Consider the following 57,671-nt stretch of genomic DNA (forward strand, 5'->3'; position numbering starts at 1 on the left):
AAGGCCATGCCCGTGCCCATCAATTGAACAGGCCAGCCGAGTCTGCTTAGCCCGAGCGGACGGACCCAGTTCTTGATCGTCCAGGCAAATTGGGCAAGACCGCTGCCCCCCGCAGGTCCGGGAGCAGCGGTCATACGATAATTGCACTGCAACGGTTTCTGGATGCGAGAGCATGCGACCGACATCTTCCGAACAGCGCCGGCAGACAAGCGGCAGTCCGCGTCGACGAACATGATGATCTCTGGAGGATCGGACCGCAGGAAGTCGACCGCGTACGCCAACGCAAAGCCCTTGCCAATCCGTGACGGATCGTGGCGCTCGATGACCTCTGCACCTTCGCCATAGGCCACCGTGGCCGTGTCGTCGGAGCAATTGTCGGCCACGACGATGAGGCGGTCCCGATCGGTCATTTGCGTACGCAAGTCCCGAAGCGTGGGAACGATGCCACCACTCTCGTTGTGAGCGGGCACGACGACGGCCGCCCGTGGCGATGCGCCACGCTGCCCCTCCGCTTCTGCAGCCTTGAGCAGCGATGCGCAAACCTCGATCATCAAGAGGGCGATCGGAATACCGATTATTCCGGCGATCAACGTCAGCGATATCGTCAGAAAGATCGTCATCCTGCTGTCAATTGCCTCTCACTGCCCAGGCGCCATTTGCTGCGGGTCGGCGCGCCGGCGTGCCAAATCTCGTTCGTCGATGGCCCCTGCAACTTGACGAGCCGTCCGATTATGGTCTTGTGCTCGCAGTATTATCCACTTGTGGCGTACGGATTATTGAATGCGTCTTGCCTATTTAATCAATCGATATCCCGCTGTCAGTCATAGCTTCATTCGGCGCGAGATTCACGCGCTCGAGCGATTAAATCACCAGGTCTTGCGGATCGCCCTGCGCGGCTGGGCGGATGAGCTGAGCGACGTCACGGACGAGACCGAACGCAAACTGACCCGCTACGTTCTCGATCAGGGTCCTTTGCCACTCGCTTTCGCCTTCGTCAGGGTCGCCCTGACGCGCCCGGGACGGTTGTCGACCACATTGCGGCTCGTGTGGAAGATCGGCCGCCGCGCCGAACGTCCGCTGATCGTCCACCTGATCTATCTTTTTGAAGCTTGTCGCGTTCTCAACTGGCTGAAGGACGAAGGGATCGAACATCTGCACGCCCATTTCGGGACCAATTCGGCCGTCGTCGCGATGCTGGTCCATTCCCTGGGAGGACCATCCTGGAGCTTTACCGCCCACGGTCCGGAGGAATTCGACAAGGCGCAGATGATCGCACTGGCTGAAAAAATTCAGCGTGCAAGCTTCGTCGTGGCCGTCAGTTCGTTCGGCCGCAGCCAGCTGTTCCGGCAAGTCACTCACGATCAGTGGAACAAGATCGAGGTGGTTCATTGCGGAATCGAGTCGACATTCTATCGGCAAGCTGTCGCAGACGGCGCCCCGCCTGCACGCCTGGTCTGCGTCGGTCGCCTCTGCGAGCAAAAAGGACAGGCACTTCTGCTCGATGCGGCGCGACGGCTCGCCGCCCGGGGCGTGATGTTCGAACTGGTCCTGGCAGGCGATGGCGAACTGAGAGGCGCCATTGAGGCTCTGATCACCCGCTATGACCTGCAGAGGAAGGTGCGGATTACCGGCTGGATCGGCGGGGATCGCGTTCGCGACGAGCTCGTTGCGGCGCGGGCGTTGGTGCTGCCCAGCTTCGCCGAGGGACTGCCAGTCGTCATCATGGAAGCAATGGCATTGCGGCGCCCCGTCATCAGCACGTTCGTTGCCGGGATTCCTGAACTCGTCGTCCCGGGCGAGCATGGTTGGCTCGTACCGGCCGGCGACAGTGAGGCCCTGGCGGATGCGATGCAGGCCTGCCTCGATGCGCCGGCCGAAATCCTCGAAAGCTTCGGGAGCGCCGGCTACCACCGCGTTCGTGACCGGCACGACATCGACAAGGAAGCGGCCAAACTCGCCGATCACTTTCAGACGGCGATAGCGCAAAGCGCGATGGCTGGATAGCACGCTCGGTTGCGGCGCTGCGATCCGTTCATTCAGGGCACCTCGCGCCGATCGGACGAGCCGGTGATTTCCAGATACTCCAACGCGTTGCCGGGCCGATCATCATCGAAAACGCCGACGATCAGCCGTCCCGTCTTCCACGCCATTCCATCGAGATTGGTCCGGTATCTTCCGGCCAGCGGAGCACGAACATCGGCGTGATGGCCATGCACGACGTGCCGGCGGCCGTGGCCGATATCGGCCCGCTCCGAATAGCGTTTCCAGAGCAGCGTGCGCTCGCTCTGCGCCCGCAGCGGAACAGCGGGATCCACGCCGGCGTGAACAAACACCCGATGTCGGTCGGCATGCACGAGCGGAAGTTTGCTGATCCATTGCAGATGTGACACCGCCACATCCCGCATCTCGAACCTGCCGAGGCCCTCGCCGAACGAGGCCAACGTATCGCTGCCGCCGTTCTCGATCCACCAGTCCCATTCGCAGAGCCCGCTGCAGGCCTCCCACATCATCGCTTCATGATTGCCCTTGAGGCTGACGAGACGCATCGTGGCGGATTGCCAGGACATCAGAAGCTCGACCACCTCCCTGCTTTGCGGGCCCCGGTCGACATAGTCTCCGAGCGTAACAACCGTCGCGGGCGTCGCCCCCGCATGTCCTGCAATCGTCTCCATGGCCAGCCGCAGGAGGTCCGCACGGCCGTGGATATCCGGAATGGCGTAGGTCAGACCCATCTGGACAACAAAACCGCCACGACCGGCGCGCTTCCCTCAGGGCTTTCGAGCCCGGCGGACCGGATCAAGTCGAGGACGCCGCATTGAGAACCGGAGTTGGCGCAGAGCGAAGCAACGGGCGCCTGGCCAAGTTTGACACCAAAGTGAGAAGAGCGTCGAGCAGCAGCAGGAGAATGAGTGCAACTATGAAGAGACCGATGCCGGTGAGATCATGGACGATGCCTTCGAGCAGGTCGGGACCACCATAATAGGCGATGAGCACCAGCGTCAGAACGCGGATGAAATTGGCCGCAATGGTGATCGGGATGATCGAGGCCAAGAGGATGAAGCTACGCAGCTTCTCATCCCCTCGGAATACGTAGGCATAGAACACACCGATCGCCGACAAGGCAAAGATCGAGTTCAGACCCGAACATGCATCCTTCACCAGGAGCTGATAGGTCGAGATCATGATCATGACGCCGTTCTGCGCGATCGGATAGCCCAGGTGATACAGCACCTCCGTGACCGTGTTGGAGATGAAGACCTTCAAGGGGATTGTCGCAGCGTCGATCAGCCAATCGGGCATCGGCACCGCAAAGAATAGAAACCCGAGCGGAAATGCGAGCACGCGAAGCGTCGACCACCCGGCCGTGATCAGGACACAACCGATGATGACGAGGATCATCGACAGCGCCTCGAACGTCAGCAGTCCCTGCTGAATGCGGGCGAGAAACAACAGCACGAGCCCCCCCAGGAGAGCTCCCCACCCCAGAATGGGAGCGGGATTATCGACCACGGTCATGAGCCGGTTGCGGCTCTGCCAGATGAACCAGAGCGATGCACAGATCACCAGCGGTCCGTGCCCCTCCTGCTCGGTCTGCCAAGGACCGTCGATCAAGCCCCGGAAAGTCGGAACATATGCAACCAGAAACGCTGCCGAGAGCAGGACGGGTCCCCAGAGATTTCTGATGGAGAGGCCACCAGCCGATTGATCAGCGAACGACAGGGGCTTCATACCCGTCACCAATGAAGACGCACGATAAAGACCTTCCGACGATCACCAAGGCTAACATCCGACGCCATACCTAACAACAACTGCGTTATGTCTATCTCTGCGCTGCCAGAGTGACCCAGACAATCCCGGCCAATATCAAGACTGAAGCAAGGATCGCAGATCCAGCGTTTCCGAGTTGGTTTGCAACCGCGAACAACAGGCACGCCAACAGCACATTCAGCAGTGTTTGGATACCGCGATCGGTGAAGCGAAAGAAGATGAGCACGACCACGCCGAAGCAACCGACCGTAACGAAATCAAAGATCGTGCTCATGCTGCCCTGATGCTGGCGTTGCCGCGACCGGTGCGACCGTTTTACTTGCGGATGGCGCTCTGAGGACCGTCGTCGCGCTGCATCGCCTTGGCATAATCGCCTTCATATTTGACCTCGATATTGGCAGCGTAGGCTGCGAGGCCGGCCTCGGCCTTCACCACATCGGCCCGCATCAATTGTCGCGCCATGTTGGCTGCCGCTTCGCCTTCGAGGGGACGAGCCTGTTCCCCGGTCACCTGGAAAAAAACCCCGGTGGCCCCCGCGCGAACGAAGAAAACTTCGTCCGGCTTGCGCTGCTCGATCGCTGTCAAATAGTCCGGGTTCAGATCGCTGCTGTTCAGAAGCCCCAGCTGCCGGACATGCATCAAGCCGGCTTCGGACAGCGCTTGATCGACCTCGTCGAGCGACTTGGCCTGTTTATTCGCCTCGACGAACGACTGTGCCTCCGGCGTAATCGGAAGGCTGATCTGCTCGATGTTGAAAAGCTTTCGGCCAGCGAATCTCGATGGATTGTTGGCGATGAATTGATCGATATCGGCTCGGCCGGGAGATCGGCCAGAGGCCCGGCGATTGAGATAGGCATTCTCCAGGACCTGCTCGCGGGAGCGGAGCACGTCCAGGAGCACGCTGGGCTCGCGATCCAGCCCCGCTGCCAGCGCCTGTTGTACGACATATTTGCGTACGACGAGCCCGCCTAGCACCTGCCGAACGGCATTGGGATCGTTCTGCCTGTCGAGCGAAACGTTGTTGGCGCGAAACTCGTTCTCCAACTCTTGCGTCGTCACGACGTCCTTGCCGATCCGCGCGACGACCTGGCTCGACGAGCTCGTTTGTTCCTTTTTTTCGCAGCCGACGAGCATCGCCGCAACCATCGCGACGAAAGCGCCTCGAACGAGACCCCGCCCAAGAGGTGCCAACCCGCGCCCGCACCGCAACAAGGGCATCCTAACGCTCATTTAATACTCCACAAACGCGCCGAGGGACGACCTTACCCACGACCCACAAATTATCCGCACTCCGTCATGATCGCTCGACCAGACGCTCGAGACGGCACGGAGGGCCACCGAAGCCATCGCGATTGGCATTAAATACGTTTATCGTATATTAAATCATCCGCTACCCCGCCGTTTCCCGGAGATCAACAGACAAATGAGCCTGCGCCACGCTCAGATCGTTCTGGCGTCGACCGCAATCGTCCTGGCCGCCATCCTTTCCCAGGTCATGGTTCCGAAGCGATTGATGGCCCGGACAGCCGCCTCGCCCAGCCTTGAGGAGATCATCCCGCGGCAGTTCGGCACTTGGCGGTTCGTTCCCGAGATCAGCCCCATCAAGCCGATCGATACCGATGCCTATTTCCAGCCCGACGAACGCGCCGCCAAGGTCTACAGCCAGGAGGCGGCTCGTGGTTACAGCGATGGACAGGGCAACATCGTAATGCTGCTGGTCGCATACGGGCCGGTCCAGAATTATCGGCTGAAAGCCCATCGGCCAGAAATCTGTTATACTGCCAATGGTTTCCGGGTCTCAGGCAAGACCGCGACAACACTGCAAATCGGCCCCGGCGAATCGCCGATCAACGTAGCAAGGCTGATTGCGGAACGAGAATCCCGCCTCGAGCCGATCACCTATTGGATGCGGGTCGGCAACGACATCTCGAATGGCGTGATCGACAATCAGCTGAGTCGTCTCAAATATGGCTTGAAGGGAATCATTCCGGACGGCGCCCTCATCCGAATCTCGACCATCGGCCTATCGGAGGATGCCGCATTCAGATTGCAGGATCAGTTCATCCGCGATCTGCTCCGCGCAATCCCGGCGCAAGAGCTGAAGTTCTTCGTCGGAGCGTCATGACATCGACCGCACATAGGTCAGTTCGGAGGGCGGCGAAGATCTTCGCAAATCGTCCGCCTCAGAACCGCGAGCCGATCGGCGGTCGTCCGCTCCAAGGCGGGTGACCTTGCTCGGACTTTGGACGCAGCCGCTCAATAGTAGCCGTAATAGGTGGAGTGGGACTCGGGCGCCTTGTTGACGACGACGCGCACGATCGGCGTCCGCTGCAGATGTTTCTGACACTCCTTGATCTCGGTCGTCGTGGTCGTCCCGACTGCCGTCACCAGAAGCACCGCATCCATCAACGGCAGGATCGAGATGACGTCGTCCCCAAGCAGAAGCGGCGGCAGATCGAAGATCACGAGACTCGATCGGAAGTCGCGCCTGATCGTCTGCAGCAGGGAAACCATGCGATGCGACGCCATCCACTCCGAGGGTCCCGACGAGACGATCGAACCGGGCAGCACGGTAATCTGATTGGGGCCAAATCTCGCGCGCAGCATGGCCGCACTCGGCTTCAGGCGCCCTTCGAGCAGATCGATGACACCGGCACCGTTGTCGAGGCTGAGGTAGTTCGCGACCGACGGCTTGTGCAGGTCCAGATCGATCAGAAGCACCGATCGCTCCGGCAACCGGCCAACACTCAGCGCGAGGTTGCACGCCGTCACGGTCTTTCCACAGGCCGGCGAAGGCGAGGTGATCGCGAGAAACTGCCATCCCCGCTTGTCCATCTCCTGCAGCACCTGAGTGCGCAGCATGTCATACGCACGCCCGTTCGGATTGGTGCCTCCCAGAGCCACGACGCGTTTGGCTTGCAGATCCGGTGGCACCAGCCGTACTTCCCTGGCAATCGGGGTAACGCTGGAGTGCACGAGATCCGAAGATGCGCTTCCGCTGCCGTCGCCGCCACGCGCCAGATTGATCGCCTGCTTGATCGGGTCCAACCGAAGCCTCCGTCCCTAAGCCTATTTGAACAGACCTACCCTCGCCTTCGCAACCATGAGGTCGATCGGCAGGAAGAGATAGGCCGCGATCAAAGTCGCAGAAACCAGCGCAACCAGACCCAACAACAAGATCCGGATCCGCCATTGCTTCCGGCGCTGCTCGGCCGCCGTCTCGATATACGGAATCGATAAAACGAGCTGGCTATCCACCAGGCTGAAGATATCACTGGTGCGGCGGATCGACTTGTCCAGCATCTCGAAGACCATCGTCAGCCCGGCCCCCGCGGCCAAAGCGAGCAGAAGCGAGAGAGCTGCGAGCTTCGGGCGATTCGGCTTGATCGGCCGTTGCGGGACGGTTGGCTGCTCGATGACTTCGAGCTTCTCAGCCTGTTGATCCTTCTCGAGATTTTCGCCGAGCCGCGCTGCCGCCAACTTTGCCGTCGCGGCTTCCAGATTCTTCTGCAATGCATCCTGCTGCGCCAACAACGCCCCCAGCGTCGCGCCCTGGATGGTCTCCGCCTTTGCAACCGAAGCCGCCGCAGCCTCCAATGCCTGAATTTGCTTTTTCAAGGACTGAATCACGGGATGACGCTCGGAATAGAGCGCACTCTTCTGCACGAGTTCAGCCCTGAGTTGACTCAGCATGGTGGGCTGATCGGCCGCGGCTGAGGTCGGCCTCGACTGCCCGACCTTCAACTGGGCAATCTTCGTGTCGAGGGCAGCGTTGTCGGCCTGAAGCTTTTGGACCTCGCGCGCGAGGAACTTCGTGGTGTCGATCGCCCGGCTCGTGCGATCGCGCAGGTCCTCATTCAATATCCGCGTCATAAGTTCGTTGGCGACCTGGGCCGCAACGGCCGCATCGGAATATTCGAAGCCAACGGAAAACACGATGGTCGGAGGTTCCGAGGAGCGCCGCTGTTTGAAATCGAGATCCAGATCGACGGGAGCGATCTTCGTCTGCTTCTTCATCAGCTCGACGAGCTCGGTCACCGACATCAACGTTCGCTTACCCGGAAAGAGTTGGAACTTGTCTGCGATCGCGACCAGATTGTCGCGCGTCATCGTCCGCTGCTCGATCACCTGGATCCGCTCCTGGGCGGCACTGGTGATCGTGGGGCGTACCAGTTCGGTCGGAATCTGCTGCGATTGCACCAGGATCTTGCCTTCGGACAAATAGGTCGCGGGCCAAACGATGGCCACGGCGATCCCGAGGCTGCCGAAGACGAGGAACGGCACAAGGATCAAAGCCCAGCGGCGCTTCAGAACTTCCAGGTAAAAGCTTGCAGTCAGCAGGTAGCTGCGATCCTGCTCGTCCTCTTCGAAATCGTCCTCGTAATCAAGCTTCTTAAGCATGCTTCATGCCATGAATTGGCCAAAACGACCTGAATGGGAGCCTTTCCGAAATATAGCATCGCTTCAGATTTAATTGAGAGATTAATGCGCCTTGCCATCAAAAACCGTGCAAACCAGTGACGGCGTGGCCGGTGCGGCGTGCATCTTGCATTAATTTGCCGGAATTCGATACTTTTCCCAAGTTGCCTCTTTTAATTGCGCTATAATTGCGGCGGTCAGCTGCGAATTCCGCTATAGTCAATCGGAGTCCCAGCAAGGAATTTCGATGTACGAGGCATTCTATCAGCTCCGGGAGAAGCCCTTCACGATCCTGCCTGATCCCGATCTGATCTACTGGGGCAAAATCCATTCGATGGCGTTCACGATGCTGGAATTCGGCATCATGAACAATGCCGGGTTCACCGTAATTACCGGCGAAATCGGATCCGGAAAGACGACGCTGGTCCGTTATCTCCTGCGGCAGGTGACCCCGGGAATCACCATCGGCTTGATCTCCAGCGCTCCCCAGGGCCGCGAGGAACTGCTGCAGTGGATCCTGATGTCGCTCGGCCAGCCCTTCGAGGGCAGTTATCCAGCCCTGTTCAAGCGCCTGCAGGATTTTCTCCACGGACAGTTTGCAAGCCGCCGCCGGACCATTCTCATCATCGACGAAGCCCAGAACCTGGAGCCCGGGGCACTGGAACACCTGCGGATGTTGTCGAACATCAACTCCGACAAGTTCCAGATCCTGCAGTTGGTCCTCGTCGGGCAGCCTCAGTTGCGCGAGCTCCTGCAGAGCTCACAGCTGCACCAATTCGCACAGCGCATCTCGTCGGATTTCCACATACCGGCGCTCGATGACAACGAAGTCGCCTGCTACATCGACTTTCGCCTGAGAGCCGCAGGCTCGCCTCGACCACTCTTCACCTTGGATGCCTGCAGTCTGATCGCAAAGGCCAGCGGAGGTATTCCCCGGATGATCAACGTGCTGTGCGATATCGCGCTGGTCTACGGATTCGCAAACGAGAGGACCGTCATTACGGACCAATTGATCCAGGACGTCATTGCAGACAAGCAACAGTACAGTATTTTTCCGGTCAAGACGATCGCACGAGTTCCCTAAAACATTGGCTTCGCATTAATTCTTCATTTAAGAGTCCAACCGGTGGCGACACTGCGCTTTTAATTCGACCGCGCCGGGGACGCCACCAAAAATGCAGTAATATTCAATACTTAGGGCCTGCGAGCATGCGAACTCTGGTATTTATTTTTTGTCTGCTCGGTTTAATTTCCAGTGCCAAGGCGCAGGCACTGAAATCGGGCGACACCCTCGCCATTACGGTTTTGCAGGAGCCCAAGCTCGACCGAACGGTCGTGGTTGACCCGCTCGGCGAGATTGCCTTCCCGTTGGCAGGCCATGTCCGGGTGAGCGGCCTCACGCCTTTGGCAGTCGAGAATATCCTCAGGGCCAAGCTCCGGGCGAATTACAAGGATGGCGATCTCGATATCACGGTCGCGGTCGCCAATGCGGCGACCCCGGAGGAAGATCTGAAGCCGCGGGTTTACATCACCGGCGAGGTGCTCAAGCCCGGCTACTACGTCGTACGCCAACCGACGAACTTGATGCAGGCCATCGCACTGGCCGGGGGGCTTGGACCATACGCCGCCAAGCGGCACATTCAGATCAGGCGGCGCGAGGCCAGCGGTAACGAGGCGATCTTCGTATTCGATTATAAGGCCTACGAAGCCGGCGCCGCCGTCGAGGGCAACATCATGCTCCGCGCCGGCGACGTCATCATGGTTCCGGAACGAGGGCTGTTCGACTAGTTGAATTCGATCTCGCGTCGAGGCACAGCGCTGTGAAAAGGGCGGCCATAGCGGTCCCGGTCTGGCTCGGCTTGGCGGCATCACCGGCCCTTGCTGTGGACTGGTCGCTGATGACGTCCCAAAGCCAGACCGTCGAGCTCAACAGCAATCTCTTCTTGAACACGCCGCCCGCAGGTGTCGTCGGATCCTATTCACTGCTGTCGGCCCAAGCGGAAGCGCGGACCCCCATCACCAAATTCAATCTTGATGTGGACGGGTCCTATCGCAAGAACTGGGGACCGGCGGCGAACCTGCAGGCATCCGAGTTCATCAACTACGGCGTGAACGCCCGCTATGAGTTCAAGGAAAAGACGGCGTTCGATCGAGAATATGTCGAAACGAGCTGGCGGCAGCAGAGCACCGCGCTTGCGCTCCTGAGGGATCTCGGCGTCGCCACCAACGTCAACGGCTTTCTCGATCGCCTGACACTCGGCGGGGGGATCGACCGAACCTTGACTGCACTCGATTCGATCAGTCTCAGGGCATTCTCGACACGGACGAGCTACGAGCCCGCGACCGGCGGCACCCCCTTTACGGATACCCTTGCGACCGGCTTCTGGCGACACAATCTATCGCCGATCGCGGCCATGACGGCCTCGTCAGAGGCCGAATTTCTCAACTTCGACAACGCGTTCAACACGCGGATTCAGATCTATCGGAACCAGATCGGGACCGATCTCGCGCTATCGCCGCAGCTTTCTTTCCGCGGCAGCGTCGGGCCTGCCGTCACGTCCATCCAAGGCGGTGTGCCCGCGACCGGTCCGATCGTTCCCTTCGGAAGCACCAGCACCGACTGGATCGGTAATGCGGTCTTGACCTACAAGATGTTCCGAGACACGACCTTGATCGTCGCGGCCGACCAGTCGATATCGCCGAGCATCGTCGGCAGTCTCTTCAAGCGCGACTCGCTCACGACGACGCTGAACTACACGATCAACTCGCATTCATCGTTGTCCCTCTCGGCCAGCGGCAATCGCCAGGTGTCAACCACGACGACCGACTTCGCCTCGGCGTCAGCCGGCTACACCCACGAGTTCACACGGGAATGGAACGCCCAACTATCCTACCGCTACCTGCACCGCTTCTCGAGTTCCGGGACCACGATCTTTGATCCGATCACCGGCCTCCCCACCGTCACCGGCTTGGGCGCCGCCGACTCGCACTCCATCCTGATGGTGGTAACCCATAGCTATATGGTGCTTCCGCCGTAGCGCCGGATGACGTGCCCCCCCGCGCGAGGGCCACGGCGAAACGCAACCCACGAGGCTTGGCCGTCGTCCCTGGACGGCCGACGCGACAATCCTCAAGTTCGACGCGACGGAGTGGGGTCGGCCTTCGTTGCGATCGCCGGCAGGGCGGAAAACCCGGGCCATCGCTCGACCGTGTAAGAGGCCGCCCCGCTGACTACGGCACGAGCAGGCCTTGCGAAGTACCGGCCGCCATGGGCGAACAGCCGGCGGCAGGCCTATTGGATCGCGGTGCGGATGCGGTCCTTCAGCTCGGTCCCGTCCGGCTCGAGGTTCAGAGCGGTCTTCAGCTGATCGGCGGCCTTGTCGGCCTGCCCTGCTGCCTTGTAGCTCATGCCGAGATGATAGCGCGCCACAGCCAGATTGGGGACTGCCGCGACGACATCCTCAAGCGTTGCAATCGCGCTCTTGTAATCTCCGCTGCGGTATTGAGCCCATCCCAGCGTATCCTTCAGAGACGGCAGCGCGGTCCCCTTCAGCGACTGCGACAGCGTGACGGCCCGATCAAGGCTCTGCTGGTCCGTGCGGTAATCCAGCAACAGGCTGACCAGATTATTGGTCGCAACGACGGACGTCGGCTGATCGCGCAAGATCGCTTCGTATTGGGCGATGGCGGCTTCATAGTCCGGCCTCAGCAGCTTCACGCCAGCCAGAGCGAGACGGAAGTTGAGATTATCAGGCATCTGTTTGAGCGCTGCCTGAATGACCTCTTCGGCCGCGTCGTATTTCTTCTGGGAGTCGTAGAGGTCGGACAGAGCCGTGTAGCCGGCGGCGTCCTTCGGCTGCCTGGCGATCGCCTCCTTGAAATGGTTGATCGCATCTCGTTCCTTGTTCTGAGCGAGCTCGACCTTCCCCAGCATCACGAGCAGCTGCGCATTATCGGGGTTTTTCTGCCGGGCTTCGCTCAACACGGCAAGTGCCTTGTCGAAGTTCTTAGCCCTGGCGTAGGCCGAAACCAACGCCACCAGCGGAGCCACCGCATCCGGTGACGCTCGCCGGGCTTGTTCCAGCGCGGCAACGCTTTCCTCGATCTTGTTCTGGCCGGCGAGCGCAGAAGCGCGAACTTCGTCGGCCAACACGCTGCCGCCGTTGACGTGGCCGATGGTCTCGGCCAGCGCCATGGCACCAGCCCAGTTTTGGCGCGCCAGCCTGATCTGGGCCAATGACGACAGCACCTGCAGATTGCCGGGTGTCCGCCCGGCGGCCTCGGCCAGGATGTCCTCCGCACGCGAAAGATCCTTCCTTCGCTGCAGGAACGCGACATAACGAAGCACCACTTCCGGATTGAATTCGGAAGACCGCAGCGCATCGGCATATTGCCGATCCGCAAGTTCGTTCTTGTCCCCCCGCTCATAGGCGAGCGCCAGCGCCATCAGGAGGTCGACCGATTTCGGCTCATCGTTGAGCGCTTCGCGCAGATCAGCGACCGCACTGTCGAACTGTCCCCTGCTGACGGCGATACCGGCCCGTAGGCGCAGGGCGCCCGAATTGCGCCGGTCCTTGGCCAGGATACCGGCGATCAGCGGCTCCGCGGCAGCCAGATTGGACTTGGCGACGTACATCTCCGCGAGCTTGACCTGCGCTGAGAGCTTCCGCTCCGGGGGCGAGGCATTGGCGGCCAGCGCTTGCAGCGCCTGGACCGCATCCGCAGCGTTACCTTGGGCAAAATTGAGCTCCGCCAGGGCAAGCTGGTAGTCGAAAACCTCACCGCCTGCCTTGATGCGGCTTTCCAGCTCGCTGCGAGCCGCATCGGGACCGCGTGCGCTCGCCAGGAACCGCACCAATTCGAGCTCAAACTTGCTATCACCCGGATGGGCCGTGGCCCGCGTCCGCAACACCTTCTCGGCATCGTCGAACCGACGCTGGCTGAGCAGGAAGCGGAGCCAAGACTCCTGATAGGTCTCCGGATCGAGTGTCACGAGCGTCTTCAGGAGACCTTCGACTTGTTTCAGGTCTCCCTTTTTCTCGAAGGCCTGCGCTCGTAGAACGGTGACGCGCGCTTCGTCCGCCGGCGTCACCTTGACGGCCCCAAGCAACTTCAGGGCGCCATCGGCATCGCCGTCGGACAATGCCTTGGCCGCCAGCAGGGTCAAGGCCTCGGAATTGGAGGCATCGATCTCGACCGCGCGGCGCGCCTCGCGCACAGCGCCCTGCGTGTCCTTGTTCCGCAACAGCGCGATGGCTCTGACGGCGTGCAATTCGCTGTTCGGCTTGTCGCCTTCCGTGGCGACGTCGAGGACCTTGAGCGCAGCCTCGGCCGCTCCGCCGGACACCATAATCCGCACCAGCTTCAGACGTGCGCCGAGATCGTTCGGGTCGAGCTCGACGATACGGCGGAGATCGAGAAAGAGCGACTGGGCTTTGGTGCGCTCGTCGATCCCAGCCAAAGCACGCCAGACCTCGACCTTGTCGCTCTTGTATTTGACCGCCTTCAACAGTTCCACGCGGGCATTGAGGTCGTCCTGCTTTTCGATCAAAGCCATGCCGCTTTGATAGTAGGCCTGCGCCTTCTCCTCCGGCGAACCACAGCCGGATAGCAGCAGGCTCGACAGAACGATCGATGCCGCGGTCGCAAGCCACCTGCTCGTACTCATTGGAAGCCGACGCAACATCATCTGCATACCTCGAACTCAAGATCTGGTACTGCCACACCCGTCTGCGACAGAAGAAACTCGAACCTGTTCAGCCTGAATAACCGCCTCATCCCGCGCCTCAGCCCGGTGAAGTCGAGTCGGTTGCCACCTTCGGAGAGGGCCTGCCGCAGCGTCAGCAAAAGTCCGAAGAAACGAGCATCGATCCGGCGCGCCTCAGACAGATCAATCGATATCGATTTTCCTGCGGCCAGTGCCGTCCGGAACTGGAGGATCGCGCCATCGACATGCGCGGCGGTGGCGTCGCCGGCGAGGCGCACCACGACCGAATCGGCGTTCTCCGCAACGGAGATCCTCAAGGCGTCCTGCGATCGGCGCGAACGAAGTGCTTCCAACATCAACGGCAGCACCGAGCCGGCGAGGAGGCCGAGCAGCGCCCTGCCATCGTTGAAGTAGCGGCGCCAGAGATAAGGCTCCTCCTTGATCCGCCATAACCACTCAAGGCCATTACGCCGCATGAATCGCGGCGCTCGCCTGACTCGTCCGGCCTCGAAATTGATGGTCGCGCCGAACTGGGCCCGGATCGGCGGACGCAACCGTTGCGCGTTGTGCATCAGCCAGCCCTGCGCCTTTTCCGCGCCGAAGAACACCGCGAGCAGGTCGGCGGGATTTTCGTTGATCTGGTCCAGCACGGCCGGGGCGCTGATCTCCTCGATGGAGCCATAGCCCGGGTTGAGCGCGCCGACACAACGCAGGCCGCACTGCTCCGCGTTGAGCTTGTCGCGGACTTCCGCAGCGACCCCCTCCGCGCCGCCCACCAGAAACACCCGCAACGGCCGTTCACTGCTGACCGCCGACTTCAGTCGGCTGAACAGGTCGGCTCCTGCAATCCGCTCCGGCAGCGGAATCCCCAGCAGCCTCGCAATCCAGATCAGCGGCATGCCGTCGGCGAGGCAGAGATGGCTGCACAGGAGCGATTCCCGGAAGGCGGCACTCTCCTGGCTCTTCACCAGAAAATTCACGTTCGGCGTCGAAATCAGAAACGGCGCCCCACGGTCCGCAGCGTCCTGGATGGCACCCAGCAGGATGGTAAAGCTGATCGCGTCGATGGGGATTCCCAGCAGGCCGTAGACGTTACGCGAGAGATGATCGTTCCTGTCGTCCTGCGCCGGGGTCGACTGCGCCTCGTCCTGAAATGCAGGCTGCGTTCGCGCCGCCGTCGCTAACCCAGCACCACGACCGAAACGCAAGGTTTTCACGACAACGCCTCGAACTAAAACAATTATACCAATATCGACGATAACGGCCCGATGCCTCCCGCCTTTAAATTTAGTTTAACGCAGAATACAAGGGCGGTAAATTCGATTTAATCCATTTAATTTGCGGCGCAGCGTGGCAAACCAGTCACATCACCCAAGGGCATCCTGTCCCGCTATATCCACTCCCGGCAGCCGCCCGTCTCCCAATGACCGTGGCCGACCGGCTGGCAGAGAGCAGAAATGTGCTATTCGGATCGTCGCGGCGCGCCGCGCACCCGCCAACCGGCATTCCCCATTCGGCCACCTGGCCCTTCAATATGATGGATCGGACGTTACCCGAGATCAGCGCGGACATTGCGGACTGGAGCCGCGAACAGCCGCGGCAATTATGGGATCCGGGACGAAAGCTGCTGCTGGCCATTCGCAACTACCAGGCCTGGCGCGCGCGGCGTGGGCTGTTGCCGAAACTGCTCTGCAAGCTGGCCGTCCTTCGCCATCGCTTCTGGAGCGTCGTCACCGGCGCCGATATTCCGCTGACCTGCAGGATCGGCGGCGGCCTTTTGATCCCCCACCCGAACGGCATCGTCATCCATCCCGCAGCCGAGATCGGGGTCAATTGCCTGATCTTCCAGCAGGTGACGATCGGCAGCCGCGAGGGCCCCGGCGTGCCGCTTATCGGCGGCCACGTGGATATCGGCGCCGGAGCCAAGATTCTGGGTGCCTTGACCATCGGCAACCATGCACGGATCGGCGCCAATGCCGTGGTCATCACCGACGTTGGGCCAGGCCAGACGGCCGTCGGACTGATCCGTTGACGACGCGGAGCCACGCGTTGCAGGAGCGCCATGCGAAATGAGCGATTTGACCCGAAGCAAACCGGACCAGCGAAATCAATCATCCATGTTTGAGAACATCCGCGCTGATTTTGCCGCGCATGGGCGCAACTGGGGCGCACAGGGACTTTGGGTCATGGCCGTCTACCGCTTCGGCCGGTGGCGTTACGGCATTCGATCTCCGCTGCTGCGCAAGCCCTGCTCGCTGCTTTACAAGTTCATGTTCAAGCTGGTTCAGATCCTGACCGGCATCGAGCTGCCGTGCGAGGCGGTGGTCGGCCGCAATTTCGTGATCGATCATTTCGGCGGCATCATCATCAGCGGCTACGCACGGTTCGGCGACGATTGTCGGATCCGCAACGGCGTCGTCGTGGGGCTGCGCCGCGTCGATGAGCCCGCCGCCCCCGTCATCGGCAACAATGTCGACATTGGCGCGGGCGCCAAGTTGCTCGGGCCGATCACGATCGGCGACAACGCGATCATCGGCGCCAACGCCGTGGTCTTGCAGGACGTCCCCGAGAACTGCATTGCGGTCGGCGTTCCCGCCGTCATCAAGCCGCGATCGCGCGGCGCCGAGGAAGCATGATGCCGGCCGTCTGCAAGCCGCCCGCCTATGGCGTGGTCGCGATCGGTCGCAACGAGGGTGAGCGGCTCAAGCGCTGCCTCTCGTCGGTGTCGGACGCGGCGCTGACGGTCTATGTCGACTCCGGCTCGAGCGATGGATCGATGGAATGGGCGACGAGCCGCGGCATTGAGGTGGTGGAGCTCGACACCGCGGCGAGCTTCACCGCGGCGCGTGCGCGCAACGCCGGCTTCGCCCGCCTGATGGAGCTGGCGCCTGATCTGCTCTATGTGCAGTTCGTCGATGGCGATTGCGAGATGATCTCGGACTGGCCGGCGCAGGCAATCGAATTCCTCGCTTGCCACGCGAGAGCTGCGGTCGTTTTCGGCCGGCGCCGCGAGCGCCACCCCGAACGGTCACCGTACAACTGGCTGTGCGACCAGGAATGGTCCGGGCAGCCCGGCGAGGTGCGTTATTGCGGCGGCGACATCATGGCACGGACCGAAGCCTTGCGCGCCCTCGGCGGCTATCGCGACACGATGATCGCCGGCGAAGAGCCCGAACTGTGTGTGAGGCTGCGGGCGGCCGGTTGGTCAATCTGGCGGATCGAACAGGAGATGACGCGGCACGATGCCAACCTGCTGCGCTTCGGGCAATGGTGGCGCCGCACCTTGCGCAGCGGCTATGCCTTCGCCGAGGGCAGCCATCTGCATGGTGCGCCCCCGGAGCGCTTCTGGGTGTGGGAAAGCCGCCGCGCGCTGATCTGGGGTCTCGGACTGCCGCTGGCGGTCCTGGCAACCTTGGCCGCGATCGGCCCCATCGGCCTCGCGCTGCTGCTGCTTCTGCCGCTGCAAGTGCTGCGGCAGACCCTGCGCGGCTCAGGCCCGTGGCAGGAGCGCTTCAAGCTCGCTCTGTTTCAACTGATGGCGCGTTTTCCCGAGGCAATCGGGCAGATGAAATTTCGGGTAAACCGTTTGAACTGCAGCAGCCAGGAGATCATCGAATACAAGTGAGGCCTGATCGAACCGGGCGAACCTACCCACATTAATCTCCACTTGGCATCTGCCCCTCCTGACATCGTCGACATGATGGCAAACGAAAGCATTCTCCTTGTGCTGCCGCTACGGGCGTACAACGTTCACGGCAGGATCTTTACCGATGATCAGGCGTGCAATGGCCTGCTGAGGTGGCTGGACAACTTCCAAACCGTCACTCTGGCATGCCCCACCATCGTTGCAAGCGAGGCACCAGCCGATACCCTGCCAATCGATTCCCTGCCGACGCAAGGTCGATTTTGCTTCCATGCATTACCCTATGCATATTCACCCGGCACGTTCGCCCGCGCCCTCCTGCCGACGATGTCCCGGCTGCGGACCCTGATTGCGGAATCGAATTACCTGCACTTTGCGATCGGCGGTTTCTGGGGGGACTGGGGCTCTTTTTCATGTGTGCTCGCAAGCCGCATGCAGCGCCCCTACGCCGTCTGGACTGATCGGGTGGAGTCTGACGTCATCCGTTTTCAGGCCTCATCAAAGAGCGGCCTGAGGCGCCTGTATGGGCAGATGAATGCGATCCTAACTCAGCTCCTGGAACGGTCCGTCATCAGGCGAGCTGGCCTCGGCCTGTTTCACGGCATGGATTGCTACAACGCCTACTCTCGCTTTTCGACGAACCCGCAGCTGGTTGACGACGTACACCTTGGTACGGACGCTCATATCTCCGAAGCCGAACTCTCCACACGGCTGGCGAGGCAATCATTACGCCATTTCGTTTACGCCGGGCGCGCACATCGAGACAAAGGCATCCATGATTGGATCGCGGTCTTCGCCACGCTCGCGCAGAAACGGCAAGATTTTCGCGCCACCTGGTTTGGCAGCGGCCCCGATCTGGAGGCTGCCCGAGCGGAGGTCAAAAGACGGTCTCTCGATGCGGTCATCCGCTTCGAGGGATCGATCTCCCATAACGACCTGCTGAGTGCGCTCAAGAACGCCGACGCTTTCGTGTTCTGTCACAAGACCCGGGAATCGCCTCGATGCCTGATCGAAGCCCTGGCATGCGGCCTTCCCCTGGTCGGATATCGCTCGGATTACGCGTCCCAACTCGTTGCCGAACATCACGGTGGACTGTTGATTTCGCCGGATGACGTCGTCTCTCTGGCCGCCGCGGTCGAGACATTGTTCGATGACTCGACCCTGCATTTGCGTTCAAGGGCAGCTGCGCGCGACGGCTCGCTATTCTCGACCGAGGCCATCTTCAAGCACCGCTCTGATCTGATGAAGCGGTTGATACCCATATTGTTGGAGGCTCGCGACAGTTAGCGACCTAGGCGTCGCCGGCGGCTTACAGCTAGAACCACTGACGCGCGCTTTCAACAATCCGGGGCTGCGCAGAACCTATGCCAAGCCGCTCAGGACCAGATCGGCCGTTCTGAGGATCTCCTCGGGGTGGAAGACATACGCCGCTCGGTCTACCTCGCCCACGACGAAGCCGAGACCGACGCCGACGCATTCGGTCCAATGTCGGTGGATCGCCGTAAACCGGTCTGCCGGCTGCAGGAGCACCAATCCGCATCCCGGATCGAGCGTAAAGGTACAGTGCGCGACATGACTGCCCTCCATCGAGATCACCAGCTTGGCCCGCTGGAGCGTAGGGATTATCTCGCTGAGCGGCCCAGCGACGTCGACGATCTCGAATCCGTTCCGCTGGAGAGCATTGATGAGTTCTGGCTCATCCTTCACGACGCGGGCCGCTCCGGTGTTGCCACGGCGAAGATAGATCAACTTGTCGCGCCTCAAAGGCGGTGGGAACGACTCCGCCAGCCGCTGCGACAGTATCCTGTAGCGCTGGTGCTTCAGGCTGTTCTGCGCGAAATCCTGATAGATCGTCAGCTCGCCGAAAACCGCATATTCCATCGGCGTCCACGCCTGCCGCAAACACGACGCATAGGGCGGAAGATGTTCGAACGCCGATGGTCTGAACACGCAGATCGGATGGCCCGCCTGCTCGGCGAGCAAATATTGGCAACAATCGTCCCGCAGCCAATGGCCGAAATAGGTGTAGCCGACCGCGCTCGATGCCAGGGCCCCCTTGCGGATGTGGCGAACCTGTCCCGCCCGTCCTGTACGCCGGCCGATAAAGTGTCGCATATTCTTCGCATAGATCGACCCGTCGTGAAGCACGGCATCGCGCAGGTGATATGCGATCGTCGGCGCATGCGTGTAGCGCACCGCGAGCATGCTCTCAATCTCGACGCTCAGCGGGTTGTGGCCTGTGCTCGCGGTAAGGCGGTCAAGTTGACCCGCGAGGTACACCGGCGGCCGGGTCGCGGCGATCTCTTCCGGGCAGAGGACCTCACGATCCACCGCAGCCGACTCCGCCGTTCCGGGGCCTTGAAACACCCGCCGCACCAGCCGACCATACGGCGCAGCCGCCACCGCTGGAGAAAGGTGCAGATTTCTACGGAACATGCAGTTTTACACACTAAATTACAAGCATCGATTAGTCATGATTTTTATAAGCAACGAAGAGGATATTTAATATGCAAACTCTGCAATAATCGATTCATCCACGACAGATTTCGTCGACGCCACGTTTTTTTCGATTTCAGCGGTTGAACATTGTTTCGGCCTGATAATCGTTGATGGGCTTAAACGAAAGGCAAAGCCGGTATCTGACGTGTCTCCGGCGTAGAACTCCGCCTCAACTCCTCAGGGGCTGCGCGGCAGCCACCAATCCGTCGCGCCAAATGGGACGAAGGCTCAAGGGCGCCAAAAGTCTACGAGCGAGGCGAGCCTTCGGAGAATGGCCCACCCGACCCAAATCGTCGTGCTCAAGAAAGACGACGTCGAAACCTGCGCGATCAAGCTGCCACCGCAAATGATCCGCCGAATATTCGATCTGGTGCCCCAGCCCTTGCCCCGGCTGCGGCAACATGAAGCGGTCCAAGAACTCTATGCCAAGAGCCATCCTGATCAGATTGCGCATCCTGAACAGATTCGGCGTCGTCAGAAAGAGAAAGCCATTCGGTTTGAGTAGCCGCTTAAGACGATCAAAGATCACATAGGCAGGCAGAGGGAGATGCTCGACCACCTCCAGCAGAACGATCGCATCATATTCATCGTCGGAGCTCTGGGCCCGCTCGTCCATCAGGTTGAACTCGACGAACTCCAAACCAGCTTTCAGAATCGGTTCGACGTACCGGTCTGATACGTCCCCGACCACACAACGATCTTCAAACAAGGCCTTACAAAGAAGCGCCATCTGTCCTCCGCCGATCTCGAGGATCCGAGCCGGCCGGGGCAACGGCAGTTTCAACAACGCATTCAGCGATCGCCAATATCGCTCGCGATCGTTGACATAGTACTCGTCTTTCTCGAAAAAGCCGGCTCCAACGATCGAGCTGTCATACAGCGCGTCAAAACGTTGCCTGAGACTCTTGATCGCATGGCGGCCCGTTTGAATCCTCGGTTCGTACATTTTACTGGGTTTATCCCCATCGAAAGTTCGCGTTCAGCCCTTGAGAGTACCTGCGAATGAATGAATTCGCCAATATTAAACCCACTGCTCTCGGCAAGGTGCTGCTGCTGGCCGAAACGGCCAATCCTGAATGGACGAGTGTGCCACTGATCGGCTGGAGCTTGTGCAAGGCCCTGTCTGACCGGCTCGACACCCACATCGTAACCCAGGTGCGCAACCGCGCAGCTTTTCTTCGTGCCGGACTGAGGGAAGGAGAGGATTTCACCGTCATAGACAATGACGCCTACGCAGCTTCGTTCTGGCGCATGGCCGATCGATTGAAGGGCGGCTCCGGCAAGGGTTGGACGATGTCGACGGCCTTTGCATCCCTCGCCTATTATACGTTCGAGCAACAGGTGTGGTCTCGCTTCAAGACCCGGCTGCTCGCGGGCGAATTTGCCCTCGTCCACCGCGTGACGCCGGTCAGCCCCACCAGCCAGAGCTTGATCGCTCCGCGCCTTGCTCGGGCCGGCATTCCCTTCATCATCGGGCCGCTGAATGGCGGTATTCCGTGGCCGCCACATTTCAAACACCGACAGATGGCCGAGCGCGACTGGCTGTCGGATCTACGCGCTCTCTATCGCCTCATGCCGTTCTTTCACGCGACCCGGCGCTCGGCCGCAGCCATCCTATGCGGATCGAGACACACGCTGGATGAGATGCCCTCAGCGGTCAAAAGCAGATGTATTTATCTGCCGGAGAACGGCGTCGACCTCGCGAAATTTCCGCTCGGTCAACGCCGCCCGCAGTTGCCGCTTCAGGCGGCCTTCGTCGGCCGTCTGGTCCCTTACAAGGGTGCAGATCTGCTGTTACGCGCCGCTCGCGCACAGTTGCGAGCCGGTCGGCTTCATCTCCATATCGTCGGCGACGGCCCCCAGATGCCCGATTTGCGCCGGTTGACGGCAGAGCTCGGCATCGACTCCCGCGTGACGTTCCATGGCTGGGTGCCGCATCACGCCATCCATGACATTCTTGGCCGCTGCGACTTCACGGCGCTGCCAAGCATTCGCGAATTCGGCGGCGGAGTGGTGCTCGAATCGCTCGCTATGGGCCTGCCCGCCATTGTTGCCGACTATGGTGGGCCCGCGGAATTGATCGATTCCTCTCGTGGCGTTCGTGTCCCGTTCACCGACGAACAGAGCCTTTTGAGCGGCCTTACATCGGCAATCAACCGATGGGTCGACGTTCCTACTCTGCTTGCGCCACTCGGGGCTTCCGGCCGCGCCTTCGTCGAAACAAACCTGACCTGGGAGGCCAAGGCCGCGCAGGTCGAAACAATCTACTATGCTGTTCTCGACGGAAGCCGCACGCTGACTGACATCAGCATTTTCGCTCCAGCCCCTCTGTCAGCCACCGTAGGCGAGCGATAGGGGCCAGCCGGCCAAGCAGCCCAACGGCCAAGCCAGCAGCAACAGCGCTTCATAGGCAAAGCTATTCAGCTTGAACTGGCGGTTGAGGTAAAAGGTGAGGAGCGCGGCAGGCAGCATCTGAATGGCAACGCCCAGGAGAGCCCCATCCACTCCCCACAGAACGTAGAGCGACGGCACGATCACGAACAGAGAGGCCAGCCTGACCGCAGTCAGCAGCGTCACGTATTGGGGCCGCCCCAAGGCCAGATACACATTCGACGCCAACCCATAGCGCGACAGTAACAAACCGAAGGACAATAGCTGCAGGACGTGGCCTGCAGAAGCATAACGTATGTCATACATCAGATGGATGATCGCCGGCCCAGCAGCAAAGAAGAAGCCGGCAAGGCCGATTCCCGTGAGGTCCATCATCCAGCGCATGCGCCAATAGATCTCGCGAAGCCGATGCGGCTGGTCGCGCCAGATCTCGCTTAACGCAGGCAGAGAAATTCCGCCCTGCAACCGCCCGATCACGCCGTCGGGGATCCCGGCGATATTGTTCGCAATCGAAAAATAGCCCAGGACCGTGGGACTGACCAAGGCAGCCAGCAGCAGGCGATCACCATTTAGTCCCAAAGCGCCAACCGCAGATGAGACGAACACCCATTTGCCGAAGCGCTTCAACTCGGCAGCGGCTTCCTGATGCCAGCCGAACCGCGCCTGTCGGCCGGGCAGCCAGACGTAGCTCAGCGCCGTGTTGAATGCCGCTCCGGCAAGGCCGCCAATGACGTAGGCCCAGATCGATCGAGTCATCAGGGCAAGAATGATCACGACCAGGAGACTGCCAAGCTGTGCGACCAGCTCAATCAGCGTGAGTCGACCGAGATTCAAGGCACGACCAGCGACGATCGCGTTGATCGACTGAAAACCGAGGATCACGCTGGCGAAGCTGCTGACGAGGACTAGCGCAGGCAGTTGCGACTCCGCATAAGTCGAATTCGCCGGCACAACCCCCGCCCGCTGAACCATGAAGGCCAAGGCGGCAAGGAGAGCTGCCACGCCGAAGACCACTCCTCCCCGGATCACCTGCAGCGTCCAGGCCGTATCCTGAAATTCCGGTTTGTCGCCATTCGCGCTCCGCACAACCGCGGGCCGCAGGCCGATGTCGGTCAAGAGTGCCACGACGACCTGAACTGTCGTGACGATAGCCAAAATTCCAAATACATCGGGAGACAACAGCCGCGTGAGTATGATCGTTGCAGCCAGCCGTAGTGCCAGCGAGGCAAAATGCCCAACCACGGCAATGCTCGCAGCCCGAACAGCACGCACTTTGAGTGACTGAGCCTCGGTCACCCAATAATTCAAGTTGAACCGCAGCATCAGGACTCGTGGCTCTGGAGGGGCACGTCAGCTATACGCGGGTGCGTTGAGTTGGTCCTGCGGACGCTCAATCAGCCTCGTGCGTTTTCGGCTACGCGCGACGAGATTTTCGCTCCTTCCCACGAGAGAGCCTGCCATCAGGAAGGTCAACGGCAAGAGAGCGGAGTTGGGAAGCAGATCGAGCACATTGAGCGCGAGGATCAAGGCTATCGCGCCCAGATACACCGCTTCACGTTCGGAGCGGACATATTTCAGCGCGCCAAGCGCCCTGAAGACACCGTAAGTCAACAAGCCGAACTCGGCAAGGAATCCGAACACGCCATATTGTCCGAGCACGATGATCCAGCGTCCATCCGTCACCGAGACGTCGCTACCCCATTCCGCGTAGACGCGGTTTCGGCCAAATCGCCCCCATCCTGTCAGGATGCGTTGATTGGCGCGTTCCAGCAGCTGATCCTCATTGATGAAACGGAACTCCAAGGAGTCCGCCCTCTCCTCGCTCCACAGGCGCACGACCGACAGGATCGAACCGGTCGGCACCAGTCCCTCGGTGCGCAAGAGCGGATATCCAACGGAAATGACGGACAACAACACGGCGACGCGCAGCATCGTGCGCGGAGTCGCGAAGCGGACCAGCGGGACGGCAATCAGGGCGTAGAAGGCGGCTCCCAGGCTCTTGCACAACAACAGTACAAGACCGAGATAGCCGGCGACCGGCCCCGCCTTCACAGGAAGCCTGCTCGGCGCTCGCGCACGCCACAGCGCGACCGCAGCAACCAGTGTCGCCATCATGAAGAAGCTGGCGATGAGGCCATGGCCCATGAAGACCATGGGCCGATATCCGCCGCCACGGATCGCCTGGATGAAATCGCTGGAATAGTATCCGTAAACCCAATAGTGCAGCTGCGGACTGAAGCGAACCTCGAACAGCATCGGCAGCGAGTAGATAATGCCCGCGAGCATCAACGCCCGCAGCAGATCTTCGCTGTCCTGCTCGGTTCGAAGCGCGCGGCGGCCGAATACGAACGGAAGCACGGTGAAGAGCGCCAGCTCCGCCGACGAAAAGCCGTCATAGAAGCCGACACCGGGAAGGACCCGGTCACCGATGAGGATCGTATCCTCATTGGCAAGGCTGGAGAGTATAGGCACGCCGACCGCCAAGGTCAGAAGAACGAGCGGCCAGCCGAGCCTGAATCGCGGGCTTCGCGACCGGGACGCAATAAAGAATATTCCAATCGCGGCACATAGGGTCGGAACCAGGGCTTTGTCGATCGGCGACAACACCGGGACCTTGAATGATCCCGCTGCCGGCAACAGCATCTGCGCGCCGAGAAACGTCCATATCGTGGCACGGCCGACCGGCAGCTGGCTGTAAAGCACGAGCGCGACGACGGCCCACAGTCCAAAGGCAATGATCCCGCCCGTCCCCATTCGACATTGCCCGATTGATCGCCCGTGCCAGGCGCGCCGGACGGCCCCGCCACGGCATACCCTGAATTAAATTCAGGATTGAATAACAGGCATGGCTGCAGAGCGGAAGCCGGTAAATCTCACGTCAGCCACCATGATTAAATGCGAGGGCAGCATCCCAGGACTTGAATTTGGGGGCATAGGTATCGCCGGCGCTCAAGGCCCATTGATTGACTCCTGGAATAAGCAGCCAGGCGGCCGTGCGCGAGGCCGGCATGCTCATGAAGTCCTGCCATTGCTCACGCACGAGCGCGGCGAAGCTGTCCGACATCTTGTAAGCCTGGAGCAGCGCGGCAACCCTGCCCTTCGGTCCACCATAATCAGTCGAGATGCCCAGCGCGGTACAGGTCTGCGTCGAAGGATACCAGCTCTCGAAGCCGCCTTCATAGCACTCGACCGATTTGCCGAATTGCTGCGCGATCCGGTCCCAGACAGGATAGATGCCGGTGCCGTTCGCTCCCGACTTGAGCGCACGCAACGTTTCTCCACCAGGCTTGCCGTTGGCCAATGTTCCCGCCCGGATATCCTTGTCGAGGAAATCGAGCGCCGCGGCCATCTTGGCGGGAACGGCACTGGCGTAATCGTCAGCCGCGGCCAACAGACCCGCAATATTGGCCGGTCCCCGGCTGATGTAATTGCCATCGAAGTTCGTGCATTGCGCTCCGGAGTAATAGGTCGCGTAGGACAGCACGTCGCACAGGTCGATCGGCCGGTGCGGAGCGACATTGTGATCGGCAAATCCGTACCTTGCGTAATTTGGGTAGAGCGACCCGGACAAATCGGCACCTTGGAAACGATAGCTCAATGTCGCCCCCGCTGCGCCAAACGCCTGAAACGCCATGACGCGCCGAAGCTGGCTGGCCGAACGCGGCGACCACGCCTTCTTGACGAGCTCCATGACCTGGCAATAGCGGGCTGCGTACCAACCATGCATGCGGCGATTATTGTCGGCCGGAAAACCGAGCGCGGCCCCTCTCGCCGCCGCCCAGTGCGTGACCGGGAAGCTGAAATTCCAGACCTCGTTGCCGTACTCGAAATAGGCGTCGAGCGACGGCGACAGCAGATCTCTCACCAGAGCCGTCACGGCGGTGATCGACGCATCGTCGAAATAGGCGGGAAATGTGCACCAGTAGTGCGCGTTGATGCGGTTGGCGAAGGCGACCTGAAGCTCGAAGGGAATGCAGGGTGTTTGGCCGCCCGACTGCCACATGAATGCATTCAGAAGCCCATCGTAAGTCAGGGTGGCAAGGCTATTCGCCTTGATCACCCCGACCGCGAGCGGCTGACCTGTCTGCCCGCCGGAGCCGTAGAGGAGAGGCACAGCGCCGCGTCCGCCGGAATCGATCGTCACCTGGCTCGTTGTGTTGGCATCGACAAATTGCAGCTGGATCATCTCGCCGTCGACATAGCTCTTCCCGGCATCGCGCTGAGCCGCGCAGATATAGGCGTTCGTGCCGCTGGCGGATCCCGCCCAGGCACCAGGAGCCCATCGCTGCGTGCTTATGCCGAACCCGGTTCGCCAGGGGGGCACGTAACGGGATTGCGACGCAGATGAAAAGTTCGGGCCAGCCCATCCCATCGGACGAACTACACCGAGATTGAGCGAGCGATACACATTGACATAATCGTCGTCGAACATCTCCTCGGGCGTCTTTGCGTCGTCGATGGCATCCTCATCGACCAGCCGGCACAGCACCGCATTGTTCATTCCAGCGAACTTCGCACCGGCTGGAAAAACAAAGATGACGGACTCCGGCACCGACGCACTGAAAGTGAACACAACCCGCGCATTGGTGCCCGCGACAGTCATGTTGAAATCGGTCCCACCGCTGACGTAGCCAGAGCCGAGCAGGACACGAAACCCGGGCACGCCACGCATCAATTGGATGGTCCCGGTGCCCTTGAATTTTAGCACCATCTTGTCCGAAGGCTTGATTTTGGAAGGCAGGCCGATCCTTCCGGAAATGTTGTACTGAGGCGCCGCGGCTGGATATCCATTCGCATCAAGAATCGACGGATAGGCGTAACCAGCGTTCGACTGCAAACTATCGAGCGAACGAACCAGATTCTTGAACATGCCAGGCTCGATCGTGGTCCCGATCAAGAGCCTGTTCGCAGCCTTGGCACCGGCGGCTCCGTAAGCGACGCCGGCTCCGACGAGGGACGTGCCGATTGCCATCGCCGGAACGGCGGCCACGCCTGACAAGATGTCGCGCCTGGAGATTTGCATGTTGCCTTCCTCGAATCTCTCAACAGATTCGGCCGGCTTGTTACGGCGAATACCGTTGGGACGAAAACCTAATTAATGGCGAGGATCCCGAGAGATGACCGCCAGCCTCACATGCGTGGGTAGAGGTCCAGCGCAAATTAAATGATACAACAGTAGACTTCTAATACCCCGCAAGGATAACATGTCGCTGACATTATCCCCAAAGTCCTCCCTGGCCGGCGCCCCGACAAAATGGGACGCCGACAAGGTGGCATGATCTCCGTTTGCTCCGCGTAACTTCCCACATCGTTTGATCGAACGCGCTCGCATCTCACGAATTGAGCCCTTACCTTTTTCCTGCTGCGAACGACCCGGTGAAAGAAAACTGCAGAGATTGCTCCGGCCCGACCGTCAAATGAGCTACATTAAATCTCTTGACGGAATCCGCGGCATCGCGATCCTGTTGGTCCTTCTTTTTCACTCCGGCATTCTGCTCGTCGGCTGGGCCGGCGTACAGTTGTTCTTCGTGCTGTCTGGCTACCTGATCACGCGCGGTCTGATCGAGCAGAAGAATGGATCCTTGCGCGAATACCTGACCGGCTTCGTCTGGCGTCGATCCCTACGAATCTTTCCGCTATATTTTTTCTTTATCGCAGCGGTCGCCGTCATTTTCATGCTCACGACCGAGCCAGGCTCATTCAAACAGGACTGGCCTTTCCTTCTGACATATACGACCAATTTCGGCCGGCTGAGAGAGATCGATATCGACCCGGCATTCGTGCACTTGTGGTCATTGGCGGTTGAGGAGCAATTTTACCTGATCTGGCCACTCATCGTCTGGGCGCTGCCCCTTCACACATTCAAGCGCGTTGTGCTCGCTTTCATTCTTCTCACTCCAGGCGTCAGGCTAGGTCTTTTTCATCTCTTCGCCGAAATGGACCAGGAATGGATCGGGCGCAGCATTTACTGCCTTCCGATCTCTCAGTTCGACGCGTTTGCGACCGGGGCGGCGATCTTCCTATGGAAGCCTTACGAGTGGAGAAACGCCGTAAGCTTGGCCGCGGGAACAATCGGACTAACCACTCTGGCAGGCGCAATGGCCCTGGTCTATCAACATTTGTGTTGCCACAACGCCGTTAAATGGAGCTTTGGCTATCCCATGTACCTCATGCAAGCGAATGGCTTCGTCTGGGGATACACGCTGCTGAACTTCGCTTCCGCGGCCTTGATCATCGCTGCGATCAGGGGAGGTCCGGTAAACCTTATCCTTGAATCCAAGCCAGCCGTTGCAAGCGGTCGGATCTCGTACGGATTGTACGTGTATCATTTGCCGATGTTGTATCTGCTCAACATGGTCCCGATCGGAGGATGGCCGTGGAGCCTGCTCTACCTTGCCATCATTTTCGGCACGGCGCAGCTGAGTTTCAAATATCTCGAAAGCCCGTTTTTGCGGCTCAAGCGGCTGCATAGCAGGGCGGCCGAGGAGCCGGCTGCTGCTTTGAGGCCCGCGCCACCGTAACACCCGAGATTTATGAGCATGCATTACCGTCCTAGATCGACAACCTTCGAACGAAAACGGACAGCTAGGACTCAGGACACTCCAATCGCCGCGGCCGAAATGCCCCTATCGGAATTACGGAATCGTGGCACTGGATCACCGCTCCATCCCGCCATAAAATACACGCTATCTCGCCCACCACGCCGCGCGGCCCCACCGGATTGAACCACCTTGAAGCTGCTCGTTGTCATCGTCAATTATCGCGTCACCGACCTCGCCATCGATTGCCTGCGGTCCGTGGCGCCGGAGATCGCAAGCGTCCCGGACACGCAGGTCGCCATCTGTGAGAATGGGACCGGCGGCGATGCCGCGGCGCGGCTCCAGCGTGCCATCGACGAGCATGGCTGGGACGGGTGGTGCACGCTGACCACCCTCCCCGTCAATCTCGGCTTTACCGGCGGCAACAACGCCGTCATCCGGCCGGCACTCGCCGCGACCGACGCGCCGGACTACGTGTTGCTGCTCAACGCCGACACCGTGGTGCGGCCGGACGCCTTCAAGGCGCTGGTCGACTTCATGGATGCACATCCACAGGTTGGCATTGCCGGCAGCCGGCTCGAAGACCCCGACGGCACACCACAGCGCTCCGCCTTCCGCTTCCAGTCGCCACTCGGTGAATTCGAGGCGCATCTGCGGCTGGGCATCATCAGTCGGCTGCTCAATCGCTGGATGGTGGCGCCGCCCGCCGTCGACCGCACGTTTCAGACCGACTGGGTGCCCGGCGCCAGCATGATCATCCGCCGCGCGGTGCTCGATGAGATCGGCCTGCTCGACGAAGGCCTCTACACCTATTTCGACGATTGCGACTATTGCTTCCGGGCGCTGCGGCGGGGCTGGACCACATGGTATGTGCCGGGGAGCCGAGTTGTCCACCTCGTCGGACAGTCGACCGGCGTCACCGCAAGGCCGAAGCGCCTCCCCGCCTACGTATTCGAAGCGCGGCGGCGCTACTTCCTGAAGAATTTCGGGCCGCTGCGCGCAGCGCTGACGGACGCCGGCATGCTCACAGGCCTCGCGCTGTGGCGCCTGCGCGTGCGTCTCACCGGCAAGGAGGATAGCACGGCCCCCCACCTGCTCGGCGACTCGCTACGTCACAGCGTCTTCGCAAAGGGCTTTGCACTCAACACGGTGCGCAATCCGGCCTTGCCTGACTGCCCGCCCTCTCCCGCAGGAAGCGCCTAACGTAATCTCACCACGCGTCAGCATAGGCCGTCTCCAAGCAACTCCTGCACGCTGCCGCATCGAACCGAGACGATTTCCTGAACTCCGCCATCCTGCCATGCATGGCAACCAGTTCGGCGAAACTCTCGATGGTCTGATAATTCCGCCCGAGATAATCGTCGACCAGTATCCTGGTATCCCGCCCGACATGGCGCAGGCTTTCCAGCGCGCAGGCAACGCGGAAGCGCCCGTCGATCAGGATGGTGTCAGGAACGGCGTCTCGCAGAACAGGCCATGGTGCCTTGGGATACGCCTTCCATTTCTCGGTTCGCGACGGCGTCGGCCTGCCGAAGACGGGAAATCCCCACGCGTGAGTGACGCCGATATCCGGCCTCAGCACGGCAACCTCAGCCGTGGCGTCGGCGGGGATTGCGTCCAACACGGCCCGGCCGAAGACGGGATCGCTCTCGACGCTTACGAGCTTGCGGACCATACGCGATGCGGTCAGCGTCGACCCTCCGCTGCCATACTCGAGATAGACCGAGGTCGTTTCCAACGCGGTGGTGAAAACGGCTAACCCCTCCTGATCCAGGGCGGGTGTCCGGATGACCTCGCAGCCCAGCAGGCGCTCGCGCGCAACGAAGATCGCGGCCTTGGAGAAATGTTCGACGCGCTGCCAGACTCCCATTCCAAGATCGCTCCTGCGACACGACCGTCGCGCCTCGCCTGGTTCCGGCCGCGCTCCAGATGGCGAGCCGTGCCCGTCCAACCGAGTACAGTTTATTCCCGCGCCCGATCCCTTTTGACGTGTTGTCGGCCAGCGGTGCAATCCCGATTTTCCCGTGAGCCGAAGGCACATGGGGAAAAACACCTCCAGCCGCCGGACCGACAGAGCCAGCCCTCGCGTGCCAAAAAGTCCGTTACCCTCTGGTTTTGCGGGATTTTTCCATTTCGACCGCTGCGCCGATTGAATTTAATCTCTCGACGATTTAAACGAGATTATACGGCACATTCCCGCGCTACGCGCTGGACAATGTGTCGCGCCGGTCGCGGTTTTTCAAATCCATATTCAACAGTGTCGAATTAAATGCGTGCAGTGATTCTGGCCGGCGGCCTTGGAACCCGATTTGCCGAAGAGACGGATGTTCGGCCCAAGCCGATGATCGAGATCGGCGGCTGGCCGATCCTCTGGCACATCATGAAAATCTACAGCCATCACGGCATCCACGACTTCATCGTCTGCCTGGGCTACAAGGGTTACGTCATAAAGGAGTACTTCTCCAATTATTTCCTGCATCAGTCCAACGTCACCTTCGACCTGCGCGAGAATCGCATGGAAGTGCTCGAGAAGCACGCGGAGCCCTGGCGTGTCACGCTGATCGACACCGGCGAGGACACCATGATCGGAGGACGGATCAAGCGGATCCTGCCGTACGTCCGCGATGACGATGCGTTTTGTCTGACCTATGGCGACGGCGTAGCCGATATCGACATCCGGGAAAGCATCGCGTTTCACCGCCGGGAAGGACGACTTGCAACGGTGACCGCAACCAAGCCGCCGGGCCGCTTCGGCGCCATCAATCACGACGGCACGCGCGTGACCGGTTTCCAGGAAAAGCCCCGTGGTGACGGCGGCTGGATCAATGGCGGCTTCTTCGTGCTTTCGCCCAAGGTCGGCGACTATATCGCCGACGATGCGACGGTCTGGGAAAAGGAGCCCATGACCGCTCTGGCCCAGGACGGCCAGCTCAGCGCGTACTTCCATGACGGTTTTTGGCATCCGATGGATACGCTGCGCGACAAGCGCTACCTTGAGGATCTCTGGTCGCGTAAGGTCGCGCCTTGGAAGAAGTGGTAGGCCCATGCGGATATTGATTACCGGGGCGATGGGCTATGTCGGGCCCGTTCTGGCACGACATCTGCGCCGACGATTTCCCACGGCGGAATTGATCGGGTTCGACAGCGGCTTTTTTGCCCACAATCTCACCGCAGCGCAGAGGCTTCCGGAGACGCTGTTCGACCGGATCCATATCGGCGACATACGCGACTTCCCTGCGGAACTGCTCGACGGCGTCGATACCGTGGTCCACCTCGCAGCGATCTCGAACGATCCGATGGGCAAAGAATTCGAGCACGTCACGGAGCAGATCAACGAGCGCGCGAGCATCCGCCTGGCGCGGCTGGCAGAGCACCGAGGGGTGGCCCGGTTCGTGTTCGCGTCGAGTTGCAGCATCTATGGCGCGGCCGAGGGGCGCCCACGACGCGAAAGTGACGAGCTCAACCCGCTGACGGCCTATGCCCGCTCCAAGGTGGCCATGGAGGATACACTGCGGGCCAGTAATGAAGGGATGATGACCACGACTTGCCTGCGCTTCGCCACGGCGTGCGGCATGTCGGAGCGGCTGCGCCTCGATCTTGTGCTCAACGACTTCGTTGCCGCTGCGATGGCGACCGGAGAGATCACCGTCCTCTCGGATGGCACGCCGTGGCGCCCGCTGATCGATGTGAGCGATATGGCCCGCGCGATCGAATGGGCGATCGGACGCGACCCAGACCAAGGCGGTCGCTTTCTGGTCGTCAATGCCGGCAGCAACAGCGCCAATTACCAGGTGCGCGATCTGGCGGAGGTCGTCGCTGCGGAAATCCCGGACGTGCGCGTCAGCATCAACCGGCAAGCCCCGCCTGACAAGCGTTCCTACAAGGTAGACTTCTCACTGTTTGCGCAGCTCGCGCCGTCGCATACGCCCGTCGTATCCCTCACCGATTCCGTCAGAAACCTGCACGATGGCCTGCGCTCGATCGGTTTTGCGGATAGAGAGTTCAGGACCTCGTCCTTGATCCGGCTGCATTCGCTGAAAACCCATATCGCCGAGCGGCGGTTGTCCGCCGACCTCAGATGGCAAGAGGCAGAGAACAACCGCCGATGAAGTTCGTCCCGACACCGCTGCATGGCGCCTTTACCATCGAACTCGAGAAGCGCGGGGACGACCGCGGCTTCTTTGCGCGCTTCTTTTGCCAGCAGGAATTTGCCGAGGCCGGACTGCCGATGGCGGTGGTCCAGATCAACAATTCGCTCACAGCCAAGGCCGGCACGCTGCGCGGCATGCATTATCAGCTGCCGCCGGCCGCAGAAATCAAGGTGGTGCGGTGCATCAAAGGCGCGCTGTTCGATGCGATCATCGATCTGCGCCCGGACTCCCCGACCCATGGGCGCTGGTACGGCACCGAATTGACGGCCGAGAACCGGCGCATGCTGCTGGTGCCGCGCGGTTTCGCCCACGGCTTCCTGACGCTGGCCGACGACACCGAGGCCTTGTATCTCGTGAGCGCCACCTACGCGCCGGACCATGAACGTGGTGTACGCTTCGATGATCCGCACTTTGGTGTGCAATGGCCGATGCTTCCGGTGGAAATGTCTCCCAAGGATCGCAATTGGCCCGATTTCGACCCGGCGTTTCACGAATCAGAGCTGATGCGAGGATTGGCGTGAGGATCCTGTTGACGGGCGCCTCGTCCTTCACGGGGCTGTGGTTCGCACGTGAACTGGCGGCAAAAGGGCACACGGTCGTCGCACCGCTCAGAAGCGGCGATTACGATGGCATCCGAGCGATGCGCATCGCTGAGCTAAAAAAAATTGCGGCCGTTGTCGAGAACGCCCCCTTTGGGTCGGCACGCTTCCTCGACCTGATTGCGGACGGGACCTGGGACCTTCTCTGTCATCATGCCGCACAAACGCAGGATTATCGCAGCCCGAGTTTCGATGCCACAGCGGCGCTCGCCGAAAACACCCACAACCTTGGGACCGTGCTGAAACAGCTGTTGAGCCGCGGCCTGTCCGGGGTGGTCCTCACGGGCTCGGTATTCGAGAACGATGAGGGCGCGGGTACCGCGCCGCTTGCAGCCTTCTCGCCCTACGGCCTGTCGAAAGGATTCACCTGGCAGTCCTTCCGCTTTCTCAGCGCCACCATGGGGTTCAACCTCGGCAAATTCGTCATCGCCAATCCGTTCGGGCCGTTCGAGGAGCCTCGCTTCTGCAGCTATCTCATCCGGTGCTGGCTCAAGGGTGAGGTCCCCTCGGTCCGCACGCCGCTCTACGTCCGCGACAACATCCATGTCGATCTGCTCGCACAAGCCTATCGGGATTGGGCCGAACGTGTGCCGGCGCAAACCAGCCGCATCGCAAGGTTCAACCCGAGCTTTTATGTCGAGAGTCAAGGCGCCTTCGCACGACGCTTCGCTGACGAAATGAGACCACGCCTCGGCCGGCCGTGCGCCATTTCGCTGCTCGCTCAGACGGACTTTGCTGAGCCCATGGTTCGGGTCAATACTGACCTGGTCGATGGCGGACGTTACGGCTGGAGCGCGACAGACGCGTGGCAGGCCGCAGCGGATTACTACCTGTCGATGGCATCGTAGCAGGGCATCGGAGCAGGGCATCGGAGCACAGAACCCGGATTGCAGATGCCCAAACATGCGTCGGCTCCGGAATTGGCGGCTCGCATGCGAACACCCGCTCGCCGCCGCGCGCAGCCGCCCTACTCCGAATTTGACCGAGCTGGTACGGCGGCAACTATCCTCCTGCTGACCTGCCCCCCGCGCCCGCCTGACGGCGATGGCGATGTCCCCCAATCAGGGCGATTTCACCGCACATCGCGCAGAGTTCCGCAAGCATCCGCGGAGGGCTGGGTTTGACATCGGCTTCCAGGCAGCAGCTGTCCCCCGATTAAAGTACGGCGAGAACTCGGGCAGTAGAGTTACGGGGACGATATTTCTGCGCAGCAGAGCTCGATAGAAGCCATCAATTTAATGAAATGAAACATTTAAGCTGTCGACAATTGCTTTTTCCGAGAGGTCTCCTCCGGATATTGCCAATGGTGCAATGGCCGATTCTTATCGATACTTGAGTATGGCTTCCTGGCCGTTCGCATTAATGCCGCCGAGCAACATTCGCTCAGCGCCGAATGACACCCTTCCGAGCCAGACCGCGGATCAGTGTCATTGCTATTTATCGTGCATTGCGAAACGAAAATTGGTTCGGCAGGCAATTCTTGCACAACTTTGCGATAAGGCCGCCAGTTGGCTTGCAATTTCCCGCCGCTGGTCACAAATACTGTGACGTCCTGTCAACTGCAAGTTGATCTGCGGTCATTTTTTCGTTTTGATGAGTTGCGAATCCGGGAAAATGTGACGCTCTTATCCTTCGCGCGACTTTAACTGCCACGAGGAGACGCTAGGCGCCAAGATGCCGAAGTCAGACCCCATGAAAGCATTCAATTTCAATTCCATGACCGTAGACGAGATGTGGCAGCTCTACGAGGAAGTTGGGCGGGTCCTTTCGGTGCGGCTGGCCTCTGAAAAACGCGAACTGGAAAATCGGCTCGCGCGGCTCAATCGGGAAAAGGGCATGGGTGGCCCTGATCTTTCTGCGGCGCAACCCGCAACTCGCGGACGAAGAAAATACCCAAGAGTTTATCCCAAATATCAGAATCCGAGTCAGCCGTCGGAAACGTGGTCCGGCCGCGGCAAGCAGCCACGCTGGCTGGTCGCAGCGCTCAAGACGGGGCGGCATATCGAGGATTTTGTGATCAAAAAAGCCGAAGATTCCAAGAGTTCTGGCCAGAAGAAGGGCCATCGTGCGCGATGATCCTGGTCGGCAATGGAGGCTGGACGTGAAACGTTTGGCAAGCGTGGCGTTATTCTGCATTCTCGTGCCCCATACGGTTTGGGCTGAAGGCCTTGCGACAAAATTTCGCGTCGCGCAATCGTCGACCGAAGCCTGCCTCGCCAATTGCGCCGCAGTGGATGCGTCCTGCAAACGTATCTGCCCAACGACCTTGGGAGCCCCCTGCGTCAGTTCGTGTGACGGCCAAGCTCAGACCTGCCGGCAGGCCTGCAGGGGTCGTTAGCCGAGGACGGCGCCCCGACATCTCTGACCGCCGCGCACACACTTAACTCCATCCCCGTACTGGGATGTTCTATTGGTCTTTCGGAATTCTCCGACGATTGAGCGAGCGGCGGCGGCGCGCTTGCCGTTCTCTCTCCTCGACCTTGTCCCGAAGCTTCTTGACCTCGGCATAGCTCGCTCTCAGGGCCTCATCGTCGTGCAACGGGAGATCCGGCGGTTCGCTGCTCGTGTAACGCTTGTCCTTCATGACATACTCTAATGCACTATCTGCAATCTTCGAATGACCCACTATTGATGGGTGGCGCAGCGAACTGATCCAACCTCGATCGGCAATTGATCTCCCGCGACGAGGGACTTCAGATCCCACGGCTCGGCTCCAACAGTTGCACGACGAGAGGCGCCGCTCATCACGCATCACCGCTCTCTTAACTCTACATGCGCAAATGGCGTGCGTGGAGGGACATCTTCAAGTTCCGCGACGACCGACCTGTCGGCATCGTGCTCTAGTATGCGTTACGCTTCCGCAGGACCTCGAAAAACGTCTTGATGAGTATTTGGACGTCGAGCCAAAGACTCCAGTTGTTGATGTACCAAAGATCGAGCTTCACACGTTCCTTGACGTATTCCAGGGAAGGGGTCGCCCCTCTCGCACCATTGCATTGCGCCCAGCCGGTCATGCCTGGTTTGACATGATGCCGAAAGGCGTATTCCCGCAGAGCCTTCTCGAAATAGCTGTCATGCGCGAGGGCATGTGGACGTGGCCCGATCAGTGACATCTCACCCCGCAGGACATTGAGAAACTGCGGCAGTTCATCGATGCTCGCAGCCCTCAGCGGCTTCCCCACCCGGGTGACCCTCGGATCATTGCGCACAGCCTGAACGATATCCGGTCCGTTCTCCTGAACCGTCATGGTCCGGAATTTGAACATGACAAATTCCTTCCCATTAAACCCCTTACGGGATTGCTTGAAGATCACCGGCCCCGGGCTGTCGATCTTGATGGCAACGGCGGTCAACAGCAGGACTGGCGAAAGAAAAAGCAGCGCCAGGCTGGACAGCACGATGTCCATACCACGCTTGACCAGTCGTTCCATGGCCGTAAGCGGCGCCCGCTGAATATCGACCGTCAACACCCGCTGCCGGGCGGACCACACATAACTCGTCAGCGTTCTGACCCGCATGTCAGGCAGCAGGCGCGCAGCGATGGGAACCGTTTTGAGGTAGTCGCGGACAAGGTCGAACCGCGCCGAGTCGTGCCAGGGCAAGATCACCAGCAGTTCCCTGCAGTCATTTTGGCGCACGAAGTTCGAGAGCGAGGCGAGCGTTCGCCGGTCCGCCGCCTCGCGCGCGTTGGGATCACATTCATCGCTCAAGGCAAACTGCACAGCACTGGGCGCGCCAACGAATCCGAGCATGTCCCGCTGGTCGAGAGCATCCAATTCCGTTCGATCGCCTAGTATCACGACGTCGCGGCGTCCGATGACGTCATGCACGAGCGCATTGGAAAGCCAATATTTCGTCAGCTTGCGCACGCCGAGCAATCCGACCGGCGTGACGACGTAAAAGCCGATGAAAGCTCCCCGGGAAAAGAAGACGCTGACTTTGAACAGGAACGCAAAAAACGCGAGCAGCAAACCGGTCATCGACCAGACCACAACGACCTCGGTGATCTCCACGGTCGGCTTTGCGCTGTCGAACAGCTCATAATAGCCGCTACCGCTCATCCTCGAGATATGGATGAAGGCGGCCAGGAGACCGAGCGCGCAATAGGGAAGGAGGTCGGAGGCCCGATAGCCAGCCAGATACTCGTAACCCAGTCCGGCACCGACACAGGAAAACAGGATGATCAGGGCATCCGCGGTCGAAAGCACATAGGGAATCAGATTGCCGGAGAGGACGACGGAATCCCTGGTCGGGACCGCGGGCTGCTCCATCGCCTGATGTATCTCAGAACCAGTCGGCATGAACAAACACTCTGGGGCCGAAAGGCTGACGTAGCGACGCCAACCACACCCCAATAAGCGACGCATTAAAACACAGTTTAATTTCTTATTAATACTCGAAAATATAAAATAAAGAAACGACAGATGCAAAATATCCGATGGCAGTCAGCCCACTACGGAACCCATAGAAATGACTGCACTTTCTGTGTACGCCTGTGTTGCTGGGATTTATATCGGCCTATATTTTGATATTTTGGCGCTCGTTCCGCTCTTCACCTTGGGTGCAGGCTTCCTCGTGCTGACGGGCTGGGTGGTCGGCGCCGACCTGGCCGGACTCGCCAAGCAACTGGTGGCGCCGCTCGTCTGCCTGCAGTTCGGTTACGTGAGCGGCATCTGGTCGCGCGACAGCTATGCCAAATTCCTCAGGCGAGTGAACCCGCGCGGTCTAGGCCCGCGAACCTGAAACTGCATCAGGCGCCGACACCCGCACAAATCGAGCGGGCACTGTAACGGCTTTCCAGGGCGCGATCGAGCTCAGACGAAGACACACACGCAGAGATCGCACTTATTTATCTTTGCGACCACAATAGGACCGACGCGAGCATGAGCTGACTGCTCCCGCAGTTCATTGCGATTGGCGCGGGCGAACCCGCGGTTGATCTACTCCCGGTCCGGCCAATCTGTGAAGGCCAGAACCCAAAGTGCGATCAGATTGACCAGCGGAATGAGCGTCAGGATCGACCAAATCGGCGAAAGCCCGAGACGGCTGAGAATGCGGCCCACCGGATAAATGACCACCGCGATCATTACGATGAACCAAAACCAATGGGCCGGGCCGAAGCCGTACATCCAATAGTCCATCATCTGCAGCCTCCAGCGAGAACCGGCCAGCATCCTGCCGCAGCTTTCAAATCGCTCGGTTGATCCAGATCAGGGTCTTGCCCACGTCCCGTTTGCGGGCTCGCTGACATGTGTGCGATGTGGAATTCTTCACAGCAAACAGCACTTCTCCTGTGGCGCTTGTGCTCCGTCAGATGGACCCGCAAGGGAGCACAGCAACGGAGTTCGCCCTTGCCGAGCCATTCTGTCGTCGATCATGGCGCACCTTACTCGGCAGCCTCGGCAATGGGCTTTGCCATCGCTTGCTCGTTGACGTTGGTCGGATGCAACCGGAATCCTTTGACCAGCCCGAAGATCGCCGGGATCACGATCAGCGTCAGCAAGGTCGACGAGATCATGCCGCCGATCATCGGCACGGCGATGCGCTGCATGATCTCCGATCCCGTTCCTGTGCTCCACATGATCGGCAGAAGGCCGGCCATGATCGCGACGACTGTCATCATCTTCGGACGGACCCGCTCGACGGCGCCCTCCATGATGGCGTCGTAAAGGTCCTCACGCGTCAGGCGGCGGCCTTCTTCCGCACGCCGCTTCACCCTCATCTCGGCGAGGGCGTGATTGAGGTAAATCAGCATGATCACGCCAGTCTCGGCGGCGACGCCGGCGAGCGCGATGAACCCAACCGCCACCGCGACCGAGAGATTGAAGCCGAGCCACCACATCATCCAGATTCCGCCGACCAGCGCAAACGGCAGCGACAGCATCACGATCAAAGTCTCGGTCAGCGACCTGAAGTTCAGGTACAGCAGCAGGAAGATAATGGTCAGCGTCACCGGGACCACAATCTTCAGGCGGGCAGCGGCACGTTGCAGATATTCGTAATGGCCGCTCCAGATCACGTAATAGCCCGCTGGAAACTGGATGCTCTCGGTCACGGCGCGTTGCGCGTCGGCCACGTAGCTTCCGACGTCGCGATCGCGAATATCGACATAAACGTAGGTCGCGAGCTGTCCGTTCTCGGTGCGGATCGAGGTGGGGCCGCGGGCCGGCTCGACTTTTGCGACCTCGCCGAGCGGCACGGCGCCGCCGGTGGGCATCGGCACCAGGATGTCGCCGGCGATGGCCTTCGGATTGTCGCGGAGATCCCGCGGATAGCGCATGTTCACCGTGAACCGCTGCCGCCCCTCGACCGTCGTGGTGACCGTCTGGCCGCCGAGCGCCGCAGCGATCGTGTCCTGCACGTCCTGGATCAGGATGCCGTAGCGGGCGAGCGCCTCGCGATCCGGGGTGATCTCCAGGTAGTATCCGCCGATGCCGCGTTCGGCATAGGCCGAAGAGGTCCCAGGAACCGTCTTGATGACGCGCTCGATCTGCTTGGCCAGCCGATCGATTTCGACGAGGTCGGTGCCCATGACCTTGATGCCGACGGGCGTGCGGATACCGGTGGAGAGCATGTCGATGCGCGCCCTGATCGGCATGGTCCAGGCGTTCGACACGCCGGGAAACTGCAGCGCCTTGTCCATCTCGGCAATGAGGCCGTCGACGGTGACGCCAGGCCGCCACTGCTCTTTCGGCTTCAGGTTGACCATGGTCTCGAACATCTCGGTCGGCGCCGGATCGGTCGCGGTCGCCGCCCGGCCGGCCTTGCCGTAGACCGAGGCGACCTCCGGGACCGACTTGATGATGCGGTCCTGCATCTGCATCAGGTCGGCCGCCTTCGTGACGGAGATGCCGGGCAGCGTGGTCGGCATGTAGAGCAGCGTGCCTTCATTCAACGTCGGCATGAACTCGGTGCCGAGCTGGCGGGCCGGCCAGATCGTGACCGCGAGGAGCGCTACGGCAGCGAGAATGACCAAGGTCTTGGCCCGCAGCACGCCCTTGATCACGGGGCGGTAGATCCAGATCAGGAAGCGATTGATGAAGTTCTTGTGCTCGGGGACGATCCTTCCACGAACGAAGATCACCATCAGCGCCGGCACCAGCGTCACGGACAAGAGAGCCGCCGCGGCCATCGAGAAGGTCTTGGTGAAGGCGAGCGGGCTGAACAGCCGGCCCTCCTGCGCTTCCAAGGTGAAGATCGGCATGAAGGAGACGGTGATGATGAGCAGACTGAAGAACAGCGCCGGCCCGACCTCCGAGGCCGCATCGATCAGGATCTGGACTCGCGATTGCTCGGGCTTGGCCCGCTCGAGATGCTTGTGGGCGTTCTCGATCATGACGATCGCGGCGTCCACCATGGCGCCGATTGCGATCGCGATGCCGCCGAGACTCATGATGTTGGAGCCGAGCCCCAGCAGCTTCATGGCGCCGAACGCCATCAGCACGCCGACGGGAAGCATCAGGATCGCCACCAGCGCGCTGCGGACGTGCAGCAGGAACACCACGCAGACCAGCGCGACGACGAAGCTCTCCTCCACGAGCGTGTGCTTGAGCGTGTCGATGGCAGCATAGATCAGGTTGGAGCGATCGTAGACCGGGACGATCTCGACCGATTTCGGCAGGCTGCTCGCGATCTCCTTGAAGCGCTTCTTGACGTTCTCGATCACATCGAGCGCGTTCACGCCGAAGCGCTGCAGCACGATGCCGCTCGCGACCTCACCCTCGCCGTTCAGCTCGGCGATGCCGCGCCGCTCGTCGGGACCGAGCTCGACGCGCGCGACGTCGCGCAACAGCACCGGCGTGCCACCGGAGGTCTTCAGCACGATGTTGCCGAGATCGTTGATGCTCCTGAGGTAGCCCTTGCCGCGAATGACATATTCGAATTCCGAGAGCTCGACGGTGCGCCCGCCGACATCGGCGTTGCTGGCGCGAATGGCCTCCCGGATCTTCTGCATGCTGATGCCGCGATCGCGCATCCGCTGCGGATCGAGGACCACGTTGTATTGCTTGACGAAGCCACCGATGCTGGCGACCTCGGCGACGCCTTCGGCCTTGGCCAGCGCGAATTTCAAGTTCCAGTCCTGGATCGTGCGCGTGTCGGCCAGGTTCAACTCTTTCGAGATCACGGCATACTGGTAGACCCAGCCGACGCCGGTGGCATCGGGGCCGATCGTGGGCGTGACGCCAGCCGGCAATCTGGACGCCGCGCTGTTGAGAAATTCCATCACACGCGAACGCGCCCAATAGATGTCGGTGCCATCCTCAAAGATGACGTAGACGAAGGACACGCCGAAAAAGGAGAAGCCGCGCACGACCTTGGACTTCGGCACGGTCAACATCGCCGTCGTCAGCGGATACGTGACCTGATCTTCAATGACCTGCGGTGCCTGGCCCGGGTATTCGGTGTAGACAATGACCTGGGTGTCGGAGAGGTCCGGAATTGCATCCAATGGGAGGTGCACGAGCGCATAGAGGCCGGCAGCGGCCGCAAAGCCGGTGCCGAACAGCACCAGCAGCAGGTTGCGCGCGGACCAGGCGATGATGCGGGCGATCATTGCTGGTCTCCCTTGTTCTTCATGCCGTTCATGTCGCTCGACGGAACTGTTGCCCGCGGCGCGTCCGCTTCGGAAAAGCTCTTCAACGCCGCCTTCAAGTTGCTTTCGGCGTCGATCAGGAAGTTCGCCGAGGTGACCACCGCTTCACCTGCGGAAAGGCCGTCCCGCACCTCGATGTAGCCGCCGCCGCGGCGACCGAGCTTCACCTGCCGCGGCTCATACCGGCCTTCGCTCTTGTCGACGAGGACGACCTGGCGCGTACCGGTGTCGAGCACCGAACTGTCGGCTACGGCCAGGACGGGCGCGGCATCGGCGGTGTCGATATCGGCATCGACGTACATGTCCGGCAGCAGTGCGAAGTCCGGATTGGCCAGTTCGACCCGGACGCGAGCGGTCCGCGTATCGCGGTTCACTTGGGGATAGATGACCGAAATTTTTCCTGAGAAGGTCCGGCCGGGAAAACTGCGCGCCCGAATCGCAACCGGCTGTCCCACCGCGATGCTGCCCAAGTCCCGTTCGGCCACATCGATCAAAGCCCAGACGACTGATATGTCCGCGATCCGAAACAGCACATCGCCCGGATTGGCCCGCATGCCTTCGACCGCGTTGCGTTCGAGCACGATCCCGTCGCGGGGCGCCGACCACTGCACCGTGACGGGCGCAACGTGGGACTTCTCCATCGTTGCGATGACCGGTTCCGGAACATCCAGATTGGTCAAGCGCTGGCGGGAGCCGCGGCCGTAGGACTCGATGCCGCCCACGATCTTCGAGTTGATGGTGGAAAGATACTCCGCTGCCGCGGCGGCAATGGCCGAACTGTAGATTTCCATCAGCGGCTGGCCCGCCTTGACGCGGGTGCCGGTGGTCACGTCGGCCACCTTCTGGACGAAGCTTTCGGAGCGCATCGCGATCACCGACACACGCCGCTCATCCAGCTGGACGGTGCCCGGCGCCCTGATCGAGACGCTGATCGCGCGTCGCTCGACGGGCTCGGACTTCACACCGGTGCGCTGGATCTTGCCCGGCGAAAGCTTGACGGCACTGTCATCGGTGTCGTCACCTTCATAGACCGGGACGTAGTTCATCCCCATTGGGTCCTTCTTGGGGATGGGGGACGTGTCCGGCAGGCCCATAGGGTTGCGGTAGTAGAGAATTTTGCGCGACGAATCCGCCTGCTGCTTCGGCTTGGCGGGCTCGGAAGAGCCCTCGTCCTCATCATAGACCGGCAGATAGTCACGGCCATCGCTGTCCTTCTTCGGACCGGCTGACCAGAACGGCGCCCCGCTTGGATCACGGTAGTAGAGCGCGGGCCTCTCGGCGGCGACGGCCGGCGGTGCGAGATGCGAGCCTAACGGCCAAAGGGATTTTTGTGACGTCCAATATCCGCCTGCGGCCAGGCCGATGCCGAGCGCAAATGCCGTCAGGAGTCGAATCGTGGTCATGGCGTTTACCTGCTGATCGTGAATGAGGGCCGCAATCGAAGCGGGAGCTCTGTTGAAAAGCAGAGCTCCCGGACCTCACTTGTTTGCCTTGATCACGACCTTGCCGCTCACGGTCTCCACCTCGCCCTGCACTTTCGCAGAGAGGCTCAGCTGATAGCGTCCGGCCATCGGCAGATCCGTCTTGAACGCGTAGACACCAGGCTCATTCGCCGGCAGGGGCACGACGGGCGATTCCATTTCCGCCATTCCGTCCGGCGCCATGTCGACGCGCGTACGGATGATCACCGCATCCGATACCGGCTTTCCTGTCACCTTGTTGGTCAGGCGCACGGCAACCGTGACGTCATCGCCCTTTTTCGTTTCAGCATTGACCGGCTCGAAGGTGTAGTCGCTTGCCGCTGCGAAGGCTGCGGTGCCGGCAAGCGTCATCGTCGCAGCGAGCGCCGCGATTCGCGTGAACTTCGAAATCATAACTTTCTCCTCATGGATCTGATCTCCGTCGCGCCGCAAAGCGGTACGCACGGCAAGCGTCGTTACGCGCGAGCCCAAGGATCACGCGCAGCTTGTTTTGGGAGAGGATCAGACTCGAGGAGGTCGGAAGGGCGGACTGCTGCTGTGCAGAGCGAGAACCTGGTCCTCCGGAATCGGAAGCGGATGACCCGCACCCATTGGAGAATCAAAGTGGAAAGCAGCAGCAACGGCGAGGCTCACGGCTTGGATCGCGCAAAATGCCATCGGGCATTGACCGTTCGACTGGTCGCAGGGCTTGGCCTTGGCGTGATGCGGACAGCATTCATCCATTGCGCCGGACATGTCGGAGGCCATGACGGTATCCTTTGCCGTCGCCTCCGTGGTAGCTTGCGGCGTCGATTGGACGACCGGCGTAGCCCTCACCGCTGCCGGCAGCATTGCCACCGACAGGGCGATCATCAAGGCCATCATCGTTCGAACCAGACGCATTGCGGTCCACCTGCCCACTCATATCGTATGCGCGGAGCATAATCTCAAGCTTTTAGACTATGCATGCCTATGCGTAAAGCATCACTTGGGTCGTTGATCTGGCTCAACTTCCCAATGCACGCGCAAAGGCGGCGCCCTGCAAAAAACACCATTCGCTGAACGACAGATCGGACTGGCACTCGGTGAGTGCCGACAAGGTCAAGAGTCGCCGTTACTTGGAAAGACCCGGCGCCATTGTGCCGAGGAGACTCTCGATCGCGATGATCATTGCTCCCAACACCTGTTCGCCTAGCACGTGTTTGCACAACTTCCGGAGTGGCGCGTCGCCCCGCTCTGCCGAGGCGGCAGGCCCCAAGCCCCTGACAGCTGGAACCAGCGAAAACCGGTTCGCCATCGCAAGTGTGAGCATTCCGCCGAACAACAGAAGCTTCGCAAGCAGGACCTGGCCATAGGCGGTTGTCAGCAGGTTGGGGACCGAGCCAACCAAATACCAGCTATTGACGAGCCCAGTTCCGACAAGCGTCGTGACTGCGAGGTACCCCTTGTTCGAAAATCTGAGGAGCACACTGATCGTCGGCCATTCCTCGTCGGGCGTTTTGCTTCGGCGCATTTCTCGATGCCGTCCGCAAACCAATGCGCCAGATTCGCGACGCAATCGGGACGACCACAATTCATCCCAACCTGTTCACCGTGGCCGAGCGCCTGTATTGTGAAGATATACTAACCGCGAGGACACCAACGCGACCATCATGACCCATCGAAGAGCGGGATGACGATCGAGCAAATCCCGCGCGATACCGGCCATAGCAGTAGGATGGTTCGCGGACAGACCGAGGAGATCACCCGGCTCAAACTCCTAGAGCCAAAAAATATACAATCGTTGGAAAATCTAGCTGCTCCAAGCCAGACTAACTAATCGGCGCTGCACCAAGATTGCTCAAGAGCCAATATTGCAGGCGGAATGACAACCTGGTGTCCGTCGTCAGAATTCTGCTCAGCTCAGCTTCCAGGTCCAAATCGAGGAGGCGCAACCTCGATCAGCGTGCCCTGTTGGCCCGGCGGCCGGTTGTCCGTTCGAAAGCCCGCGAGGGGACCGGAGCGGTGAGGATGGCACTTGTGTTACCCGCTTCCGGCTCAAAGCGCATTCGGAATCATTTCCGCGACCGATCCATCGTGAACAAAGCCCAGGGCCGATTCGGCGCGCGTATCCAGCGCGGGATAGCGACCGAAAACCGCCTCGATGCGTGGGTCGGGATCGAACGTTACGCGTGCGGTACGCTCGGGGCCATACAGCTCAGCCAATCCGTTCACGACTTCGGCGATCGAGAGGCGAAGCGCCGGGAGTTGCAGAGTGCCGCAAGTGTCGATAGCGCCGGCGGTGATGAGATTGTCAACTGCGGTCTTGGTGGAGAGCCACCAGGCAGTGGCTGCCGGCGATACCGGACAGACATACTTTTCTGCCGCGGAGACCGCATGCAGCAGCTCGCTCATGAAGGCCGATCCAAAGCCGCTCACCGGTCTCGGGCGCGCGACGATGCCGGGCAGCCGCAGCGAAATCCCAGACATATCTCCGCGCCGGGTGTGATCGGCGAGTGCAATCTCTACCATCCGCTTGTGCGCGCCGTAAGTAATGGCCGGCCGCGCCTCCGTGTGCGAGGTCACCGGCTCCCCGGAGAGCGCGCCGTACACAGCGATGCTGCTCGCGTAGACGACGCGCGGGCGGTTTCGTACCTTCGCAAGCGATTGCAGGAGATCGAGCGACGCATCGAGATTGACGCAGCGACCGAGCGCCGGCTCCACCTCGGCGCGACCGCCGGGAATGCTGGCGAGATGAAACACCAGATCGAACGAGGTACGGCCAAGTTGATCCAGCACGGCGCGATCGTCAAGGCCACCCCTGATCCAGCGCAGGCGAGGGCCGGAGGCCCAGGACGGCTGCGCCGTGAGATCGAGCGCGGTGACCTCGGCTTCGTCCGAGTCCCTCAGCAAACGACCCAGCAAGGCGCCGCCCACAAAGCCCGCAGCGCCCGTGATGAGAATGCGCATCGGTTCAACCCGGCATCTCGCCAGATGCGCAAACAACCTGCTGATCGATGCGTCCAAATGGACCGGGCCTGCCGTCGCCGAGACAGGCCTCCATCGTCACGCGCTCACCGAAGCGCAGAAATGGCGTCCGTGCCTCGCCAAGATCGATCATTTCGATCGCCCTGCGTTCGGCAAGACAGCTCGACCCGGCAGCGCGGTCGGCATTCGAGACCGTTCCCGATCCGATGATCGTCCCCGCCGTCAGCCGACGGGTCCGCGCAGCATGGGCAATCAGTTGCGGAAAGGAGAACGCCATCTCGAGGCCCGACGCCGCACCGATCCGCTCGCCATTGCGCCAGACATGCAGAGCCATGTCGAGACGGCCGTCACGCCAGGCGTGGCCAACGTCGTCCGGCGTGACGGCGATCGGCGCAAAGCTGGTGGACGGCTTGGCCTGCAGGAAGCCGAAGCCGGTGCGAACCTCGCGCGCGCCGACCGCACGCAGGCTCCAATCGTTGATCTGAACCAGCAGCCGGATCCGTCGCGCGGCCTCTTCGGCGGAAACGGCCATGGGCACCTCGTCCACGACCACGCCGAACTCGCCTTCGAAATCGATGCCGTCGGCCTCAGCGACGAACGGGACGTCGGCCTGCGGCCCGAGGAAATCGTCGCTCGCCCCCTGGTACATCACCGGGATCGTCTCGAAGTCGGGGATCGGCGGCTTGTTGAAGGCTACGTCCATCAGCCGTCCATGATTCAGGAAGGCCGAGCCGTCGCACCATTGCGGCGCGCGCGGCAGCGGTGCCAGACATCGCGCAGGATCGAACGGGAAGACATTTCCAGCCGATCCATCCTCGAGCCGATCGGCGAGACGGCGGAGCGGTGCCTCTGCTTCCTGCCAATGGCGGAGCGCAGTCAAGAGGTCCGGCGCGATCCCACTCGCGTCGATCGCACGCGCTTGATCGTTGGAGATAATGACCAGGCCACCATCGATGCTGCCGTTCTGATATGTCGCGAGCTTCATCAGCCGGCCTTGGTCGGGTTGGCTTCGGGACCGAACTTGCCGTCGACCAGAATGAACAGCATGCGGCAGGGCTTGTCGCTGCGATTGGCCCAGGCGTGGTTGGTGCCGCGCTGAATCACGACGTCGCCCGCCTTCAGATCAGCGGTACCCTTGTCGAGCACCAGCGTGATCTCGCCGGAGATGACGATGCCGTAGTCGATGGTCTCGGTCCGATGCATCAGCGGGTGCGGCGACTCCGTCGTCACCGTCGAGGCATGCGGATCACCGATCTGACTGAAGGCGGCTTTCATCCGGGTCGCACCGTTGTGGAGAAAATCCTCAGTATCCGGCGGAATGTCGACAAAACGGATACGGCTGCCATGGGCCGGCGGCGGCAGCCGGAGCTGCCCGACGGTCGGATCCGGACCATTGTCGATGAGTGCCGGCGTCGCCTGTGTGCTCCAGACCTCGTGGAAGAACGTGCCGGGGATCGCGGCCAGCTCGGTGACGGTCGGCAATCCGCCGTCCGATGAGATCACGGCGGCGCCCTGCTCATCATGGCCGGTGACAACGCGGCGAATCTGCGGAAGGGTCATGCGGGGAGTCTCCTGATCAGGCGATTTCGAGGGAAGCGGCAGCAGCCGGGCCGCGCGCGGCAAACACACGTGAGAACATCACGACCGCGACTGATGAGATGATGACGGTGCCGAGGCCGAGCGCCGGATAGCCGAACAGTTGCACCAGTGTCCCGCCGAGAATGGGACCGATAGCGGCACCGGTCATCAGCATGGCGGGCGTACCGGCGAGTGCCCGCGCAGTGGGATCGAGGCGCGACAGCAGCCCGAACGCAAAGGTGTGGGTGAAGATCATCACCGCGGCGAAGATCGCCGTCGGAATGGCATACGCCAGGAAGCCGGAGCCGAAGGTGATCGTCACCGCGATCAGCGCCTGGAACACCGGCCCTGCCGGCAGAACGTATCGGGCCGGCAATCGCTTCTCCAGAACCGCGGCCAGCGGCGCCGGCAGCAGATTGACGAAACCCAGCGCAATGAGAACGCCGGTGACCGCCTCCGGGCCGAAGCCACGATCGCTGCCTATGCGCTCGATGAAGCTGAACAGCATCGCCTGCGTCAGGGCCATGCAGCTGATGCCGGCAATCCCGAACCACACCGCGCGAGGGAGATGGCTGACATCGGCCATGAGATCCTCGTCACTGCGCACCATGCCCTTTGGAAAGGACAGCGCTGCCGCCAGCGCGGCAACCGCCATGACGCCGGCGAACACAAGGAACAGCGCGGATCCCCCGAACGTCGCCACGAGATTGGGTGTCACGCCGAGGAAGAGAATTGCGAAGACCCCGAGCGCCATGCCGACGATGGCGAACACACGGTGAGGGTTGGCGCTGCGTGCGATCGTGCCGTGGGTGAAGCTCAGGCCGCAAGCCGCCGTCGCACCGGCGAGGGCATGCAGGATCGCGAGCAGCGAAAATTCCGACGTACGGCTCGCTGCGAGGAACACGAGCGCGGCAACGGCAAAGCCCCCGACCGTGGCCAGACGAGCGTTCAACCGGTTGAAACGAGGTGCAAAGAACAGGCTGCTGAGGACGGCGCCCAGCAGGAACAACGTTGCCAGCATGCCGGCCTGCTGCGGGCTGAACCTGTAGCGCTCGATCAGCGCGCCGACCCAGACCGGCAGCGCTACGAGGTCGACCATCCCGGCGCAATGCGCGATCATCAGGGCTGTTCGCCCCCGCCATGTTTCCGTCGTCACCGTCACTTGTTCCTCCCCTTTTCTGCTGTTCTTGTCGTTCAGATCGGCTGCACCAGAGCCATCACCGACTCCCGCATGATCCGCGTGTGTTCGGTCTTGTCGCCATTCTCCATCTCGATCCGGCAAAGCTGTGCGGAGTTCTCGATCACCATGCGGCAGCGATCCCAGCGGCGCAGATGGAAGCGGTCGAACGCCTCCTGCAAGGCCGCCGCACGCGCGAGCTCTTCGGCCAGGACGATTCCGCTCTCGATGCCGATGCCCGCCCCGGAGGCGAGATGCGGCGTAGTCGCAGCGACGGTGTCGCCGATCAGAATGACCCGTCCGCGATTCCACGGCGCGGGCACGAGCAGATTCGCCAGCGGCCGGTAGTCGATCGCAGCCTCCGCGGCGAGCAGATTGGCGCGTTGTGCTGCGAGCACGGGATCGCTGAAGGGGGCCAGCAGATCCGCGAGCATCTGTGGCCATACCGCACGATCGACCTGAAGCTTTTCGGGCCGCGCTTCGGTCACGAACAAATACATATGGCTTGGTGAGACCGGATTGACGCCGGCCTTGACTGCGCCACCCAGCCACATGCGCGGCCGCACGATATCGAACGGCCGCGGCAGCACCGCGCGCCAAACGCCCTGCCCGATATATTGCGGCGGCCTAACCTCCGGAAACAGTAGCGCCCTGGTCTTCGAGTGAACGCCGTCGGCGGCCACGACGAGATCGTAGCGTCCGGTCGTGCCATCGCTGAAGGTGACCTCGACATTACTCTCGTGCTGGGCGATGTGGGTATAGGTGCATCCGACCCTGACGTTGACGCCGCTGAGTAGCGTCGCATCGGCGAGGATGCTCCCGAGCTCCGGCCGCATGATCCCGCCGCCGCCGGGCACGTCGGATCCTGCCACCTTGGGCGTAGGAATCTCGCCGATCCGATGACCTGACGGCGTAAACAGATCGACGCCATCAGACGTGTAGCCGCGCTTGGTGAACTCCGCGAACACGCCGATCGCCTCCAACGCGCGCAAGGTCGGCCCGCTGACGGTGATGCCCGCCCCTTCCGGACGCCAGTTGCGATCGATCTCGACGAGATCGACATCGATGCCAGCCTTGCGCATCTGGATCGACGCGGCCATGCCGGAAAAGCCGCCGCCGATCGTCAGCACCCTGCTCACCACTGCCATGGCGCCTTCTTCCCCTCTGCAGTCCGCCCTTGCAGGCGTGTTATGACTTCGCCAACAGCTCGCCGTCGGCATCGACGATGAGCCCAACCCGGGTCAGCCGCTCACCGCGACAGGGCCCCTGCACGCACAGCCCGGTGTCGGGCATGAATTCGGCACCGTGCGCATGACAGACGATGCGCGTGCCGTCGGCATTGAGATACGCATCCCTGCGCCAAGCCATCGGTGCGCCGTCGACATGCGGACAGGCATTGCGCCAGCCGTGAAGCTGTCCGCGGCATCGCACGACGAACAGGCTGTCCTGTCCCTCATCGTCCGGATCGAAGCCGCGCGACTGAGCTTCGCCGATCTCGTCCGAACGGCACAACCGCACCCACTCTGCCGATCCGGCTTCACGCGTAATCGCCATTCTCGGAAATTCCAGGGCCGGGGTACCATTTCTTGCGCATCTTCATCAGGAAGGTCTGCGAATTGTCGGCAGACGCCGTCGCCTCGCGCGGCTGCCAGCTCGCATCATGCTGGTCCATGTCGGCATCCATCTCGACGTGGCAGCCGAACGGACTGTTGAAGTACCAGAACCAGTTCGACCCCAGGATATGCCGGCCAGGGCCCCAGAACGCCTGATAGCCCTTCTCGACGAAGCGATAACCGTTGGTGATCATTTCCGAGGGGCCGCCGAAATGGAAGGTGAAGTGCTCGACCCCGTGCATCTGCGGAGGCGCCCCGATGAGGAAATGGGTGTGGTGGTCGAGCGAGCCGCCGGGCTGCAGGAACGGCCCGGTGCCGGTGAATCGGTCGGTGCAGCGGAAGCCGAGCCGGTTGACGTAGAAGGCCTCGGCCTTCACCACATCTGGCACGAAGTAGACGACATGGGACAGCGTGCGCGGGCGGATCACGCTACCCGGCGGCGGGACGCCGAGGCTGTTGACTGGCCGGAAGACCACGCCGCCGGGAGCATTCGAGATCTCACCCGGGAGGATGAAGGGCCGGCGCACCGTCCGCTGAAAGCCGATCACGAATCCCGCATCGTCGATCGATTCGATCGATCCATCCGCAAAACGACGGACCTCGCGATCACGCCGCAACTCGGCGGCAATCGCACCGAGCGTCGCATCGTCGGCGACGCCCATCACGGTCTTGCGCAGACGGCAGCCGGGAACGGGGCCCGGCGGCAGAGCCGGATCATCATGCCGCGCGATCACCACCGCCGTCCCGTCGATCGCCTCGAAGCGCCCGCCGCGGTCAGACACATCGACGGGCGTCAGCCCGTAATCGACCAGGAAGCGTGCTGCGCCGGCCACGTCATCGACACCGAATATCAGGCTGTCCAGTCCGACAATTCTCATCACTCTCCTCCCGCCTGCAGCTCAGGCGACATGCCCGTTCAACGTCTCCGCGACCCAGTCCGCGATGTAGTGGCCGGCATTGATGCTGTTGTCGAAGCTCGCATGCTGGGAGCCACCTTCGCGGTCGGTGAAGATCTTCAGCTCACGCTTGGGCGAATTGATCAGCTGCTCATAGGTCCGTTCGGCCCAATGTAGCGGGATCTGCGAGTCCTTCTCGCCATGGGTCACCAGGAAAGGCACCCTGATGCGGTCGAGTATGCCATTGAGATGGACCTGTTCGGCGATCCGCAGGAAGTCGTCCTGATCCTTTGCGCCCCACACCCAGCGCACATGCGCCCAATAATGCGGGACCGGGAAATTACCTTCCTTCTGCAGGCGCCTTTTCTGCACCTCGCGCCAATCATGATTGGCGCCCCACGCCACCCCGCAGGCGAAGCGCGGCTCGAAGGCCACGGCGCGGGGGCAGTAGTAGCCGCCGAGCGAGACTCCCTCGAGGCCGATCCGCTTCGGGTCGACATCGCTGCGGGTTTCCAGCCAGTCGACCACACGCGATGCCCAATGCTCGGTGTCGTAGCGTGCGGGAAGCCCCTGCAGCCGCAGCGCCTCACCCGATCCCGGCTGATCGATCACGAGAGACGACACGCCTCGGCGGGCAAGCCAGGCGGGGAGGCCGACGCGGTATTTCATCTCCTTGGTTGAATCCAGTCCGTTGACCTGCACCAGCAGCGGCACCGGTCCGTCGCGGCCTTCCGCGCGGACGAGAAGACCTGCAATGTGAGTACCCTCGTAGGGGATTTCGACGCGCTCGCAGTTCTCCCGCGCCAGCGCGATTCCCTTGGCAAAGACATCGAGGCACTTCTGGTAGAGCGCCAGCCGTCCCGGCGCATCGTGCGCCTGCAGACGCTCGCAGGTAATCAGATAGCTCGCCGCCCGCCCGTACTTCTCGCCAGCCGACAGTAGCCGGCCCCTCCCTTCGTCCTCGGCCGCCAGCTCGCAGAGCTTGTCCGCCATCCGCGCCCAGGTTTCGCGAAAAGCCTGCGTGCCGCTCGCGTCGGGCTGTCGTGCCGCCTCCTGCAGCGGCGCGCACATCTCCTCGATCTCGCCGATCCGGGCGCCCATCTCGATCGCGAGATCGACCGAGAGATTCCAGACATAATTGGTCGGAAAATATTTGAACATGGCTCCACTCGCGGCGCTGAGGCGTCACGCGCCTTTGGACGTTCTTCCCAAAATCTGGATTAGCCTCGTTTGACCATTTCGAAAAATTGATTATCAAGATCGTTCGCATTGATTGTCTGAATACATCCAGCGAGGCCGGCGATGCGCTTCAACAACAAGTTCGACCTCAATCTTCTGGTGGCGCTCGATCATCTCTTGCACCTACGCAGCGTCAGTGGCGCTGCCGCGCGGATGAACATGACGCAATCGGCAATGAGCAACGCCCTGCTGCGCCTGCGCACCTATTTCGACGACGAACTCCTGGTAAAGATCGGCCGCAAGATGGAGCTCACCCCCCGAGCCGAGGTGCTTAAGGACTCGATCAGAGACCTTCTGGTGCGGGTCGACTGGGCTATCGCCTCGTCCGCACAGTTCGATCCGGCTCAATCGGATCGCTGCTTCAAGATCCTGGCGTCGGACTACACGCTGGTTACGATGATCCCGCGCTTGATGGCACGCACCGAAGCGCTTGCGCCCGGAATCCGCTTCGATTTCATCCAGCAGGTCCAGCGTCCCGAGCGTGCGCTCGAGCGCGGCGATGTCGACCTTCTCATCATCCCGGAGGAATTCAGCTCGAAGCTGCATCCGTCGGAACTGATTTTCGAAGACGACTTCTGCGTCATCGCGTGGAGCAAGGGAAGGTATGGCAAGGGAAAGCTGTCACGCCAGGAGTTCGCCAGGGCGTCACACGTCGTGATGCGGCCGGCGGCTACGGCCCAATCGCTGGAGAGCTACTATCTGGAGCAGCGCAACATGAGCCGCAGCGAGGATGTTTCAGTCTATGCTTTCACCGCGATCCCGCATCTCGTCGCCGGCACAAACCGGATTGCGACCGTGCACCGGCGGCTTGCGGTCGCCGCGCAGCGGAGCCTCCCCATCCGCATCATCGAGCTGCCGGTCTCATTGCCTGCCCTGCGGCAGCGCGTGCAATGGCACCGCTACCGCTCCAACGACGCAGGTCTCTTATGGCTGCGCGATCTGATGCGCGAAGTCGTCGCCGAGTTACCCTGATGGCAGTCGATCAGCCGCGGTCAAGAAGGAACGGCCGTGCGTCGCGCGACCGTTTCCGCCCAGAGGCGATGGATCAAGGCTGGCGACTCAGTGTTTGACCGGCCCGGCTCCGGGCGGCGGCGGCGGCGCCGGCACCCAGATGGGGAAAGCCAGATTGGCCCAGACCGTATCGCCGCGGCTGCCGTTCTCGACGTAGAACGTATGCTGGTAGTTGATGTTGATCTGATAGGGCCCCGCATTGTAGGTCAGCGACGGGCCTGCATTGATGGACCGGAGGCGGTTTCCGTCCTGCACGCCGGCGAAGTTGAACGCCTTCATGCCGTTGACCTTGTCGTCCTGGTACTGATGCGTATAGCCGCCGACCACCCCGAATTTCCAGGCGCCGATATTGTAGCCCGCGGCGAAGTCGACGACGAGCGCATCGCCGCTCCGGTACTGCTGGGTCAGTTGCGTAAAGGCGTTGACTGAGTCTGTGTTGGTGTTGTTCAGCAGCAGACGCGGCGAAACGGCGACCTCTAATCCTTTCGGATCGGCATAGCGATAAGCCAGCACCGGCGAGATCGTGGTATAATTGGTGCCGACATTCAGCGGCTGCCGCGCCGAATAGGTGCCGATATTCGGCATGATGTCGAGGCCGAGGGTGAAGCTCTGCATAGGCGACACCCAGTTCAGGATGATCGGCGAAAAGGTCGGGTTGGCAAAGCCGTTGGCCTGGAACGATCCTCCCGGATTGGAGCTTTCGAGGTGAACATAGGGCACGACCAGCTGAGAATAGATGTGCGCGCCGAAGAAATCGCCGGGATAGCTGGCGAGAAACCGCATTGTCTCCGATACGGCAGAGAGCTTGAAGTTGATCGGCAGCTTGTTGCCCTGTCCGTCATACAAGCCGTTCGAACTGGTGTAGTTGGTCTGACTGATCGCAAACAGACCCGGAATCGGCGGAAATGCGGAGATGAACACCCCGGGCGAGCCCGCCGGGTAGTTCGTAGTCCCGTTCTCGGCGGCCCACGCGCCCCGGATCAGTCCGACCATTATCAATGCTACGGACACGGGCCGCATCAGTCCTGTTCTCATGGATCCCCCCTTTTTAGCGGCGCGTTCTTCTTCGAAACGAGCTTGCGCCCGTCGACCTTCGTCCTGGCGACGCGCCCGCGCCGTCCGATCGCGTCATTGATGAGCGATCGCGGAACATTCGTAAAATTGATCGTTTTGATCTTAGATATTGACCGCCTCGATGCCTCACTGAAGCGTACCGATCGGCGAAGGCACTGGAGCTAAGGCGAGACGTCAGCGATGAACGGCGAGGAGATCCGGCGCATCAGCACGATTGTGCTGTGGCCGCATGGGCCCATGAAGCCGGATGCTCTGCTGGACGCGTCGATCTTCAAAGCAAAGACACTCCCGCAGCATCGGCTTGGGGCAGTATCTATGTCTTGGTTGCGGGGACCTGCAACCATCTCAAATCGCTGCTCGAAGCAGCGGGTCGAACGGCTTTGCCGAGTGCCGTTCCGAGCGGAGCAGTCTCAGGGACGTCCCCTATCGATTGGAAGCCGGCTAGAAGGTTGGACCTCCCAACATAACGGAGATAACTCTTCCACATCAGTGAGGCCGCCAGCCTACTCCCCGGCAAACGCACCATCGATGCCAAATGGACAATCCTGCATTTGGCAATCTCTCATCGGCGGATGGCAGCAAGGGTCCTCTACGCGCTAAACTCAGCACTTTGAAAACGCTGTTTTCCTATTGAAGGGCAGCCTAGTACTACTGCGTCACAAATTTCTCCGCGTTTTTGGCGCCGAGACAAGGCCGCAACATGGACATCGGGGCAATGTTCTTACCAGGGCTCGGATCAGCCGGACGCGCATGGTTGCGATCGAGTTCGGCACGTGGCGCTCAGGCCGCGTAGGCGGCTCCTCTGGGTCGATAATCGGCGGGTAAGGGAGGCGCCTGGATTCTCGGGGCGCAACGCGGTCCTGAGGGGGGAATCGTCGCCTGCTCGGCGATCAGGAAGCCGTAAGCCGCGATGCAAAGCGTGGCGTGATGATGGAAGCCGCGCCAGCCGCGTCCCTCATAGTGCCCGAGTCCGACTTCCTGCTTAAGCTCCTCATAGTCGCGCTCGACGCGCCAACGCAGCTTGGCAAAGTCGACAAGGTGCCGGAAGCTGGTGTTCGCGGGCAATGTCGAGAGCCAGTATTTGGTGGGTTTCTTTTCCCCTTCAGGCCACTCGATCAGCAGCCATTCCGATTGGAGCTTCTCCGGGATCAGCTTGTTGTGCCCGACACGAACGCGCATACGGGCGAACCGTGATGACAGCCATTCGGCCGACCCCTCCCGCCACCTGATCGTGCGCCAGGCCTCCTTGGGCAGGCCGCGAGCTACTTTCTCGGCCGGTACCAGGTCCGGCTCGTCACGACGACCCGTGTTGTTCAGCGGCTTTCCCTTCCGCCGCGGGCCGCTCCCGGGCCGCCACATCAGGGTGTTCGGCAGAATGCCCGCAACATAGGTCAATCCGAGAGACGTGAGTTCTGTGCGCAGCTCCGAGTCACGGCCATAGCCGGAGTCCATCAAGACTGCCCCACGTGGAAGACCGGCTTCGCATGCACGACGTATCTGCTCGAGCGCGATCTTCGACTTGGTCATGAACTTGATGTCTTTGGGCACACCCGCCTTGTTTCGCCGGACGCGGTTCTTGCTCCAGGCTTCCGGCAGGTACAGCCGATAGGCCACCGGCAGGCTGGCGGCGTGATTGGCAATCGACAGCGATACCGTCACTTGGCAATTGGCCTGCTTGCCGAGCTCGCCACAATATTGGTGGTGCACGCCAACCGAATGCTTTCCCTTCTTGGCAAACGACGTGTCATCGAGAATCCAGGCCTCGATCGGCCCGGCTTTTTCCATCGCCGGCAGCACCATCTCGCGCACCTTGGCCAGCACCTTCTCGTCCGACCAGGAGGAGACACCGACAAAGTGCAGCAGCGACTGATGCTGGGCCGCCGTGCGGGCCGGAGCTGTCCTAGCTGCCATCGGTTCCACGCTCTTGCGCTCCCCGGGCAGCATCAGGCCTGTACAATAGTCGTGCAGCGGGCTTATTCTGTCTGCGTGCCCGATCTCGCTCGCGAGACCTTCGACATAGGACGCAAATCGACGCGCACTGGCTTCTTCAAGCTTGAGATCCATTCGACCCTCCCGCGCGTGAAAGTCTGAATCTCTACAAATACTTGATTCTTAGCCTGACGTACCGGCGGTTTTTGACTCAGTAGTACTAGCCCAGGAGCGGGCGTCTGGATCCCATTGCGGTTTGTGGGGCATCGGGGATCGTCTGGAAATGGCTGAATGCGAGGGCCGATGGCGTTAGTCTCTCCCGAAGACCGCAGGCTGAACTTACAGGGTCCTCCCAAGGATTTGTACCAGCTTGCAGGGTCCGTAAGGAGGTAGGGCCCTGTGCCACAACAGATCAGGA

51 protein-coding genes (1 of these 51 only partly in view) are annotated in these 57,671 nt (G+C 61.1%); 19 read left to right on the forward strand and 32 right to left on the reverse strand.

Annotation, left to right across the window (positions count from 1 at the left end):
• A protein-coding gene (locus QX034_RS04945; RefSeq protein ID WP_315704735.1) for a glycosyltransferase family 2 protein crosses the window boundary here: on the reverse strand, positions 1–620 show its 5' portion. It extends 568 nt beyond the left edge of the window; only the first 620 of its 1,188 coding nucleotides appear in the window; the start codon lies at positions 618–620; its stop codon lies off the left edge, out of view.
• A 160-nt stretch (positions 621–780) separates the two neighbouring features.
• On the opposite strand from QX034_RS04945, the gene QX034_RS04950 reads away from it, so the two are divergent.
• Positions 781–2,004 (forward strand): glycosyltransferase family 4 protein, encoded by a 1,224-nt coding sequence (locus QX034_RS04950; protein ID WP_315704736.1) that lies wholly within the window; start codon positions 781–783, stop codon positions 2,002–2,004.
• Between the two features lie 32 nt (positions 2,005–2,036).
• Here QX034_RS04950 and QX034_RS04955 read toward each other — a convergent pair whose 3' ends face one another.
• The 4 genes from QX034_RS04955 to QX034_RS04970 form a co-directional block, all read right to left on the reverse strand.
• Positions 2,037–2,732 carry a metallophosphoesterase gene (locus tag QX034_RS04955; RefSeq protein WP_315704737.1) on the reverse strand — a complete coding sequence of 232 codons (696 nt, stop codon included), beginning with the start codon at positions 2,730–2,732 and terminating at the stop codon, positions 2,037–2,039.
• A 64-nt stretch (positions 2,733–2,796) separates the two neighbouring features.
• A complete protein-coding gene (gene xrt / locus QX034_RS04960) occupies positions 2,797–3,729 on the reverse strand; it encodes an exosortase (protein ID WP_315704738.1) in 933 nt (310 codons plus the stop codon).
• Positions 3,730–3,820: 91 nt separating this feature from the next.
• Positions 3,821–4,042: an XrtV sorting system accessory protein gene (locus QX034_RS04965; protein WP_315704739.1), complete on the reverse strand. Its 222-nt coding sequence runs from the start codon at positions 4,040–4,042 to the stop codon at positions 3,821–3,823.
• A gap of 41 nt (positions 4,043–4,083) precedes the next feature.
• Entirely contained in the window at positions 4,084–4,914 is an 831-nt protein-coding gene (locus QX034_RS04970) for a hypothetical protein (protein WP_315704740.1), read from the reverse strand.
• A gap of 277 nt (positions 4,915–5,191) precedes the next feature.
• Between QX034_RS04970 and epsI the strand changes: the two genes are divergently transcribed.
• Positions 5,192–5,893: an exosortase-associated protein EpsI, V-type gene (gene epsI, locus QX034_RS04975; protein WP_315704741.1), complete on the forward strand. Its 702-nt coding sequence runs from the start codon at positions 5,192–5,194 to the stop codon at positions 5,891–5,893.
• A gap of 131 nt (positions 5,894–6,024) precedes the next feature.
• Here epsI and QX034_RS04980 read toward each other — a convergent pair whose 3' ends face one another.
• Both QX034_RS04980 and QX034_RS04985 read right to left on the reverse strand, forming a co-directional pair.
• Positions 6,025–6,816 carry a CpsD/CapB family tyrosine-protein kinase gene (locus QX034_RS04980; protein WP_315704742.1) on the reverse strand — a complete coding sequence of 264 codons (792 nt, stop codon included), beginning with the start codon at positions 6,814–6,816 and terminating at the stop codon, positions 6,025–6,027.
• 21 nt (positions 6,817–6,837) lie between these two features.
• Entirely contained in the window at positions 6,838–8,169 is a 1,332-nt protein-coding gene (locus QX034_RS04985) for a sugar transporter (protein ID WP_315765497.1), read from the reverse strand.
• Between the two features lie 364 nt (positions 8,170–8,533).
• Here QX034_RS04985 and QX034_RS04990 point away from each other — a divergent pair, with 364 nt between their 5' ends.
• From QX034_RS04990 to QX034_RS05000, 3 genes are all read left to right on the forward strand, one after another.
• On the forward strand, positions 8,534–9,271 hold the full coding sequence (locus QX034_RS04990) for an ExeA family protein (RefSeq protein WP_315730634.1): 738 nt from the start codon (positions 8,534–8,536) through the stop codon (positions 9,269–9,271).
• 125 nt (positions 9,272–9,396) lie between these two features.
• Complete coding sequence (locus QX034_RS04995) at positions 9,397–9,975, forward strand: polysaccharide biosynthesis/export family protein (RefSeq protein ID WP_315704745.1); 579 nt, start codon at positions 9,397–9,399, stop codon at positions 9,973–9,975.
• Between the two features lie 110 nt (positions 9,976–10,085).
• Positions 10,086–11,225, forward strand: coding sequence for a hypothetical protein (locus QX034_RS05000; protein ID WP_315704746.1), 1,140 nt, complete (start codon positions 10,086–10,088; stop codon positions 11,223–11,225).
• Between the two features lie 254 nt (positions 11,226–11,479).
• Here QX034_RS05000 and QX034_RS05005 read toward each other — a convergent pair whose 3' ends face one another.
• Both QX034_RS05005 and QX034_RS05010 read right to left on the reverse strand, forming a co-directional pair.
• Positions 11,480–13,855, reverse strand: coding sequence for a tetratricopeptide repeat protein (locus QX034_RS05005; protein ID WP_316195037.1), 2,376 nt, complete (start codon positions 13,853–13,855; stop codon positions 11,480–11,482).
• Positions 13,856–13,872: 17 nt separating this feature from the next.
• Positions 13,873–15,111 (reverse strand): WecB/TagA/CpsF family glycosyltransferase, encoded by a 1,239-nt coding sequence (locus QX034_RS05010; RefSeq protein ID WP_315704748.1) that lies wholly within the window; start codon positions 15,109–15,111, stop codon positions 13,873–13,875.
• Between the two features lie 206 nt (positions 15,112–15,317).
• Here QX034_RS05010 and QX034_RS05015 point away from each other — a divergent pair, with 206 nt between their 5' ends.
• From QX034_RS05015 to QX034_RS05030, 4 genes are all read left to right on the forward strand, one after another.
• Complete coding sequence (locus QX034_RS05015) at positions 15,318–15,926, forward strand: serine acetyltransferase (protein ID WP_315727670.1); 609 nt, start codon at positions 15,318–15,320, stop codon at positions 15,924–15,926.
• A gap of 85 nt (positions 15,927–16,011) precedes the next feature.
• On the forward strand, positions 16,012–16,530 hold the full coding sequence (locus QX034_RS05020) for a serine O-acetyltransferase (RefSeq protein ID WP_315704750.1): 519 nt from the start codon (positions 16,012–16,014) through the stop codon (positions 16,528–16,530).
• Positions 16,530–17,519 (forward strand): glycosyltransferase family 2 protein, encoded by a 990-nt coding sequence (locus tag QX034_RS05025; RefSeq protein WP_315704751.1) that lies wholly within the window; start codon positions 16,530–16,532, stop codon positions 17,517–17,519. The genes QX034_RS05020 and QX034_RS05025 overlap by 1 nt, the downstream gene beginning before the upstream one ends.
• Before the next feature lie 72 nt (positions 17,520–17,591).
• Positions 17,592–18,824, forward strand: coding sequence for a glycosyltransferase (locus tag QX034_RS05030; RefSeq protein WP_315704752.1), 1,233 nt, complete (start codon positions 17,592–17,594; stop codon positions 18,822–18,824).
• A gap of 75 nt (positions 18,825–18,899) precedes the next feature.
• Here the strand turns inward: QX034_RS05030 and QX034_RS05035 are convergent, their stop codons facing one another.
• Entirely contained in the window at positions 18,900–19,940 is a 1,041-nt protein-coding gene (locus tag QX034_RS05035) for a glycosyltransferase family 61 protein (RefSeq protein ID WP_315704753.1), read from the reverse strand.
• 265 nt (positions 19,941–20,205) lie between these two features.
• Positions 20,206–20,982 (reverse strand): class I SAM-dependent methyltransferase, encoded by a 777-nt coding sequence (locus QX034_RS05040; protein WP_315704754.1) that lies wholly within the window; start codon positions 20,980–20,982, stop codon positions 20,206–20,208.
• A 56-nt stretch (positions 20,983–21,038) separates the two neighbouring features.
• Here QX034_RS05040 and QX034_RS05045 point away from each other — a divergent pair, with 56 nt between their 5' ends.
• Positions 21,039–22,391, forward strand: coding sequence for a glycosyltransferase (locus tag QX034_RS05045; protein WP_315704755.1), 1,353 nt, complete (start codon positions 21,039–21,041; stop codon positions 22,389–22,391).
• Here the strand turns inward: QX034_RS05045 and QX034_RS05050 are convergent.
• The 3 genes from QX034_RS05050 to QX034_RS05060 all read right to left on the reverse strand — a co-directional run bounded on the left by QX034_RS05050 (position 22,368) and on the right by QX034_RS05060 (position 27,297).
• Positions 22,368–23,750, reverse strand: coding sequence for an oligosaccharide flippase family protein (locus QX034_RS05050; RefSeq protein ID WP_315704756.1), 1,383 nt, complete (start codon positions 23,748–23,750; stop codon positions 22,368–22,370). The two genes, QX034_RS05045 and QX034_RS05050, sit on opposite strands and share 24 nt — an antisense overlap.
• Before the next feature lie 27 nt (positions 23,751–23,777).
• Positions 23,778–25,181 (reverse strand): hypothetical protein, encoded by a 1,404-nt coding sequence (locus QX034_RS05055; protein ID WP_315704757.1) that lies wholly within the window; start codon positions 25,179–25,181, stop codon positions 23,778–23,780.
• A gap of 124 nt (positions 25,182–25,305) precedes the next feature.
• A complete protein-coding gene (locus tag QX034_RS05060) occupies positions 25,306–27,297 on the reverse strand; it encodes a hypothetical protein (protein WP_315727666.1) in 1,992 nt (663 codons plus the stop codon).
• A 547-nt stretch (positions 27,298–27,844) separates the two neighbouring features.
• On the opposite strand from QX034_RS05060, the gene QX034_RS05065 reads away from it, so the two are divergent.
• A complete protein-coding gene (locus tag QX034_RS05065; protein WP_315704759.1) occupies positions 27,845–28,948 on the forward strand; it encodes an acyltransferase in 1,104 nt (367 codons plus the stop codon).
• A 210-nt stretch (positions 28,949–29,158) separates the two neighbouring features.
• Positions 29,159–30,169 (forward strand): glycosyltransferase family 2 protein, encoded by a 1,011-nt coding sequence (locus QX034_RS05070; protein WP_315704760.1) that lies wholly within the window; start codon positions 29,159–29,161, stop codon positions 30,167–30,169.
• A 7-nt stretch (positions 30,170–30,176) separates the two neighbouring features.
• Here QX034_RS05070 and QX034_RS05075 read toward each other — a convergent pair whose 3' ends face one another.
• Complete coding sequence (locus tag QX034_RS05075) at positions 30,177–30,836, reverse strand: hypothetical protein (protein WP_316195039.1); 660 nt, start codon at positions 30,834–30,836, stop codon at positions 30,177–30,179.
• 399 nt (positions 30,837–31,235) lie between these two features.
• On the opposite strand from QX034_RS05075, the gene rfbF reads away from it, so the two are divergent.
• From rfbF to QX034_RS05100, 5 genes are all read left to right on the forward strand, one after another.
• Positions 31,236–32,006 carry a glucose-1-phosphate cytidylyltransferase gene (rfbF, locus tag QX034_RS05080; protein ID WP_315704762.1) on the forward strand — a complete coding sequence of 257 codons (771 nt, stop codon included), beginning with the start codon at positions 31,236–31,238 and terminating at the stop codon, positions 32,004–32,006.
• Between the two features lie 4 nt (positions 32,007–32,010).
• Positions 32,011–33,075, forward strand: coding sequence for an SDR family oxidoreductase (locus tag QX034_RS05085; protein ID WP_316195040.1), 1,065 nt, complete (start codon positions 32,011–32,013; stop codon positions 33,073–33,075).
• Positions 33,072–33,638, forward strand: coding sequence for a dTDP-4-dehydrorhamnose 3,5-epimerase (rfbC, locus tag QX034_RS05090; RefSeq protein WP_316195042.1), 567 nt, complete (start codon positions 33,072–33,074; stop codon positions 33,636–33,638). The genes QX034_RS05085 and rfbC overlap by 4 nt, the downstream gene beginning before the upstream one ends.
• A complete protein-coding gene (locus tag QX034_RS05095; RefSeq protein WP_316193569.1) occupies positions 33,635–34,564 on the forward strand; it encodes an NAD(P)-dependent oxidoreductase in 930 nt (309 codons plus the stop codon). Before rfbC ends, QX034_RS05095 begins: the two co-directional genes overlap by 4 nt.
• Before the next feature lie 844 nt (positions 34,565–35,408).
• Entirely contained in the window at positions 35,409–35,792 is a 384-nt protein-coding gene (locus QX034_RS05100) for an H-NS histone family protein (protein WP_315704766.1), read from the forward strand.
• Between the two features lie 764 nt (positions 35,793–36,556).
• On the opposite strand, the gene QX034_RS05105 is transcribed toward QX034_RS05100, so the two are convergent.
• Complete coding sequence (locus QX034_RS05105; protein WP_315704767.1) at positions 36,557–38,017, reverse strand: undecaprenyl-phosphate glucose phosphotransferase; 1,461 nt, start codon at positions 38,015–38,017, stop codon at positions 36,557–36,559.
• 169 nt (positions 38,018–38,186) lie between these two features.
• Here QX034_RS05105 and QX034_RS05110 point away from each other — a divergent pair, with 169 nt between their 5' ends.
• Positions 38,187–38,459: a hypothetical protein gene (locus QX034_RS05110; RefSeq protein ID WP_315704768.1), complete on the forward strand. Its 273-nt coding sequence runs from the start codon at positions 38,187–38,189 to the stop codon at positions 38,457–38,459.
• Positions 38,460–38,656: 197 nt separating this feature from the next.
• On the opposite strand, the gene QX034_RS05115 is transcribed toward QX034_RS05110, so the two are convergent.
• The 14 genes from QX034_RS05115 to QX034_RS05180 form a co-directional block, all read right to left on the reverse strand.
• Positions 38,657–38,860 (reverse strand): hypothetical protein, encoded by a 204-nt coding sequence (locus QX034_RS05115; RefSeq protein ID WP_315704769.1) that lies wholly within the window; start codon positions 38,858–38,860, stop codon positions 38,657–38,659.
• Positions 38,861–39,102: 242 nt separating this feature from the next.
• A complete protein-coding gene (locus tag QX034_RS05120) occupies positions 39,103–42,270 on the reverse strand; it encodes an efflux RND transporter permease subunit (RefSeq protein ID WP_316195044.1) in 3,168 nt (1,055 codons plus the stop codon).
• Positions 42,267–43,712: an efflux RND transporter periplasmic adaptor subunit gene (locus QX034_RS05125; protein WP_315704771.1), complete on the reverse strand. Its 1,446-nt coding sequence runs from the start codon at positions 43,710–43,712 to the stop codon at positions 42,267–42,269. The genes QX034_RS05120 and QX034_RS05125 overlap by 4 nt, the downstream gene beginning before the upstream one ends.
• Before the next feature lie 75 nt (positions 43,713–43,787).
• Entirely contained in the window at positions 43,788–44,183 is a 396-nt protein-coding gene (locus QX034_RS05130; protein WP_315704772.1) for a FixH family protein, read from the reverse strand.
• Between the two features lie 108 nt (positions 44,184–44,291).
• Positions 44,292–44,642: a hypothetical protein gene (locus tag QX034_RS05135; RefSeq protein ID WP_315704773.1), complete on the reverse strand. Its 351-nt coding sequence runs from the start codon at positions 44,640–44,642 to the stop codon at positions 44,292–44,294.
• A 241-nt stretch (positions 44,643–44,883) separates the two neighbouring features.
• Positions 44,884–45,282 (reverse strand): CopD family protein, encoded by a 399-nt coding sequence (locus QX034_RS05140; protein WP_315704774.1) that lies wholly within the window; start codon positions 45,280–45,282, stop codon positions 44,884–44,886.
• Between the two features lie 524 nt (positions 45,283–45,806).
• Positions 45,807–46,718: an NAD-dependent epimerase/dehydratase family protein gene (locus tag QX034_RS05145; protein ID WP_315704775.1), complete on the reverse strand. Its 912-nt coding sequence runs from the start codon at positions 46,716–46,718 to the stop codon at positions 45,807–45,809.
• Positions 46,719–46,722: 4 nt separating this feature from the next.
• Positions 46,723–47,721 carry a fumarylacetoacetate hydrolase family protein gene (locus tag QX034_RS05150; protein WP_315704776.1) on the reverse strand — a complete coding sequence of 333 codons (999 nt, stop codon included), beginning with the start codon at positions 47,719–47,721 and terminating at the stop codon, positions 46,723–46,725.
• Entirely contained in the window at positions 47,721–48,296 is a 576-nt protein-coding gene (locus QX034_RS05155; RefSeq protein WP_315704777.1) for a cupin domain-containing protein, read from the reverse strand. Before QX034_RS05155 ends, QX034_RS05150 begins: the two co-directional genes overlap by 1 nt.
• Positions 48,297–48,312: 16 nt before the next feature.
• A complete protein-coding gene (locus QX034_RS05160; protein ID WP_315704970.1) occupies positions 48,313–49,470 on the reverse strand; it encodes an MFS transporter in 1,158 nt (385 codons plus the stop codon).
• A gap of 38 nt (positions 49,471–49,508) precedes the next feature.
• Positions 49,509–50,639: an FAD-dependent oxidoreductase gene (locus QX034_RS05165; RefSeq protein ID WP_316195046.1), complete on the reverse strand. Its 1,131-nt coding sequence runs from the start codon at positions 50,637–50,639 to the stop codon at positions 49,509–49,511.
• Positions 50,640–50,679: 40 nt separating this feature from the next.
• Entirely contained in the window at positions 50,680–51,045 is a 366-nt protein-coding gene (locus tag QX034_RS05170) for a Rieske (2Fe-2S) protein (RefSeq protein WP_315704779.1), read from the reverse strand.
• A complete protein-coding gene (locus tag QX034_RS05175) occupies positions 51,029–51,982 on the reverse strand; it encodes a VOC family protein (protein WP_315727660.1) in 954 nt (317 codons plus the stop codon). The genes QX034_RS05170 and QX034_RS05175 overlap by 17 nt, the downstream gene beginning before the upstream one ends.
• A 21-nt stretch (positions 51,983–52,003) precedes the next feature.
• Entirely contained in the window at positions 52,004–53,161 is a 1,158-nt protein-coding gene (locus QX034_RS05180; RefSeq protein ID WP_315741988.1) for an alpha/beta hydrolase family protein, read from the reverse strand.
• A 141-nt stretch (positions 53,162–53,302) separates the two neighbouring features.
• Here QX034_RS05180 and QX034_RS05185 point away from each other — a divergent pair, with 141 nt between their 5' ends.
• Complete coding sequence (locus tag QX034_RS05185) at positions 53,303–54,211, forward strand: LysR family transcriptional regulator (RefSeq protein ID WP_315704782.1); 909 nt, start codon at positions 53,303–53,305, stop codon at positions 54,209–54,211.
• Positions 54,212–54,298: 87 nt separating this feature from the next.
• On the opposite strand, the gene QX034_RS05190 is transcribed toward QX034_RS05185, so the two are convergent.
• Together QX034_RS05190 and QX034_RS05195 are read right to left on the reverse strand one after the other, a co-directional pair.
• Positions 54,299–55,285, reverse strand: a complete 987-nt coding sequence (locus QX034_RS05190) for a transporter (RefSeq protein ID WP_410050919.1) — start codon at positions 55,283–55,285, stop codon at positions 54,299–54,301.
• A gap of 819 nt (positions 55,286–56,104) precedes the next feature.
• The gene (locus QX034_RS05195; RefSeq protein WP_315727656.1) at positions 56,105–57,388 is read right to left on the reverse strand and encodes an IS701 family transposase; all 1,284 of its coding nucleotides are present in this window, start codon (positions 57,386–57,388) and stop codon (positions 56,105–56,107) included.
• Positions 57,389–57,671: the final 283 nt, after the last annotated feature.

It is taken from the genome of Bradyrhizobium sp. SZCCHNR3119 (assembly GCF_032487775.1).
Classification (GTDB): domain Bacteria; phylum Pseudomonadota; class Alphaproteobacteria; order Rhizobiales; family Xanthobacteraceae; genus Bradyrhizobium.

Coding starts and splice junctions, on each gene's coding strand:
- QX034_RS04950 (WP_315704736.1), top strand. CDS start 781: ATGCGTCTTGCCTATTTAATCAATCGATATCCCGCTGTCAGTCATAGC.
- QX034_RS04955 (WP_315704737.1), bottom strand. CDS start 2,732: ATGGGTCTGACCTACGCCATTCCGGATATCCACGGCCGTGCGGACCTC.
- xrt (WP_315704738.1), bottom strand. CDS start 3,729: ATGAAGCCCCTGTCGTTCGCTGATCAATCGGCTGGTGGCCTCTCCATC.
- QX034_RS04965 (WP_315704739.1), bottom strand. CDS start 4,042: ATGAGCACGATCTTTGATTTCGTTACGGTCGGTTGCTTCGGCGTGGTC.
- QX034_RS04970 (WP_315704740.1), bottom strand. CDS start 4,914: ATGGTTGCGGCGATGCTCGTCGGCTGCGAAAAAAAGGAACAAACGAGC.
- epsI (WP_315704741.1), top strand. CDS start 5,192: ATGAGCCTGCGCCACGCTCAGATCGTTCTGGCGTCGACCGCAATCGTC.
- QX034_RS04985 (WP_315765497.1), bottom strand. CDS start 8,169: ATGCTTAAGAAGCTTGATTACGAGGACGATTTCGAAGAGGACGAGCAG.
- QX034_RS04990 (WP_315730634.1), top strand. CDS start 8,534: ATGCTGGAATTCGGCATCATGAACAATGCCGGGTTCACCGTAATTACC.
- QX034_RS04995 (WP_315704745.1), top strand. CDS start 9,397: ATGCGAACTCTGGTATTTATTTTTTGTCTGCTCGGTTTAATTTCCAGT.
- QX034_RS05000 (WP_315704746.1), top strand. CDS start 10,086: ATGACGTCCCAAAGCCAGACCGTCGAGCTCAACAGCAATCTCTTCTTG.
- QX034_RS05005 (WP_316195037.1), bottom strand. CDS start 13,855: ATGAGTACGAGCAGGTGGCTTGCGACCGCGGCATCGATCGTTCTGTCG.
- QX034_RS05015 (WP_315727670.1), top strand. CDS start 15,318: ATGACCGTGGCCGACCGGCTGGCAGAGAGCAGAAATGTGCTATTCGGA.
- QX034_RS05020 (WP_315704750.1), top strand. CDS start 16,012: ATGTTTGAGAACATCCGCGCTGATTTTGCCGCGCATGGGCGCAACTGG.
- QX034_RS05025 (WP_315704751.1), top strand. CDS start 16,530: ATGCCGGCCGTCTGCAAGCCGCCCGCCTATGGCGTGGTCGCGATCGGT.
- QX034_RS05030 (WP_315704752.1), top strand. CDS start 17,592: ATGATGGCAAACGAAAGCATTCTCCTTGTGCTGCCGCTACGGGCGTAC.
- QX034_RS05040 (WP_315704754.1), bottom strand. CDS start 20,982: ATGTACGAACCGAGGATTCAAACGGGCCGCCATGCGATCAAGAGTCTC.
- QX034_RS05045 (WP_315704755.1), top strand. CDS start 21,039: ATGAATGAATTCGCCAATATTAAACCCACTGCTCTCGGCAAGGTGCTG.
- QX034_RS05050 (WP_315704756.1), bottom strand. CDS start 23,750: ATGCTGCGGTTCAACTTGAATTATTGGGTGACCGAGGCTCAGTCACTC.
- QX034_RS05055 (WP_315704757.1), bottom strand. CDS start 25,181: ATGGGGACGGGCGGGATCATTGCCTTTGGACTGTGGGCCGTCGTCGCG.
- QX034_RS05060 (WP_315727666.1), bottom strand. CDS start 27,297: ATGTTCAAGAATCTGGTTCGTTCGCTCGATAGTTTGCAGTCGAACGCT.
- QX034_RS05065 (WP_315704759.1), top strand. CDS start 27,845: ATGAGCTACATTAAATCTCTTGACGGAATCCGCGGCATCGCGATCCTG.
- QX034_RS05075 (WP_316195039.1), bottom strand. CDS start 30,836: ATGGGAGTCTGGCAGCGCGTCGAACATTTCTCCAAGGCCGCGATCTTC.
- rfbF (WP_315704762.1), top strand. CDS start 31,236: ATGCGTGCAGTGATTCTGGCCGGCGGCCTTGGAACCCGATTTGCCGAA.
- QX034_RS05085 (WP_316195040.1), top strand. CDS start 32,011: ATGCGGATATTGATTACCGGGGCGATGGGCTATGTCGGGCCCGTTCTG.
- rfbC (WP_316195042.1), top strand. CDS start 33,072: ATGAAGTTCGTCCCGACACCGCTGCATGGCGCCTTTACCATCGAACTC.
- QX034_RS05100 (WP_315704766.1), top strand. CDS start 35,409: ATGAAAGCATTCAATTTCAATTCCATGACCGTAGACGAGATGTGGCAG.
- QX034_RS05105 (WP_315704767.1), bottom strand. CDS start 38,017: ATGCCGACTGGTTCTGAGATACATCAGGCGATGGAGCAGCCCGCGGTC.
- QX034_RS05110 (WP_315704768.1), top strand. CDS start 38,187: ATGACTGCACTTTCTGTGTACGCCTGTGTTGCTGGGATTTATATCGGC.
- QX034_RS05115 (WP_315704769.1), bottom strand. CDS start 38,860: ATGATGGACTATTGGATGTACGGCTTCGGCCCGGCCCATTGGTTTTGG.
- QX034_RS05120 (WP_316195044.1), bottom strand. CDS start 42,270: ATGATCGCCCGCATCATCGCCTGGTCCGCGCGCAACCTGCTGCTGGTG.
- QX034_RS05125 (WP_315704771.1), bottom strand. CDS start 43,712: ATGACCACGATTCGACTCCTGACGGCATTTGCGCTCGGCATCGGCCTG.
- QX034_RS05130 (WP_315704772.1), bottom strand. CDS start 44,183: ATGATTTCGAAGTTCACGCGAATCGCGGCGCTCGCTGCGACGATGACG.
- QX034_RS05135 (WP_315704773.1), bottom strand. CDS start 44,642: ATGATCGCCCTGTCGGTGGCAATGCTGCCGGCAGCGGTGAGGGCTACG.
- QX034_RS05140 (WP_315704774.1), bottom strand. CDS start 45,282: ATGCGCCGAAGCAAAACGCCCGACGAGGAATGGCCGACGATCAGTGTG.
- QX034_RS05145 (WP_315704775.1), bottom strand. CDS start 46,718: ATGCGCATTCTCATCACGGGCGCTGCGGGCTTTGTGGGCGGCGCCTTG.
- QX034_RS05150 (WP_315704776.1), bottom strand. CDS start 47,721: ATGAAGCTCGCGACATATCAGAACGGCAGCATCGATGGTGGCCTGGTC.
- QX034_RS05155 (WP_315704777.1), bottom strand. CDS start 48,296: ATGACCCTTCCGCAGATTCGCCGCGTTGTCACCGGCCATGATGAGCAG.
- QX034_RS05165 (WP_316195046.1), bottom strand. CDS start 50,639: ATGGCAGTGGTGAGCAGGGTGCTGACGATCGGCGGCGGCTTTTCCGGC.
- QX034_RS05170 (WP_315704779.1), bottom strand. CDS start 51,045: ATGGCGATTACGCGTGAAGCCGGATCGGCAGAGTGGGTGCGGTTGTGC.
- QX034_RS05175 (WP_315727660.1), bottom strand. CDS start 51,982: ATGAGAATTGTCGGACTGGACAGCCTGATATTCGGTGTCGATGACGTG.
- QX034_RS05180 (WP_315741988.1), bottom strand. CDS start 53,161: ATGTTCAAATATTTTCCGACCAATTATGTCTGGAATCTCTCGGTCGAT.
- QX034_RS05185 (WP_315704782.1), top strand. CDS start 53,303: ATGCGCTTCAACAACAAGTTCGACCTCAATCTTCTGGTGGCGCTCGAT.
- QX034_RS05190 (WP_410050919.1), bottom strand. CDS start 55,285: ATGAGAACAGGACTGATGCGGCCCGTGTCCGTAGCATTGATAATGGTC.
- QX034_RS05195 (WP_315727656.1), bottom strand. CDS start 57,388: ATGGATCTCAAGCTTGAAGAAGCCAGTGCGCGTCGATTTGCGTCCTAT.